The sequence below is a fragment of the Faecalibacterium duncaniae genome (assembly GCF_010509575.1).
In the GTDB taxonomy this organism is placed as follows: Bacteria; Bacillota; Clostridia; order Oscillospirales; family Ruminococcaceae; genus Faecalibacterium; species Faecalibacterium duncaniae.
This window is the reverse complement of the sequence record NZ_CP048437.1, coordinates 2,245,120-2,302,790: the sequence shown is the minus strand read 5'-3', so window position 1 is coordinate 2,302,790 and position 57,671 is coordinate 2,245,120. Positions and strand designations below refer to the sequence as shown.

The window sequence follows — 57,671 nt, the reverse complement described above, 5'->3', positions numbered from 1 at the left end:
CCGTTTTTTCAGCAGGAGCCATGCCAGAAGGAACATCGTCCCCAGCCAGAAGATGCAGCTGAAGGCAAACAGCCCGTAGCTGCCCACCAGAGCATCCGCGCTTTTGTTGGAGTTCATACCCAGCTGCATCAGGGAATAGGGCCACAGGATTCCAAAGCCTTTGGAGCTGATAAAGATGCCGGTAATGCCGCCCAGCAGCCCCAGAAAAATGGGCACGGCAAAGCTGCGGATGACCATGGCCAGCACCAGCTGTGCGGCAATGACAGCCAACGCACCCAGCAGTCCCCGCAGTAAAAACAGAGGCAAGGTGACCGGCGGCAGCCCGGGCAGATGGGCAAATACCTTGCCGCAGAACACGAACAGCGCAAACACAAAGCCGTGGGTCAGCAGCGCCAGCTTTGTCACCACCGCAAACTTTGCGGCAAACAGGTCCAGCGGCGGTACGGGGCTTGCCATGATCAGGTTCCAGTTGTGCCCCAGATGTTCCAGCCGCCACAAGTAGGCAGCATAGGTGGCTACCATGGCAGGGAAGAAAAGCATGGAATAAAACAGGGTGTGCTGGGTCCACAGGCTATACCAGCCGTCGGTGAGGATCTCAAGATTTTGTAAATAATTGAAGGTGCCGTAGGTGGCTGAAAGAATGGGCAGCACAAAGAACATTGCCCAGATGGGGGATGCGTGGAGTTTGCGGTTCTCCGCAAGAATACAGCGTTTCAGCATGGTTTTATACCTCCTATTACAATATATTTGGAACCGGATATGGCAGCCAGTCATATTCCATTCCAGCTCGTTCCTAAGCTACAATAAGAGAGTAATCGGCTAACGTTCACCTCCCTGGGCTTTCACGTCCGCTGACGAGACAGTTAGACATCTCTCTTGTTGTAGCATTCGTTTTAAGCAGGTTGAGCCACCGCCAAGCGGAGCGCTCGTGTCACCCAATAGATTGAATCGGCAACGAGTAAAAGATGGATTCCAGTTGCAAATACAAAATAATGGAGGAAAAATCATGAACGCAGTAGGCATTGACGTTTCCAAAGGAAAGAGCATGGTTTGTGTTATGCGTTCCTTCGGAGAAGTGGTACTCGAACCCTTTGAAGTTTTACATACCGCCCAGAACCTGAACGATCTGGCTGGGAAGCTCAAAGCTCTGGACGGAGAGACCCGCGTTGTTCTGGAAGCCACCGGGAATTACCACAAACCAGTTGCTTTCGTTTTACACAATGCGGGTTTATTTGTTTCCGTAGTCAATCCTGTTCTAATTCATGACTACGATAACAACAGTTTAAGGCGCGTTAAGACAGATAAGAAGGACGCTGTTAAAATCGCCAATTATACGCTCGACAAGTGGACACGGCTGCGGCAGTATCTTCCAGAAGATGAGGCCCGGCTGGCTTTGAAGAATTGTTATCGCCAGTACCAGCAGGCCGTAGCGATTCGTACTATGCTGAAGAATAATCTGATTTCATCTCTTGACCTGACCTTTCCGGATGCAAATAATTTATTTTCAAGCCCTGCAAAGAGCAATGGATGTGAAAAATGGGTCGATTTTATTGGAGAATTCTGGCACAGCGGGTGTGTTTCAAGCCTTTCCGCGGATGCTTTTGCTAAGAAATATCTGAAATGGTGTCAGAAGCATAGATACAATTTCACTCGCTCAAAATCGGATGAGATCTATTCCTGTGCTGTCAATGCAACTTCTCTTCCGAAATCTCCAACTTCAAAACTCCTTATTCAGCAACAGGTTGCTCAACTTAAAGCTGTCTCTAAGTCAGTGGCTGCATTCCAGCAGGAGATGCTCCGTCTTTCTCAACAGCTTCCTGAATTTGATACCGTGATGGAAATGTACGGCGTTGGCCCTTCTCTCGGTCCTCAGTTGATGGCTGAGATTGGAGACGTCCGCCGCTTCTCCTCCAAGAAATCTCTCATTGCTTTTGCTGGAATCGAACCTCAGCCGAACGACTCCGGCAAGATAATGGGAAACGACAAAGGAATCAGTAAAGTTGGTTCTGCCGTTTTGCGTAGGACGCTTTTTCTAATTATGACCGTTATTTTGCAAACACAGCCACAGGATGAACCTGTTTTTCAGTTCATGAACAAAAAGCGTTCTGAAGGAAAACCCTACAAAGTCTACATGATGGCTTCGGCCAACAAGTTCTTACGAATCTACTATGCTAGAGTGAAAGCTGTAATGGACTCTGAATGCTCACAGTAAGCATGGATATTTGTTTTTAGGACATAACCCCTCTTGAGCCTGAGCTAAATCCAAAGAACTACCTAGCTGGCGCAGCGAACCCTTGACAAACCGAAGCATTCAAATGCTATCCTGATTTTGCGAGGGCTGGCTGGGCTTGCTTTGCTATCCCCTCCGTCGCCCTCGCTGTGTTTTGAACAGCATTTGAATGCTGTTTGTCATGGGCAGCGGTTGTTTAGCGAATTTTCTTGTTTTAGGACTTGACTTTTATTAGCAGGTCTCGTCCTGTACCTTGCGCCACGCAAGGGCAAACAGCACAGCGCCCAGCGCAAGGGTGAAGGCCAGCAGCACCCAGTTGAAGGGGCGTGTGCCGTAGGTGACGGTGTGGGTGGCCTTGTCCCAGTTCGCCACTTCGTAGGCGCTCAGAGGGATGTAGTACCCAAAGGGCACAAAATAACTGGCAATCGGCGGCATAAAAGCAGAGAACAGCCCCACCAGCGCCCCTACGATGCCCACGCAGAGCGCCGGCAGGGGATTGCCCACCCACAGCATCAGCAGAAATTCGCCAAAGAAGAGCATTGCGTCCACAGCCAGCGTGCAGATGAATAGGTAGACCAGCTGCCCAGTGGGAAAGGCTTCGGTATAACCATGAACGCGCCCCAGCACCGGAACACAGGCCAGCTCCAGCACCGTGACCAACAGCACCTCCAGCACCCCAAAGACAGCTTTGCCTGCAAACAGGCTGCGGCGGCTCTGCAGGGTGTAGAGCAGCTTTGTGGTGTTGCCTTTGATCTCCATATCCCACAGCCGGGAGGCCAGCACTGCCATCATCACCGGCATCAGAATGGCTTCAATGACGGGCAGGCTGTAAAGCAGGGCGCTGTAACCGTTGGCGAGCTCCTCCGGGTCTGCCGGGGCAAGGCCACCCACCCATAGCACGACAATGCCGGGGATGAGCAGGCAGAGAGCAAGGTCGTGCCGACGGTGGGCTTTTTGCAGTTCTGCACGGAAAGCTGCCATCTTACGCCACCTCCCCGCTGGTCTGGGTCAGGCTGAGGAAGATGTCCTCAAGGCTCTTTGTCTGGGCAGTCAGACCCACCACACCCACGCCGCTTTCGGCAAGAGTGCAGACCAGTGCCGCCAGCGCTTCGTCCGGCAGCGGGGGCAGCTGCAGGGTGTCCGGCTGGTCTGCCGGTGCAGCGGCTTTTACTCCCTGCTGCTGCAGGACGGCTGCGGCTTTGGGTGCGTCCAGCACCCGCAGCAGAATGCCGCCCCGGCTGTGCTTTTGCAGCTGCTGCAAAGAACCCTCGAACAGCAGTTTGCCGTGGTTCAGGATGCCCACCTGATCCACCATCTGCTCGATCTCGCCCAGCAGGTGGCTGGAGATCAGCACGGTGGCTCCGGTGGTCTGGGGCATGGAAGCAATCAGACTGCGCATCTCCTGAATGCCTGCCGGGTCCAGACCATTCGTAGGTTCGTCCAAGATCAGCAGTTTGGGGCTGCCCAGCAGCGCCATGGCAATGCCCAGCCGCTGCTTCATGCCAAGGGAATACTGCCCCACCTTCCGGTCAGCGTCTTTGGTCAGGTGCACGATCTCCAGTACCCGGCTGATGTCCTTCCGGTCCACGTCTTTCAAGTCAGCCACGATGGAAAGGTTTTCCCGGGCGGTCAGGTGCAGGTAACCGGAGGGGGATTCGATCAGACTGCCGGTCTGTCGCAGCAGGGCAATGCGGTTTGCTTCGTTCAGGGTGTGCCCCAGCAGTTCCACACTGCCGCCGGTGGGGTGTACAAGCCCCAGCAGCATCTTCATGGTGGTGGATTTGCCCGCACCGTTGGGGCCTAAAAAGCCGTAAACACAGCCCTCCGGGACAGTCAGGTTCAAATGATCCACCACCGGACGGCCATGGTAGTTTTTGCAAAGGGCATGGGTCTCAATCACAGGTTTCATAAATGGTCTCCTTTCGCATTCATGGTTTTCGGAACGATGCCAGAATACACCCGCTGCCTTAAACTGACCGGAAGCGCAGCTTAAATTCCCCTTAAATTTGCAGGTGTTTTCCGCTGCGGCGTGAAAAGTGTGGTATAGTAAAGGCGGGAAAGGAGAACTGCCCTTATGGATACCATTTATGATGCAAAGCTCCTGCTTGTGGATGACAACGCCGAGCTGCTGGCACTGCTGTGTGAGCAGCTGCGGGGCGCAGGATATGGCCATATCAGAACCGCCCAAAGCTGCGGGAGTGCCCGCGCCTGCTTTGCGGCAGAGCAGCCGGAGCTGATGATCCTGGATATCAACCTGCCGGATGGGGACGGCTTTTCGCTGTTCCGGGCGTTGCGGGCAAAAGCGGACGTTCCGGCGCTGTTCCTCTTCGCACGGGACGCGGATGCCGACCGTCTGTTCGGGCTGGGTCTTGGCGCAGATGACTACCTGACCAAGCCCTTTCTGATGCAGGAACTGCTGCTGCGGGTGCAGCATATTTTGCAGCGGGCGTACCGGGCAGAGCTGTCCCGTACAAAACCGGCACCTTTGCAGCTGGGGGAGCGGTGCGTAGACCTGAATGATGCCATTGTTACCCTGCCAGAGGGCAAAACACTGGCGCTGACTGCTACCGAGCTGGCGCTGCTGCGGAAATTGGCAGAGAACCGGGGACACATCGTTACCTACGATGCCCTTTGTGCGGCGGTCTGGGGCGCAGATTACTATGGCTACGAGAACAGTCTGGGTGTACATATCCGGCATCTGCGGGAGAAGCTGGAAGCCGAACCCGGTGCGCCGCAGTTTCTGCGGACGGTGCGGGGCATTGGCTATAAGCTGACAAAGGGGGAAGAAGCATGAAAACCTTTGTGCGCCTGATCCGGCGGTATGTGCTGGCGGCGGTGGGCATTGTTCTGCTGCTGTTGTTTTCCGGTGTTGCGGTGCTGGGCTGGCTGGGTTGGCAGGAGAGCTGCCGCCTGCCGCAGCGGGAGTATTCCTCCAGCGAGATCGCGGATTCTATGGTGGAGACCGCCGAAGGGCTTGCCTTTGGGACAGAACGCACCCCGCAGGAGTGGATGAACGGCTACGAGTGGGCGATGGTACTGGACGATGTGGGAAACATCCGCTGGAGCTACAGCCTGCCGCAGGATCTGAACCATGCCTACACTCCCGGCGATATCGCCAAATTTTCCCGCTGGTATCTGGCGGATTACCCGGTGTTCTGCTGGACAGAACCCTACGGGCTGTTCGTCATCGGGCTGCCAAAGGGGAGCCTGTGGAAGTACAGCATTTACAGCTCACCGGACTTTGCTCTGAGCATGGTGCGGGTGCTCCCGGCGGCAGCGCTGGGATTGCTGATGCTGGGTCTGGTGCTCTGCTTCTGGCTGAGCTGGCGGGGGGCAAAGCGGCTGGAGACCGTGGCAAACGGTCTGGATGCACTGGCGCAGGGGCAGACTGTCCGGCTGCCTACCGACGGTTTTGCCGGGGAACTGGCAGAAAAGCTGAACCGGACCGGGGCGCAGCTGCAAGCCAAAAATGAGATGCTTTCCCGGCGGGACAACGCCCGCACCCAGTGGATCGCAGGGGTCAGCCATGACGTGCGCACCCCGCTGGCGCTGATCTTAGGCTGGGCGGAGCAGTTGGAACAGGATGCACTTTTGCCGGACAGCTCCCGGCAGAAAGCGGCCGGCATCCGCACCCAGTGCGAAAAGCTGCGCACCCTCATTGATGACCTGAACCTGACCAGTAAGCTGGAATACGGTGCCCAACCCCTGCGCCGGAAAGACCTCCGGGCAGGGCCGCTGTTCCGGCAGCTGGTGGCGCAGTTTTGCGAAAGCCCGCTGGCGGAGCACTGCGGGATCACACTGGAACAGGAAGAACCAGCAGAGCAGACGGTGCTTTCGGTGGATGAGGCGCTGCTGGCACGGCTGCTGGAAAACCTGCTGAACAACAGTGTCCGGCATAACTCAAAGCCGGTGAACATTACCGTGCACACCCGGCGGGCAGGGGAGCGCTTCTGCCTGACCGTGGCGGATGACGGCATCGGCTATCCGGCTGCCGTTCTGGCGGCACTGAACGCTGTGGAGCCTGCCGAAAATGCACCCCATATCCTTGGCTTATATGTAGTGCAGCAGATCGCCGCCGCCCATGGCGGCAGGGCAGTGTTCGGACAGAACAGCCCCCACGGTGCCAAAGCGGTGGTGTACCTGCCGCTGGACTGAAAAGTTATCGGAATCCTTGCTTTTCCCGGCCGGATTTCTTATACTTTGAACAAAGAAGTCTTTTTTTGGTGCAAAACACAGGAGGAATCATGGCTGAGATCTCAAGTCTGCTGACATTGCAGGGCCAGCTTGCGCTGCTGACCCTCATTGGCTTTTTTCTGGCCCGAAAGGGCATCATCAATGCGCAGGGACGCAAGTGCCTGACCGACCTGCTCATCAATGTCATCCTGCCCGCGAACATCATCCAGTCGTTTCTGGTGGAGTTCAGCTGGGATGTGCTGAAGAGCAGTGCGTCGATCCTTGTGATCTCGCTGGCGCTGCAGATCGGCTGTGTGGTGCTGTGTGCCCTGGGCTACAACTGGCTGCCCTTTGCAAGGCGGAGCGTTTACCAGTATGGCACGGTCTGCTCCAACGGTGCGTTTCTGGGCAGCGCACTGGTGGACGGCATCTGGGGCAGCAGCGGCCTGCTGCTCAGCTCCATCTACCTTATCCCCCAGCGCGTGGCAATGTGGTCGGTGGGCGTGAGCTACTTTCTGCAGGACGAAAAGCCCGCTTCCAAAGAGGAGATGCGGGCAGACCGCAGGGCCGTGCTGCGGAAAACATTCACCCACCCCTGCATCCTGGCGGTCGTGGTGGGCATGGTGCTGATGGCCTCTCAGCTGCCGCTGCCCGGCTTTTTGGGCCGCACCGTCAAGAGCCTGAGCAATTGCAACATGGATGTTTCCATGATCCTGATCGGTGCCATCATCGGCAGCAGCCGGATGGGCAAACTCTGGGATAAGGACTGCTTTCTCTACTGCATCATCCGGCTGGGGCTTATCCCGGCGGCGGTGCTGCTGGGCTGCAGGCTCTGCGGCGCGGAGAGCCTTGTGACCGGTGTTTCCGTGGTGCTGGCTGCCATGCCCATGGGCGGTGTGACCGCAGTTCTGGCGGAAAAGTACGGCGGGGATTCCGCCTTTGCCAGCAAGTGCGTGGCGGTCTCTACGGTGCTCTCCCTCATCACAACCCCGCTGTGGTGCATGGTCGTGTAAGGGTGGGACCGACCGCTGCGCCCGCGGCAAAATGTGAAAAACACCTTGTCAATGGCAATCATGGCCGAAGAATCACGGTACTTTTTGTCCAATCGGCGAATAGCCTTTGCCGCCGGATGGTGATACAATAGGCAAGGTGTTGCGCGGCGGTGCCGTGAAATGCCATAACATGACAAAAATAAGGGGAGCGCGTGGAAAATGGAACCATTTTATCTGATGCCCGGGCAGGAACGCTGTGAACAGTTTAAGGATGCGAACGGTGTGCCCAAAGTCCGCTACTCCTATTGTTCGCTGAACGGGGCGCTGTTCCGCTGTGTGAGCCGCAGCGTGGAAGAAGCCGAGCGCCTGTGCGAGGACTGGCTGGTGGGTCAGGACCGCTGCTACATCAACTGAAAAATGCACCCTCTGCTCCTTTGCGGAATAAGCTGTAAGAGAATCAGCTTATCGGCAAAGGAGTTTTTTTATATGATGAATGGCATCCTGCGTATCCAGACCTATCGGCCCCGGCAGTCGGCTCCGGTGGAGGAAGTGACTGTTGTGATCACCGGCAGCGGCTTCACGGCTCACCGCATCACCGATGCCGAGGGCAATGCCGAGGATGTGGCCATCTGTGCCCCGGCCTGCGCCCTCTCGCTGGACGAGAACAACACCACGACCCTGCCCTATGCCGTGTGCAGCCTGACGGCCAGAAAGCCGGGCTACCGCACCGTCCGCATCCAGGGTATCCAGATCTTTGCCGGGCAGGTCACGCTGGCCCGGCCTGAGATGATCCCGGACACCGAGGAGGGAAAAGACATCGTCAACCCGCCCGTGATCATCCCCACCCACGCTTTGTTTGCGGGGAACGGCGGCAGCGGCCCGGCCCCCACCGAGCACTGCACCGGCAGCCGGGTGCTGGACCGGGTCATCGTGCCAAAAAATATCACGGTCCATCTGGGCAGGCCCGCCGCCTCGGCCCGGAACGTGACGGTGTCCTTCCGGGATTATATCGCCAATGTGGCTTCCAGCGAGGTCTACCCCACTTGGCCCATTGAAGCGTTGAAAGCGAACATCCACTGCCAGATCTCGCTGGCGCTCAACCGTATTTACACCGAGTGGTATCCCAGCAAGGGCTACACCTTCAATATCACCAACTCCACCAGCTACGACCAGTATTATGTCCATGGCCGCACTGTGTTCGATGTGATGGTAAAGCTGACGGATGACATCTTCAACACCTACATCCGCAAGACCGGCACCGTGAATCCCTACTACTCCGAATACTGTGACGGAAAGTCCGTCACCTGCCCGGGGCTCAAGCAGTGGGGCACGGTCACGCTGGCAAATCAGGGCCGCAATGCCCTGAGCATCCTCAAATACTATTACGGCAGCGATATCGAGATCGTCCGCACCAGCAACATCCAGTCCATCCCCAGAAGCTATCCGGGTTCCCCCCTCCGGCGGGGAGACCGGGGCACGGCGGTGTTCACCCTGCAGCGGCAGCTGAACCGCATCACCAAGGATTACCCCTTCCTTGGCCTGCTGACCGTGGACGGGGTCTTTGGCAGCAGGATGACCGAGACCGTGAAGAGATTCCAGAAGCAGTTCAACCTGACCGCTGACGGCGTGGTGGGGCGGCAGACCTGGTATAAGATCAGCTATATCTATGTTTCGGTGAAAGACCTTGCAGAGCTGACCAGCGAGGGCGAAACGGCCGCCGGAACCCTCTCGGACGGCACCTGGGGCGGCACCATCCTGCGCGTCGGCTCTTCCGGCAGCGCTGTGGAGCAGCTGCAGTTCTGGTTGAACACTCTGGCTCAGTACGAGAGCAGCATCCCCTCCGTGGCAGTGGATGGCGTGTATGGCAGCGGCACCGCCGGTGCGGTCCGGGCCTTCCAGCGAAGATACGGCCTGTCTGTGGACGGCGTAGTGGGCCGCGCCACCTGGACAGAACTCTACGATCAGTTCCGCAGCATCCAGTCCGACAATGGCAGGCCCAACGCTTACCCGGGCACGGCCCTGCGGCAGGGCAGCAGCGGGCAGAATGTCCGGCTGGTGCAGTTCTGGCTCAAGATCGCCCGCACGGTGTATCCCAACCTGAACACCCTGACTGTAGATGGAAAATTCGGCGCAGGCACGGCGGCGGCAGTGCGGAGATTCCAGAGCTACTTCGGCCTGACCAGCGACGGCGTGGTGGGCCGCACGACCTGGAACAAGCTGTATGAGGTCTACAACGATATTGCCAACCGGCTGCTCACAGCCAGCCTGCGCCCCGGCGAGTATCCGGGCGTTCTGCGCCGGGGCAGCACCGGAACGGCAGTGCGGGAGCTGCAGTTCTACCTCTACCTGATGAGCGCCTACGAGAGCAGTATCCCCGCTGTTTCCATCGACGGAAGCTTTGGTGCGGCAACCGAGAACGCCGTGCGGGCCTACCAGCGCTTTGCGAAGCTGACAGTGGACGGCGTAGTAGGGCGCACGACCTGGAATTCGCTCTACGGCAAGGCAAGCATCCTGCGGGTGTCCGGCCCGGTGGTCACGCTGAAGCGCCTGCCTTACCTGGGCACACCGCTGGCAGTGGGGGCCACAGGGGACGCGGTGCTCTACTACAACCTCCTTTTGCAGCGCATTGCCTACTATTTCGACAGCGTGGAAAGCCCGCCCCTGTCTGACCGGTATACCGACGAGACGGCGGCCTCTACCCGCAGTGCGCAGGCCCTGCTGGATCTGCCTGAGACCGGAGTCGCGGATGCAGAGACCTGGACGGCCGTGGAGGCCCTGAGCCTGCAGCTGGCCGCCGTTTCCCCCAACCCTGACCGGGATGCAGGGCAGGCCGATGTTTACCCGGGCCGTGCCATGAAAGAGGGGAGCGTTGGCCCGGATGTGGGGCAGATCGAACAGTGGCTCAATGGGCGCTATATGCGGAACTGCGGCGAGGACTATGTGACCGAGAACTTCCTCTTCGGCCCGAAGGAAACAGAAGGGGTCCGGGCAGCACAGGAGCGGGCGGACCTGCTGGTAACAGGCACGGTGAACGAGGAGACATGGGCCGCGCTCCGTGCCCAGAGCTGCGAATGCGAGGAGGGATGACGGATGGCACGGCTGCTGATCTACGATGCCTATGAGAACAAGGTGTACACCTACAACAGCCTGAACGAAAACGACCCGATGCCTTACAGCACCGAGCGCACCCTGACACTGCGGGAGTTCCGGGGAAAATCGGGGAGCCCGGTGCTCTGGACGACCATCGCCGCCATGGAGGCCTGGAACCTGACCCGCCGCAAGTACGGCAAGGGCATTCCGGTGGGGTATGCCTTCCGCCGCATCTGGGAGGGGGGTCACGGCACCCGCAGCCAGCATTACGCCGGCGTGGCCTTTGATGTGGGCCAGCGCCTGACCCAGAGCCAGCGCACAGCCATCTATAGGGCTGCCCGGTCCACCGGAGCCTGGGGCTATGTGGAGCCCCTGAGCCAGACCCCCACCTGGGTGCACTTTGACCGCCGCTACGGCACCCCGGCCTGCAGCGGCACCACAGCGGGCTACCCCACCCTGCGGCGGGGGAGCCGGGGCTGCTATGTGATGATCCTGCAGGACGCGCTTTCCACACTGGGCTACCAGACCGGCAGCCGCATCGACGGCCTGTTCGGCACCCGCACCGAGGAAGCCCTGAGGGGCTACCAGCGCCGCACCAGCCTGACGGTGGACGGCGTGTGCGGCTGCAGCAGCTGGAAAAAGATCACAACAGCTGTGATCGGCATTGGCAGAACAAAAACGACGATCGACTAAGAAATAGAAAGAAGCTCCGCCGTGAAGGTGGAGCTTCTTTGCAATCGGTGGCGAAACCCCTCAGTCACGCTTCGCGTGACAGCCCCCCTAATAGTGGGGCCCTTGGCATGGCGTAAAGCTGTCCAGTTTTGCCAAGGCCGCCCCTACCAGGGGCGGTGGCATCCCGTAGGGATGACGGTGGGGTTTATCTTCTATGGATCTTTCGGTTCGGTCTGCGCCCGTTCCACAGGTTGATGAACACCCACAGGCCGTAGACCGCCAGAGTGAGCAGGGAGAGGACGATGACCACCTTGAGATACAGGCTGTGGAAGAAGGCCTGCACCTTGGAGACCGTGAAAAGCAATGCGTTCTGGTGGACATCCTGCCCGGCAATGAGGTTCACCACGCCAATGGTCTCGCCTGCCAGCTTGAGCTCCACAGTGCCCACCACGTCGCCCTGCTGGATGGGGGCCGTGGCGTAATCGGGCAGGTGGAAATATTTCTGCGTCACCGAGCCATCCCCCGTGGAAGGCAGCAGGGTCATCATGCTGTCGGCGGGGTAGAGCTGCAGGGTGTCGGTATCGGAGGAGTATTTGACCGGGATCTCCGCCAGCGCCTGATCGGTGTCCAGTGCGGCCTGGATGGAAAAACTCTCGAACACCCAGTCGATGAGCTTGGTGGTCTCGTACAGCGCCGGGCGGCGGTTGGAATAGCCGTAATCATCGCAGGTGTCGGGGCTTTGCATGATGCAGAAGATGTAGGTGGCCCCGTCCTTGTTGGCCCACGAGACATAGCTCTGATCGCCGCTGTCGTTTTTGTAGGCCATCACGTCGCACATGCCGCCCTGCATGGCGCTGCGGTAGAACCTGCCGCCGCTGGTCTTGTTCAGGGCCACGTTCTGGCTCAGCAGCACAAAGCTCTTGGCATGCTTTTCCTTGGCCGGCATCGTGAAGGTGGGGGCGGCGGAGATCTCCTTGAAGGCATCAAAGCTCATCAGGTAGCGCAGGATCAGGTACATGTCCACGGCGGTGGTGGTGTTGCCGCTGTCCAGTCCGCAGGCATCAGTCCAGGTGCTGTTGGTGGTGCCAATGCGCTGGGAGAGGGTGTTCATCTGGCTCACCCAGCCCGCCAGATCGCCGCCCGAGAGCTCGTGGGCCAGACCCATGGCGGCCTCATTGGCGTTGCGCGTCACCATGGCGTAAAGGGCTTCCCGGTAGGTAAAGGTCTCGCCCGAGCGCATATCGGCATTGTCGGAGTTGTGGACATAGTCCGAGATGGCAAAGGGCATCGTGAACGTGCTGTCCAGCTGGTCGGCATAGTTGGTCAGCACCAGCGCAATGGTCATATATTTCGTCAGGCCCCCGGCGGACACCTGCTTCTCGCTGTCTTTTTCATAGACGATGATGTTGGTGTCAGTGTTCACGATATAGGCGCTCTGGGCCTTGACATCGTAGACCGTGCTGGGGTCGAACATGGCTCCGGCCGTCACGGCAAGGCAGCTGAACAGGACGGCAAGGGATAAAAGCAGTGCAAAAATACGTTTCATGTGGACAATTCCTTCAAAAAGCGATAATATATAAAATACGGGCGTTGCGCCCGGAAATGACAAAGAATGGCGAACAAAGATTCGCTCCTTTAATAATAACAGGTTTGCCGCGCAGAGACAAGGGTTTTGCCACGGTTTCACAAAGCGGCAGGAGGGGACTATGGTATATCTGACAGGCGACACCCACGGCGAGCTTGACCGCTTCAAGCACGGCAGGCTCCGCTGGCTGGGCAAACGGGACATTGTGGTGGTGCTGGGCGATTTCGGCTTTGTGTGGGATGGCAGCAAGGAGGAACAGAAAAAGCTCGACTGGCTGCGCAAGCGCCCCTATACCCTGCTTTTCCTTGATGGTGCCCACGAGAATTACGACCTGCTGGCCCAGTACCCCGTCGAGGAGCGGTTTGGCGGCAGGGTCCAGGCTTTGGGCGGCAATGTGTACCATGTCTGCCGTGGCAGCGTGCTGGAGCTGGAGGGAAAGAAATACCTCTGCTTCGGCGGCACTGAGAGCCCCGACAAGGAAGAGCGGGAGGCCGGATACAACTGGTGGCCGCAGGAGATGCCCAGCGATGAGGAATACGCCGCCTGTGAGGCCAATCTCGAAGCAAACGGCTGGCAGGTAGATTATGTGCTGACCCACGATGCCCCAAGCAGATTCCTTGATTTTACTTCCCTCGCGGTGGGCGAATCCAACCGCCTGCACCTGTTTCTTGATAAGGTTCTGCTGAAGCTGACCTACGAAAAGTGGTTCTTTGGCTGCTACCACAAGGATGTGGCCCTTTCCACCAAGAGCCGGTGCGTCTTTTGTGATGTCATCCCCATGGGCGAACGCCACGCGAAGCGGTAAAAAGAGAAGGTGCCCATGACTTTCAGGCCGGTGGTGTACATCATAAAAAGGTGAAGAAGATCGTGAACACTCTATTGGGTTCACCAATAAACAGCAGGAAGCCCCCTTGACAGTGTAATCGTCAGGGGGCTTTCTGCCTGCCAGGGGTTAGCTCTTGAGTGTCTGCGCCTTGCGCCAGATCTGGATCACTTCCCAGTAACTTACAGAAGCATCTGCAGTTTTATTGGAAGGAAGCAGCTGGTTCTCAAAAGCCCAGGTAAGAGCCTTCTGTGCGTCAGTGGCATCCGTGTCCAACGCAGCAGCGGGAGCAGGCTTGCCGGCATCATCCCACACCAGTTCGGCAAGTTCGGTGGCATTGGCGGGGATCGCTGCGCCATCGGGGAGAATACGTTTCAGATAAAGCTCCGTGCCGATTCGGCAGCCCTGCCATGTCAGCACGGCGGCAGCACCAATGACCATAACGGTGCCCAGAATGCCAGAACCACCATCTTCGATGGAAGCATCTTTTGTCATGGCTTCCATTGTTACACCCTTTTCACCTGCGGGCATTTGAAAGCGCAATGGATTTTGTTTGACATCGGTCGAATCGTCCAACCCGCTGACCAACCATTGATCGAACGCAATGGCATCGCTCTGGCTGATGTAGGTGACAGTTACACTGGCGTTTTCAGGCACCTTTGCAACCAGATCACCAATCTCGTTTCTCTCGGCATGAATCTCCTCGCCATCATGCTCAATGAGAACGGCAGCATTCTTAATGGTCAGGGGATAAAGATCTGCAGTGGGAACAATGGGAACAGCTTTTTGGCGAATTTCAAACGTGCCTCCGTCCACGATGGCAGAGAGCAGATTGGGACTATTGGAATGGATCTTTACCTTTACGGTATACCTGCCTGCTTTTGTGGGGGCAACGACTTCTTCTCCCATATCGTTGAGATAGACAAGCTCAAGTTTGATCTCATCAGATTGCAAAAGAGCATTCAGCCTGCTGTCCGCCCGGACAGTCACTGTGGCCGTATGATCATTGCCTTCCTCTTCCACAGCATCTGCTGGAAGGGTGACAGTGAGTTCGTTCTGGAAAGTATCATTGGTGATGGTAACGGGGTGGATCGTGATCTTTTCCGGAATGTCGATTCGGACGGTATCACCCTGAATGATTCGCAGGGTGTATGTTCCGGCATCTTTTGGAAGCTCATTGAATTCTTCTTCATTTGAGGTGCCTGCGTTCCTGACATATCTTACAATGTAATCTGTGATGCGTGTATCCTTGGGCTCGATCCTGATATCGATATTGTCCCCATAGGAATAGTCCGCTAGACCGCTGATGATGAAATCACCGGTGTCATAATTTGTGTGTTCGACAGTGGTCAGAGTTACGGCTGTATCATCGCGACCTGCAACAAAAGTATAGGTGGTATTGTCTGCACTCACAGTGCCGCTGCCCCCTGCCCAGGTATAACGATCTCTGTATTGAGGATCGCCGACGGTCAATTCCACTGTTTTACCAATCGTGACAATGAATTTGCCATCGTTGATGGGAACGCTGCTGCCATCAACTTTGGCGGTAACGGTACGGATGTCGCTGGTTACCGTAACATCAATAGAACCAGGTGCTACAGGGAGATTTTGTAGGCCGGAATCCGTGGAAATAGCGTTCCATTGAGAACGAGAGCCTGAATACTCTATGTTATTCAATGCTGTGCAATTGGAAAATGCTGACTCGGGAATTTTGGTTACACTGCTGGGAATCGCGATCCGTTCGAGCTGCTCGCAGCCAGCAAAAGCATCATCGAGGATCTGTGTTATACCCTCCGGGATATCGATGCTCTTTAAACTGATACAACCTGCAAAAACTGATTCCGGAAGTTCCGTTATCCTGCTTGAAAATTCAATGTCTTGCAGAGCTGGACAATTCATAAAGGCACCGGTTCCAATAGAGACCACGGAGTCTGGCATCTTCACAGATGCCAGATACGCACAAGAGTCAAAAGCATGAGTTTCAATTCGTGCCACACCATTGGGTATTTTGAAAGCAGGATCTTCCCTTTGAGAAGGATAACGAATTAAGGCGTAATCGCCATTTGCTGATTTTTCGTACAACACATTGTCTATTGCCGGATAGCTTTCGCTGTCTGATGTGATCGTTGAGAGAGCGAAACATTCGGAAAATGCATTAGTTCCGATCCGTGTCACTTTGGCAGGAATATGAATTTGAGTCAATGCAGTTCCGGTAAAAGCCCGCTCTTCAATGGCAGTTACGCTGTCTGGAAGAGTAACGGTGTGCAAGCTGTAACAATAACTGAACATGCCGTCTGCAACGGATGTTACACCCTCTGGAATGGTGACAGTATCTAATTCTTCGCAATGATGAAAAGCCTCAGAGTCAATCTCTGTTACAGAATCAAGAATGGGAATATCTGTCAATTCGCTGCAAAACATAAATGCCTGGCGGCCAATCTTTTTCACGCAGGATGGTTTATTGTCCTGAATGGTAACTCTTTTCAGTGAGGTGCAATTATAAAAAGCATTGCTGCCAATTTCTGTTACAGTGTCGGGGATCTGGACACTTGTCAGGACGTACTTGTAATTGCAGAATACCCGGTCTCCGATTTTTGATACAGGATATATGTAAGCACCATGTGTTACCTGAGCAGGGATCGTGATCCTATGTTCATTGCCCGTATACTTTGTTATTGTTGCAGTATTGTCAGCATTGAGGATAAACTGATAAGAACCATCTGTATATGCCATAGGGGAATCGCTTGCAAAAACAGTGACAGTGCCCACAGGGAAAAAGGTCAGCAGCATACTGAATGTCAGAAATAAGCTGAGTAGACGCTTTTTCATAAGAAAATCCTCCTTTGCATTTCGTAAAAGACTTGTCCGATGCGCGTCATAATGCGAATGAATATGACGCTTTGCACAAAATATTTTACAGTAAATGAAAATATAAAGTCAATATAATGGGACATGCTTTGTGAGAGAACACAAAAACAGAGAATTTTTTTATACGGAAGATACAAAAAGAACCGAGTCCTGTGATATATATGGGCGGAAGGCTCAGCATACAATAAAAAATGAGATAGGCAACCCCTTTCGGGGAAGTCTATCTCATCTTTTCATTGGCACTGTTTTGCAACAGCCCCTTCTCATTATCTTTTACATTTTTTCGGGGACGTTGATCTTGAACATGGTCAATACATTGAAGATAACGTTCTTCACACCGATGCACAGGGCCAAACGAGCCTGCTGCACGGCGGGATCTGCACCCTGGATGCGGCAGTTGCCGTAGAAGCGGTGGAAGGCGCTTGCCAGATCAATGACAAAGCGGTTGATGCGGCTGGGGTCGTACTTCTCGGCAGCCATAACGATCTCCTGCGGGAAGGCGGCCAGCATCCGGATCAGGTCCATCTCGCTGGGGTCGGTCAGCAGGGTGGCATCCACCTGCTCGGCACCGGCAAAGGCCACGCCCTCGCTCTCCATCTTCTTGAGGATGGAGCAGATGCGGGCGTGTGCGTACTGGACATAGTACACGGGGTTGTCGTTGTCGGTCTTGACGGCCTGGTCCAGGTCAAAGTCGATACCGCTGCCTGCATCGTGCATGTTGAACAGGAAGCGTGCGCTGTCGATGGGCACTTCCTCCAGCAGGTCGGTCAGGGTGATGGCATTGCCGGTGCGCTTGGACATCCGGACAGGCTGGCCGTCACGCATCAGGTTGACCATCTGCATCAGTACAACATCCAGATCGTTGCCGTTCAGGCCGATGGCATCCATGGCACCCTTCATGCGGGCAACGTGACCGTGGTGGTCGGCACCCCAGACATCAATGGCCTTGGCAAAGCCGCGGGTGGCCAGCTTGTTGTAGTGGTAGGCAATGTCGGCGGCAAAGTAGGTGGGGATGCCGTTTGCACGGACGAGGACTTCGTCCTTGGCTTCCTCCTCGGTGCCATCCTCGGTCTTTTTCTTGTTCACGGTGCCGTACTTGGCAGCATACTGGGCGCTGCGGTACATGATGGCACCATCCTCGGCCTTGTAGCAGGCACCCAGCTCCAGCAGCTTGTTCACAACATCCAGGACAGCGCCGGATTCGTGCAGGGTGCTCTCGTGGAACCAGACATCGTAATCGATGCGGTACTTGCCCAGGTCGCGCTTGAGGGCAGCAATGTTCTTGGGCAGGGCGTAATCCACCAGAGCGTTCTTCAGGGTCTCAAAGGCTTCGCTGGCAAAGAGGGCCTCTTCGTCCAGCCCAGAGCAGGCTGCAACGTACTTGTCGCCGTTGATCTCGGCAAACTCACCGGCCAGCACCTTGATGTCGCCGCCCTGATAGCACTCAGCGGGCAGGGGATAGGTTTCCTCGCCGCAGAACTGCTGCAGGTAGCGGACGGCCAGGCTCTTGCCAAACTTCTGGATCTGGTTGCCTGCATCGTTGATGTAGAACTCACGGGTCACATCATAACCGGACCAGTCCAGCACAGCGGCCAGGCAATCGCCCAGAGCGCCGCCGCGGGCGTTGCCCATGTGCATGGGGCCGGTGGGGTTGGCAGAAACGAACTCCACATTGTACTTGGCACCCTTGCCGTGGTCGGTGCGGCCGTACTCCTTGTTGGAGCAGGCACCCAGCACCACGCTGGCCCAGAAGGAAGGCGCGAGGAACAGGTTGATGAAGCCGGGGCCGGCCACTTCCACCTTGGCAAACACGCTGTGCTCGATGGAAGGAAGGTGGGCCAGAAGGGCATCGGCGATCATCTTGGGGGCCTTGCGCCATGTGCGGGCACCGGCCATGGCCAGATTGGAAGCGATGTCACCGTTCTTGGTGTCGGCAGGGATCTCCACGATAAAAGCGGGCAGCTCAGCCTCGGGCAGAGTGCCATCGGCCATGGCGGCCTTGGCAGCCTCAGTCAGCAGAGCGCGGGCCTCGGCCAGCGCCGCTGCCCGGGGGTTGTAGTTCTGATAGGTCTTTTCAAAGTCTGTCATTAAAATGTCCCTTTCATTAGGATAATTTGTTTTGGGCAGGTCTCGTCTTTGTACAACCTCTCAGTTTCGCATACGCATTGACGGAGAGGTCGTGTTGAAGGATAAGCCCATCCGTTGTTCTCTTACTTTACCTTCTCAACCTGGATCTCAAGCGTTGTCCGATTGATGAGCGCCGTGGGGTCATCGGCATCCAGCAGATAGCTGAACTTTGCCGTGCCGCCCGCAGGCTCCGAGAGATCGCACGCGATGCCGTCGCCGGTCACGCCCAGCGTAATGGGGCCGACCTCGGTCTCGTAGTAGCAGATGTTCCGGTAATCCCGCTGGATGACCAGCTGGGTGTTGACCTTGCCAAAGCGGAGCAGGGCCACCCGGCTGCCGTCCTCGGCGATCTTGATGGTGGTGGTGCAGCCCGCAAAGCCGATGGTCTCCGTCTCCTTATAGCTAATATAATAGGATCCGGCTTTTTTCAGGAAGCTGCCGTAGGTCATCAGCTCGATCTTGTCTGTCTCCTCGGCGGGGAGGGGCTCCGTGTGCTCGAACTGCTCCGAGACGCTTCGAATCAGGATGCGGTAATCTTCGTTGTGTGCAGTGCTCACAGTTTTGTGTTCCTTCACTTTAATATTTGTCAATGGCGATCTGCTCCACCTCGCCGCCCTTGTACTCGCCCAGGAACAGGTCGGCTGTCTGCACGAACCCGTCCGGCGCGTCACTGACATAGAAATGGGCCTGCCCGGCGGGGTGGTCGGCCTTGAGCCCCCGCTCGCTCAGGATGCGCTCCAGATGGTGGGCGGCAGTCTTGGCCGGGTCCACCAGCACCACGTTCCGGCCCATGAACTCACCGATCATGGTTTTGATCAGGGGATAGTGGGTGCAGCCCAGGATCAGGGTGTCCACCCCTGCATCCCGGATCTCCGTCAGGTACTGGGCAATGACCAGCTTGGTGATCTCCTGCTTGTCCGGGGCGCTGTGATCCACATAGCCTGCTTCCACCAGCGGCACAAAGAGCGGGCAGGGACGGGCGGTGATCTCCACACCAGGTACCAGCCTGCGCAGGAGCGCCTCATAGCTGCGGGAGCGGATGGTGGCCGCAGTGCCGATGACACCGATGCGCCGGTTCCGGGTGGAAAAGGCAGCCTCCCGGGCAGCGGCATCCACCACGCCCAGATAGGGCACCGGGAGCTTTTCGGCCTCAGCGGCGGGGTAGGTGCTGGACACCGTGCCGCAGGCCGCCATGATGCACTTGACATCCTTGGAGAGCAGGAACGCGATGTCCTGCCGGGCATATTGCAGGATGGTCTCCGGGCTGCGGCTGCCGTAGGGCACCCGGCCGGTGTCGCCAAAGTAGACGATGTTCTCGTGGGGCAGCCGCCTGCGCAGCTCCCGCACGCCGGTCAGGCCGCCCAGGCCGCTGTCAAATACGCCGATGGGGCGGTTATCCATGCTGCTTTTCCGTCCTTTCCAGCGCAAGTTCGATCAGGTGATCGATCAGGGCGGGCACGGGGGTGCCCTCGTGCTCCATGAGCTTGGGGTACATGCTGATGGGGGTGAAGCCGGGGAAGGTGTTGATCTCGTTGATCATCACCCGGTCAGTGCCGTGCTCCACAAAGAAATCGCAGCGGGCCAGACCCTCGCAGTTCAGGGCGGTGTAGGCCATGGCGGCGTAGGTCTTGACCTCGTCCAGCTTTTCCTCGCTGAGCCGGGCCGGGATCACCACCTGGCTGACCCCGTTCTTGTACTTGTCGTCGTAGGTGTAAAACTCGGCACCGGCCAGGATCTCACCCGGGCGGGTGGCCACGGCAGGGTCAGAGCCGATGACGGCACACTCGACTTCGTGGCCGTCCACAAAGGCCTCGAACACCACCTTGTGGTCGTTTTCAAGGGCCAGTGCAATGGCCTGCTTGAGCTCATCCCGGTCGTGGGCCTTGGTGATGCCCACGCTGGAACCGGCGTTGGCGGGCTTGACGAAGATGGGCCAGCCCAGCTTGGCAATGGCACCGTCACACACGCCGTCCAGGTCGCTCTCGATCTCCCAGCGGCAGGCGCTCAGCCACTTGGTGTGGGGGATGCCGGCTGCATCGAACAGAGCGTTGGCCACGGCCTTGTCCATGCAGACAGCGCTTGCCAGCACGCCGCAGCCCACATAGGGGATGCCGGCCAGCTCCAGCAGGCCCTGCACGGTGCCGTCCTCGCCCCACAGGCCGTGGAGCGCGGGGATGACCACATCCACGTGCAGCTTTTCCACCTGACCGGACGGGGTGAACAGGATCATGCCGTGGTCGGCGCGGTCGGGGCTGATGACGCAGGGCATGTTGCCGGGCAGCTCTTCCCAGCTGCCGTCGGCCATCTGGGCGCTGGTGGCCTCGGTGCACAGCCAGCGGCCCTCCCGGGTGATACCCACGGTCAGAACCTCGTAGCGGGCGCGGTCCAGGTTATCCACAAAGGTACCGGCGGACACGCGGCTGACCTCGTGCTCGCTGGACATGCCGCCAAACAGCACGACGACACAGAGTTTATCTTCAGATTGCATCATGATCTCTCCTGATCTTATGGCCGGAAGGGGCGCTTTGCCCGGGGCCGGATTTTCTATAAGCAGTTATAGACACTTTATTATACTATATCTATGCGGCGGATTCAAGGCGTAGGCCAAAACAGGCAGGAGAGAAAAAATTCAAAAAAGTCTCAAAAAACGCAAAAAATCCGCTTGACGGATGGCAAAACGCGTGATACAATGATATCACCTCTTTTGCGGGGTTATTAAGTGCGCCCTGTTTTTAGGGCGTGCACCGCAAGCCGAGGGAGGTTCAAAACAACCGTTATAATGGAGGTGTCAACAAATGACCGTTAAAATCACTCTGGCCTGCACCGAGTGCAAGCAGCGCAACTACAACACCACGAAGAACAAGAAGAACAACCCCGATCGTCTTGAGATGAAGAAGTACTGCCGTTTCTGCAAGAAGCACACGGTTCACCGCGAGACGAAGTAAGAAAGGCGGACGCATCATGGCAGACAAAACCGAGAAAAAGCCGGGCTTTGTAGCCAGAATGAAGGGCTTTGGCGCAAACATCGCCAAGTTCTTCCGCGACACGAAGAGCGAACTGAAGAAGGTCGTGTGGCCGTCTAAGGCGGACGTTAAGACCAACACCATCGTCGTGCTCGTGACCGTGGCGATCGCAGCCGTTGTGATGATCGCGCTGGATGCCATTTTCGGCGGCATCCTGGGCCTGATCATCGGCGCATGATTCATCTTGAAACGGAGGCTTAACCAAAATGGAAGAACAGACCAATGAGGCCCTTTGGTATGTAGTCCACACCTATTCCGGTTACGAGAACAAGGTTGCGAACGACCTACAGACCATGGTGGAAAACCGCCATCTGCAGGACCTGATCTGTGACATCAAGGTTCCTACCGAGATGGTGCCTGAGATCAAGGACGGCAAGGAGCGTATGGTGGAGCACAAGCTGTTCCCCGGCTACGTTCTGGTCAAGATGGTCATGAACGACGATACCTGGTATGTGGTGCGCAACACGCGCGGCTGCACCGGTTTCGTCGGTCCCGCATCCAAGCCCGTTCCCCTCTCTGCTGAGGAAGTGGAGAAGATGGGCGTTGAAAAGGCGGCTCCGCTGACCGTCGATTTCAATGTCGGCGATACCGTGCAGATCACCGCCGGCCCGCTGGAAGGCTTTATGGGCCTTGTGGAGGGCATCGATACCGAGAGCTTCAAAGTCAAGCTCAAGGTCAACATGTTTGGCCGCGAGACACCCGCAGAAGTGGATATCGCGCAGGTCGAGCTGCCGTAACCAACCGGCATCCGTTTACCAAGGTAAGACCGCAGTGCGGTTCTTATAGAGCGTGTGCATCGTGTGCGCGCTCGTGGGAGGCGTGGGGAGACCACGCCGCAACTCACCACAGATTTTTGGAGGTGCATTTACTATGGCACAGAAAGTTACTGGCTACATTAAGCTGCAGATCGAGGCCGGCAAGGCGACTCCGGCTCCCCCTGTTGGCCCTGCTCTGGGTCAGAAGGGCGTTAACATCATGGCCTTCACCAAGGAGTTCAACGAGCGTACCAAGAACCAGATGGGTTATGTTATCCCCGTCGTCATCACCGTTTACGCTGACCGCTCCTTCAGCTTCATTACCAAGACTCCTCCGGCTGCCGTTCTGATCAAGAAGGCTGCTGGCATCAACACCGCTTCCGGCAAGCCCAACAAGGAAAAGGTTGCTACTCTGACCGCCGCTCAGGTGGAAGAGATTGCCAAGACCAAGATGCCCGACCTGAATGCTGCTTCTCTGGAAGCTGCATGCAGCATGGTCCGTGGCACCTGCCGCTCCATGGGCGTTACCGTCGAGGGCTGAGACACAAACAGTGGGAGGGCATAACACTGCCCGCATGACCACATAGGAGGATATACAATGAAACATGGCAAGCACTATGTCGATGCTGCTAAGCAGGTCGATTTTTCTAAGCTGTATGATATGAACGAGGCTCTGGAGCTGGCTTGCAAGACCGCTTCCGCCAAGTTCGACGAGACCGTTGAGCTGCACGTCCGCCTGGGCGTTGACGGCCGCCACGCTGACCAGCAGGTCCGCGGCGCTGTTGTTCTGCCCAACGGCACCGGCAAGACTGTCCGCGTCTGCGCCATTGCTAAGGGCGCTGCTGCCGCTGCTGCTGAGGCAGCCGGCGCTGACATCGTGGGTGATGACGAGCTGATCGCACGCATCGCCGGCGGTTTCATGGACTTCGACGTTGTTGTCACCACCCCCGACATGATGGGCCGCGTTGGCCGTCTTGGTAAGGTTCTGGGCCCCCGCGGCCTGATGCCCAACCCCAAGGCCGGTACCGTTGCTCCCGACCTGGGCAAGGCTGTTACCGAGGCTAAGGCTGGTAAGATCGAGTACCGTCTGGACAAGCAGAACATCATCCACGTTCCCGTGGGCAAGGCATCCTTTGGCGCTGAGAAGCTGTACACCAACCTGGATACCGTGATGAGCGCTATTGCAAAGGCAAAGCCCGCTGCTGCAAAGGGTACCTACTTCAAGAGCGCTACCATTGCCACCACCATGGGCCCTGGCATCCGTCTGAACACCCTGAAGTATGGTGTCTAATTTGAAGCTTTGAAGTTTTTTCTGTCATCCTGACAGATGACAGAAAAAATCTTTAAAAATTCAAAAAAGCGCTTGACAACACCGCGCGTTTGCGGTAAAATAATGATGCTGTTTTTGAGACAGCAGGTGCTGGAGTCCAGCGTAAGGTGCAAACCGCCTGCCGAGAAACGCGCGTAAAGTTGTTTTATGCCTCTTTCTCGACACAGTGCGGGAAAGAGGCTTTTTTCGTTGCTCCGGCTTTCGATACAAGTTTTTGAAATGAGGTGAAACCGAATGCCCAGTGCAAAGATTCTTTCTGAAAAGCAGGCTTATGTCGCTGATCTGAAGGCAAAGTTTGAGAGTGCGGTTTCCGGCTGCGTCGTCGCTTACGGCGGTATCAACGTCGAGAACGACACCAAGCTCCGTAAGGAGCTGCGTGAGGCAGGCGTTGATTACATGGTCGTGAAGAACACCATGCTGCGTCTGGCTGTCAAGGGTACCTCCCTGGAGGGCCTGGCTGAGAACTTCAAGGGTGACACTGCTGTTGCCTTTGCTCACGAAGAAGACCCCATGTCCGCTGCCCGCATCCTGTGCAAGTACCAGGATGGCGATAAGTCCAAGAAGTTCGTCGTGAAGGCTGGCTTCATGGAAGGCAAGGTCATGGACGCTGCCGAGACCAACGCCATCGCAAAGCTGCCCAACCGCGAGGGTATGCTGTCCATGTTCGCAGGTGCTCTTACCAGCACTCTGTCCGGTCTGGCTGTTGCTATGCAGGCCTACGCCGACAAGCAGGAGGAGCCCGCTGCCTAATGGCTGCGTGACCGCTGCTTAACACAAAACTGAAACAAACAAAAACCATTGATATTGGAGGGTTATTACCATGGCTTCTGAGAAGATTACTGCCATCATCGAGTCCGTCAAGGGCCTGACCGTTCTGGAGCTGAAAGAGCTGATCGACGCTTACTGCGAGGAGTTCGGTGTTTCTGCTGTTGCTGCTGCTGCTCCCGCTGCTGCTGGCGCTGCTGCTGCCGCTGAGGAAGAGAAGACCGAGTTCGACGTTATCCTGGCTGAGGCTGGCGCTACCAAGATGCAGGTCATCAAGCTGGTCAAGGAGATCACCGGTCTGGGCCTGAAGGAAGCAAAGGCTATCGTTGACGGCGCTCCCAAGGCTGTCAAGGAGAAGGCTTCCAAGGCTGAGGCTGAGGACATCAAGAAGAAGCTGGAAGAGGCTGGCGCTAAGGTCGAGATCAAGTAATTTGATCCCTTCTGAACGTTCTTTCTTGAATTCTTATTCTTGAAACAAAAGGCACTCTCGCTGAAAGGCGAGGGTGCCTTTTTGGTTGTGCGCCCGCAGCAGGGCAAAAAGCTCCCGGAACGATGGCACTGAATGCCGCACCGCTCCGGGAGCTTTGGTTTTGCTTCGCTTATTCGTAGTCGATGGGCAGGGTGGGCAGACCGTTCAGATCAAGGCCTGCCGTGTGGCCCGCCATGTACTGGTAGTAGCCCTGCGCTGCGATCATTGCGCCGTTGTCGCCGCAGAATTTCAGTTCCGGCAGGTAGACCTTGGCCCCCAACTTCTGGGCACCATCGTTCACCAGCTGACGCAGGCGGCCGTTGGCGGCCACACCGCCCGCCAGACAGACCTGCTTTGCCCCGGTGTCGGCAGCAGCCAGCAGCAGCTTTTCGGCCAGAATACCCGCAATGCGCTCCTGAAAGCTTGCCGCCAGATCAGGCACGTTGATCTCCTCGTTCTTCATCTGGGCCTTGTTCACCTCGTTCAGCACGGCGGTTTTCAGGCCGGAGAAGCTGACGTTGTACTTGCCGTCCACATGGGGCACCGGCAGGCGATAGGCCTTGGGGTCGCCTGTTTTGGCGGCATTTGCCACGCTGGGGCCGCCGGGATAGGGCAGACCCAGGGTGCGGGCGACCTTGTCAAAGGCTTCGCCGGCGGCATCGTCCACGGTGTGGCCCAGAATGTGGTAGTGGGTGTAGTCCTGCACCTCCACGATATGGCTGTGGCCGCCGGATGCCACCAGACAGAGGAAGGGCGGCTTGAGCTCCGGGTGGGTCAGATAGAGGGCCGCAATGTGGCCCCGCAGGTGATGCACCGGAACCAGCGGCTTGTTGGCCGAATAGGCCAGCCCCTTGGCAAAGTTCACGCCCACCAGCACTGCGCCGATCAGGCCCGGCGCAAAGGTGACGGCCACCGCGTCCACATCGTCCATGGTCTTGCCAGCATCCAGCAGAGCCTTTTTGACCGTGGCGCTGATGAACTCGCAGTGGCGGCGGCTGGCGATCTCAGGGACCACGCCGCCATAAAGAGCCTGCTCCTTGACACTGGTGGAGATGACGTTGCTCAACAGGCGACGGCCATCTTCCACAAGGGATGCGGCGGTCTCGTCGCAGGTGGATTCGATTCCTAAAACGATCATAGTTCAGTGGGCCTCCAGCCAGTTTTTGCCAGTATGCACATCGGTGCTCAGGGGCACCGCGTAGTGCACGCAGCCTTCCATTTCCTCCCGCAGGATCTGCGCGGCCTTTTCGGCCTCTGCTTCCGGGGCTTCCACGATCAGTTCATCGTGGACCGTCAGGATCAGGCGGCTTTCCATCTTCTCGTTCCGCAGCCGCCGCCAGACACGCACCATGGCCAGCTTGATAACATCAGCGGCCGTGCCCTGAATGGGGGTGTTGCGGGCCATCCGTTCGCCGCTTGCCCGGATGTTGTGGTTGTTGCTGTTCAGCTCCGGCAGGGCGCGGCGGCGGCCGAACAGGGTGGAAACGTAGCCGCACTGGCGGGCATCCGCAATGGTCTTTTCCATATAACCGTCGATATTGGGGAAGGTGGCCAGATAGGTCTGCAGGAAGGCCTCTGCCTCCTTGACGCTCACGCCGATGTCCTTGGAAAGGCTGTAAGCGCCCTTGCCGTACATGATGCCAAAGTTGATGGCCTTGGCGCTGGAACGCAGACGGGGCGTGACATCCTCAGGCCGGATGTTGTAGATTTTGGCTGCGGTGCTGCGGTGGATGTCGGCACCGGAGAGGAACGCCTCCTGCATGTGTGCGTCGCCGGTGACATGGGCCAGGATGCGCAGTTCGATCTGGCTGTAATCGGCATCCACCAGCACGCAGCCGGGCTTTGCCACAAAGTAGGCGCGGAGCTTGCTGCCCATCTCGGTGCGGATGGGGATGTTCTGCAGGTTGGGATTGTCAGAGGAGAGCCGCCCGGTGCGGGCCTCGGTCTGGTTGAAACGGGTGTGGATGCGGCCATCCTCGCCAATGACCTTGAGCAGACCCTCCACATAGGTGGAGTTCAGCTTCTGGCAGGCACGGTACTGGAGAATGTCCTCCACCAGCGGGATGTCCCGCAGCTTTTCCAATGTTTCGGCATCGGTGGACCAGCCGTTCTTCGTCTTTTTGCCGTGGGGCAGGCCCATGGTATCAAAGAGCAGGGTGCCCAGCTGTTTGGGGCTGTTGGGGTTGAAATCGGAGGTGCCTGCCTCCATCTCGATGCGGGTCAGCACCTGGTCCAGCTCCTGCCGCAGCTGCACGCCGAAGGCTTCGATGCCCTCACGGTCTACAAGGATGCCGGTGCGGGTCATATCGGCCAGCACCTGTGCCAGCGGGAACTCAATGTTGTTGTAGAGATCGTCCTCGCCGTTTTCGGTGATCTCCGCCTTCATTTTGGCGAACAGGTCTGCCAGGAAACCGGCATCGGGGTACTCCTCACAGGAGAACGCTGACCTTGCATGGTAGCTGGTGGCAAGGGTGGTGAGCAGATAGTGGGAAGCGGAAGCGTCCAGCAGGTAGGCGGCCAGCTTGCCGTCCCAGACGATGCTGCTGCCCCAGCTGCCTGCGGCCATGGCTCTGGCGTAGAGGGGGGCAGAATCGAATACATCCAGTGTCACCTTAGGGTCGTCCAGCAGGGAGACCAGCTCCTCCTCGGAGAGGGGATACACGGTGGTGTCTTGCACGGCGTACCAGGCCTCCGGCTGCACGACCGCGCTCTTTTTGCCCAGAACAGCAGGGCGCGCGGCCACCAGATAGTGGCCGGAAGGCTCTGCGGGCAGGGACGCAATGGCTGCGTCTACCTCCGGCAGGGTGTCGGGGTCCAGTTCCGGGACGATGCCGTCCAGTCCAAACCGGGTGATGAGGGTCTGGATCTCCAGCTCCTGCATCAGACGGACAGCGGCGGGCTTGTTGCCCTCGGTCACCTTGTAGGCCCCTTCCGCTGTGTCGATGGGAGCATCGGTGCGGATGGTGCCCAGCGTGTGGCTGAGGTAGGCATCCTCCCGGCAGGCCAGCAGGTTTTCCCGCTGACGGGGCTTGATGATCGGGCTGTCCAGATGGTCGTACACGCTGTCCAGGGTGCCGAAGTTCTTGACCAGAGTCATGGCGGTCTTTTCGCCGATGCCCTTCACACCCGGGATGTTGTCGGAGGTGTCGCCCATCAGGCTCTTCACCTCGATGAGCTGCTTGGGCTCAATGCCGTACTTTTCGTGGATGGCATCCAGATCCATGGTCTCCGTTTTGCTGCGGCCCATGGCGCTGGTGGCCAGCAGCACGGTGGTGGTCTCACTCACCAGCTGCAGGCTGTCGCGGTCTCCCGTGGCCAGAAAGCAGTCGTCCCTGCGGGCCTCGCAGGCAGCGGCCAGCGTGCCCAGAATGTCGTCGGCCTCCCAGCCTTTTGCCGATACCTGGCGGTAGCCCAGGTCGGTGAGCAGTTCTTTCAGGATGGGCATCTGCTGGGCCAGCTCGTCCGGCATGGCGTGGCGGGTGCCCTTGTAGCCGTCGTACATTTCGTGGCGGAAGGTGGGGTGCTTCAGATCGAAGGCCACGGCCACCTCGTCGGGCTCACACTCCCGGAGCAGGGAATTCATAATATTCAAAAAGCCGAAGATGGCATTGGTATAGCGGCCGTCCTTGGTGGTCAGCAGCTTGATGCCGTAAAAGGCACGGTTGGCAATGCTGTTGCCGTCAATGACCAGTAAACGCATAGTCAGTCTCCTCCATTGCATTATAACTCAATTTATAGTATAACACAAAATGGGGGCCAGCGGGGGATTTTTGCAGAAAAAACAAAAATGCCCTCCCGTGTTGGGAAGGCAGGTGAAGGGGTTACTCCGAGATGGTGATGGCGCTCACCGGGCAGGCCTGTGCGGCTTCCACGGCGGTGGGTACGGTGTCGGGCGGCAGCTCGCCCGGCACAGCGACGGCCAGGATGCCTGTCATCTGGAATACCTCGGGGCAGATCCCGGTGCACTGGGTGCAGCCGATGCAGAGATCGGGGTCAACGAATGCTTTCATGGGAAGTTCCTCTCTTTCTGAAATGGCCCGCCCTTCGTTCAATCTCAGGGTCGGCTTGTGATAAAGCAAGTATGGACGGAAAGAAGATGAATTATCCCTAGGTTTTTTCCGGCAGATATGATACAATAGAGCACACAGGATCCAGGAGGAAAAACGATGAACATTCAGATCTTTGGCACCAGCAAGTGCTTTGATACCAAAAAAGCCCAGCGCTATTTCAAGGAGCGGGGCATCAAGTTCCAGATGATCGACCTGAAGGAAAAAGAGATGAGCCGGGGCGAGTTTGAGAACGTGGCCCGTGCGCTGGGCGGCTGGGAGCAGCTGGTGAACCCGGCGGCAAAGGACAAGCAGACGCTGGCCCTGCTGGATGCACTGGTGGATTGGCAGAAGGAGGACAAGCTGTTCGAGAATCAGCAGCTCTTCAAAACGCCCATCGTGCGCAACGGCAAAAAGGCCACCGTGGGCTACCAGCCCGAGATCTGGAAAACGTGGGAATAAATCGCGCTTTCACAAAAAATCCACGCCCCGGGTTTTGCACCGGCGGGCAGTTTGTGGTATACTGAAAGCTGGTATTTCCCCAAAAGATGACCTGATTTAGGAGACGATAAGGATATGAAAACCTATATGACCCCGGAAGAACACGCCCGGCTCCACCGCCGCCGCGCCCGGCAGACCCTTGGCCTGCTGATCGCTGTGCTGGCGCTGGTGGGCATTGTAACGGTCGTGCGGGCCGGTGTGAAGGGTGTGGCCACCCTGTTTGACGACACCCAGCAGAAAGCGGAATATGAGGACCGGCTGGAAGGTCTGGTCCTGTTCGACCCGCTGCCCTTTGACGGCATCGAGAACATCGATGACCTAACCCTGCGCGAAGCCGCCGTCTGGGGCTGCGTGTACAGCATCCAGGAGACCCAGGGAAGCTTTGATAACTACAACACGGACCCCGACACCGAACAGCTGCTGCTGCCCTCGGTGGATGTGGATGCCTATCTGGCAAAGCTGGTGGGCCCCAGCTTCAAGCTGACCCACAAGAGCTTTGAGATGGACGACATGACTGTCGAGTTCGATGAGACGACCCAGTGCTATAAGATCCCCGTCACCGGCAGCGTGGGCACCTTCCGCGCTACCGTCACCAGACTGTTCAAGAAGGACGGCCTGCTCCACGTTACCGTGGGCTATATCCCCACCCAGAGCAGTGATGACAGCATCCTGAACACCTCGTCCGACACGCCCACCAAGTATATGGATTACCTGTTCAGCCGCCAGAGCGGCAGCTGGTACCTGACCGGCCTGACCGACAGCGAGACCAAGCCCGAATCCGCCGACAGTGCAGCCTCTGCCGCGGAGCCTGCCCCGCTGGCTGAGAGTGAGGTCAACGATGCCATCCTTGCAACCGCAGGCGATTCTGCCGCCGCCAGCGTGGCCGCCAGCGCCGTTGCTGACGAGGCTGCCCCGGTGGAAGAGGCGGCGGAGAGCACCCCGGCGGAGAGCACCGAGGCTTCCTCTGAGAGCCCGGCGGCATAACCGAAAACCGAAATCTGACAGAACACCCCTGCACGGAATGTGTGAAGCATTCCACGCAGGGGTGTTTTTGTTTCCAGATCACTTCAGATCAAACCTGACCACGACCAGCCGATACCACAGGTATGGCACCATGTTCCAGACCATCCACAGCTCCATGAGGATATAGTTGGGCAGGTCCTTCAGGCGGAAGGGGCGCTTGCCGAGCCGCCCCTCTTTGAGCAGGGCGAAGGCTTCGTGCATTCCCTTGTCCCAGGCTTCGCCAAAGCCCTGCTTGTGGAACTTGTAGCACTTGAGCAGATAGCCCAGCGCCAGCGGGAGAAAGTTCAGGATGAGCATGAGCAGCGGCTCGTTCTTGAGGGGGAGCAGGATGCTGTTCCGGCCGCTCTGCTGGCTCTTGAAGGCGTTGTACTTCACCGCGCCGGTGCTGGCACCGCAGATGTGGTAGCATTTTGCGGTGGGGCAGAGGACACACTTGTAGCCTGCGTTGTTGGCACGCCAGCTCAGGTCCACATCCTCAAAGTAGGCGAAGAAGTTCTCGTCAAAGGTGCCGATCTCCTCCAGAATGCTCTTGCGGTAGAGCGCCGCGCCGCCGCAGGCCGAGAAGATGCGCTTCTGTTTGGTGTAGCGGCTGGCCCGGCGGCCGTCGCCGGTCTTGCAGGCAAAGCCCATCCAGGTGACGTAATCACCGGCATCGTCGGCCAGCTCCCGTTCAAAGTGGCGGAGCATCAGGCTCTGCACGGCAAAAATTTTGGGATCGGTCTCGGCGGTGCGGATGAGCTCGGCCAGCCACTCGGGCTCGGCAAAGGCATCGTTGTTGAACATGACCACATACTCGCCCTTGGCCCGGGCAATGCCCTGATTCACGGCGTGGGAGAAGCCGGTGTTGGTGCCGTTTTCGATCAGGGTGAAGTTGGGGCGGCCGCAGTAGCTGCGGGCCTGCTCCAGACTTTCATCGGTGGAACCGTTGTCCACGATGATGAGCTCAAAATCCTGCTCTGTCTGGGCGTAGACCGACTCGATGGAGTCCTTGAGCCAGCCTTTGCCGTTGATGTTGGGGATGACGATGGTTGCTTTCATATATAAATGCTCCTGAAAATTCAACTTCAGGGCAGATTATACCATAATTGCGTTGAAAAAGAAACCGGCAGTTGGGAAGAAAAGCGGAAAGCACAATGAAAAACTTTTCCGGACTTTTGTAGCAAATAACCAACCACTTCACTGTACGATTGTGCAATCTGCCCTTGAATTGTGACCAAAGCGTGTAAATATTGAGAAAATGGCTGCAAAACTGTTTACAAAAGAGTAACAGAATGATATACTTTACACCAGTGAATGAAACGCTCTTTTGTGAAGAAAGGATACTGACGTGGAAACAGCCAAGCACTTTGGAAGCAAACTTCGGAAAACTCTCGCTGCCCTGCTTGCAACGATGGCCCTGATGGCCGTGCTGCTCCCCGGGGCATTGGCCGTGGACCTGAACGTTGATGTTGGGTTCTACTTCAAACAGAGCCGGGGCGGCACCTGCACCCTGGCCTCTGCCGCAATGATGCTTCGCCGCCGGGCTTATCTGGATGGGATGGACAGCTGGGTGGATGTGACCGAAAACGGCATCAAGAGCACGGCCTGGTCAGGCGGGCTCTCCCACAGCTTTACATACAACGATATGCATGTGGGTTATGCGACCCTGCCTTCGGGCAAGGCGGCCAAGACGGAAGCGCTGGTCTCCATTCTGGCAGAGCATCCGGAGGGCATCGTGCTGTACGACCGCACCAGACCCCATGCCGTGCTCCTGACGGACTACACCGACGGCGTGTTCTACTGTTCCGATCCTTCCAACGGCGTTGCCTCTGGCCGTGTGCCGCTGTCTGCCGCCAGCATCTCCATTGGCGGCGCGTCCTGCTATTGGTACATCACCGAGGATGGCAATGACGATGGTCTGGAGCTTCTGGAAGAGGCTGTGCAGGCGGAGGAAGCTGCCGCGGAAACTGAGACTGTGGCAGAGACTGAAGCCGCTGCTGGCGAGGAAAGCAGCAGTCAGGATTGGTGGACGAGCCTGTTTGGCTGAATATTGATCTTTTGGGCGGCTGGCCGTTGGGTCAGCTGCCTTTTTTATTGCCTGCTTTTCCGGCTCCCCGGCCAGAGAAGCCGGGGCGGAGCGCTTGAGGGAGTTATCTCCGCAGCTCTGTCCCCGGGAAATAGTGCGCCAGAATTTCTTCCGCGCTCTGTCCCTGCTCGGCCAGCGCCTTGGCACCCCACTGGCTCAGCCCCACACCGTGGCCATAGCCCTTGGTGGTGAGGAGAAAGCTGCCCTCCTGATACTGCACCGTGAAGCAGGCGCTCCGCAGGCCCAGAGCTTTGCGCAGGGCCGGGCCAGTGACGCTCTGCCCGCAGACAGGCAGGGAGGCTACATAGCCCGAAGGGGTGAGCGCGGCCTCTCCGAACCAGCTGGCAGGTGCGGCGAGGTCAGGGAGCAGGCCCAGCCCGCCGAGAGCCTGCTGCATCTGTTCGGTGGTGAACTGAACGGTATAAAGGTAGTTGTCCGCATTGAGGTCGGTGGAGCTGTCCACGGCCACAAGATAGGGAAGGGCAGTGCCCCAGACGTTTTCGCTGGCCTCAGTCATGCCGTTGGAGATGGCAAAGTAGCTTGCCCCGGCGGGGGCGCTGCCATAGTAGAGCACATCGGTCAGCACACTGTCCACCAGCGCCGAGAGGCGGGCATAGTTCTCCTCATAGGCGGTGCCCCAGTAGCTGCGGAGGACTGCATCTGTTAAGTATCCCTGCCGCCGGACGGGGTCCACGCTCAGCCAGCCGGAAGCCGGTTCGGCGGTATGGTCGCGGCAGTAGAGGGCATAGCTGTGGGCCGCGATGGCCTGCGCCTTGAGCGCCTCGTCCGGCCAGCTGATGGGCATTTCCGCCGCCACGGCACCAATCAGATAGTCCCGCCGGGGCACCGAGACTACGGCCCCGGCGCTCTGGTCGGCCAGCAGAAAGCTCTCGCTGTCCTGATCGGAGGGCGGCACAGCGGCGCTGTCCGGGGCGGTTTCCGAAGTCGCAGTGCCCGGCAGAGGAGCAGAAGAAGCCCCCTGTGCCGGGCCGAACACTGCCAGTGTCAGCCGGTAACCGGCGATCGGCAGGAGCGTACCCAGCACCAGCAGCAGGGCGCAGAGGAGAAAGAATGTCTTTTTCATCGTAGTTTTCCCTCCCGGACAGGCATTTTTCTGGGCCCAGTGTACCAGTACGGCGGGGTGAAAAAGCGCACATTTCATCCAAGACTTGAATTTACTTCACAAAAGCGCTATCATAAGGGTGTGCCATCATGGTGGATGGCCGGAAAGTATATAAGAGAGAAATAAGAGAAAGGGGAATTCGCGCATGAACTATACCCATGCAGAAGTAGCGTCGCTGGACCCGCAGACCATGCGGACGCTGTGTGAAGAGTATCTGGCAAACAACTACATCGACCCGGAGACGAGTGAGCGTCTCGGTGTCAAGCGCGGCCTGCGCAACCCGGATGGTACCGGTGTGCTGGCAGGCCTGACCAATGTCTGTGACGTTGTGGGCTACAAAAAGGATCAGGAAGGGCATGTCATTCCCATTCCGGGCCGTCTGATCTACCGCGGCGTGGACATCAACGAGATCGTGAATGAGGCCTACCGCAACGACCGCTTTGTGTTTGAAGAGGTCATCTGGCTGCTGCTGTTCGGCAGCCTGCCCACCCAGGAGCAGCTGGACGATTTCTGCGAGCTGCTGGCAGAGCACCGTGCCCTGCCCGATGGTTTTATGGATACCATGAATGCTCCTTCGCCCAATATTATGAACAAGATGCAGCGGTGCGTGCTGGGCCTGTATTCCTACGACGAGCATGCCGAGGATCTGACGCTGGAGAATATCCTGAACCAGAGCATCAATCTGATCGCCAGTATGCCCACCATGATGGTGAACGCTTACCAGATGAAGCGCCGCTATTATGACAAGCAGAGCATGTTCTTCCACATGCCCAAGCCCGGCCAGAGCACGGCAGAGCACATCCTGAGCACCTACCGCCCGGACCAGAAGTTCACCCACGAGGAAGCCAAACTGCTGGATATGTGCCTGCTGGTCCACGCTGACCACGGCGGCGGCAACTGCTCCACCTTTACCGCCCGTGTGCTGTCCTCCTCGGGCACCGATACCTACTCGGCCATTGCAGCCGCCATTGGCGCGCTGAAGGGCCCCAAGCACGGCGGTGCCAACCTGATGGTCAACCGCCAGCTGCAGGATATTCTCAAGCATGTGGAGCACCCGGAGGACGACGACGAGGTGCGCGAGTATCTGCGCCGCATCCTGCGCAAGCAGGCGGGCGACGGCTCCGGCCTGATCTACGGTATGGGCCATGCGGTCTATACCATGAGCGACCCTCGTGAGGTCATTCTGAAGGAGCGCGCCAAGCACCTGGCCTACGAGAAGGGCTTTGAGGAAGAGTACAACATGCTGTGCAGCATCGAGCGGCTGGCTCCCGATATCTTTGCCGAGGAAAAGGGCAGCAGCAAGCCGGTGTGCGCCAATGTGGACCTGTTCAGCGGCCTGATCTATAACATGCTGGGCATCTCTGAGGATATCTACACCCCGCTGTTCGCCATTGCCCGTGTGCCGGGTTGGTGCGCACACCGGGTGGAGGAAGTCATTTTTGCCAACCGGATCATCCGGCCCGCCTATAAGTATCTGGGCGTGCGCCAGAAATATAAACCGATCGAGGAACGCTGATGAACGCTTTATTTGTGCTGATTTTCACCTGTGGTGGTGCCCTTGCCATTGGGCGCGGGCTTGACTTGGCCCTGTGGACGGACTGGAACACCGGCCTGTGCACAGCGGGCTCTGTCTGGCTGCGGTACGGCGGCCTGTGGGCGGCGCTGGTCGTTGGTATCATTGCCGCCCGGAAGCTGGCCCGCCAGCCCCTTGTTCTGCGCAGTGCGTGCAGGCCGGTGGGGATCACATCGGTGCTGGGCGGCGTGTGTGTCGGCCTGGCCGGTGCGGTGCGTCTGGCAGTGGGCATGACCGGCGTTGGCGCGCTGGTGCGTGCCGTGTTGGAGGTGGTGTGCGCTGTCTGGCTGATCCGGCTGGGCCGCAGCTGGACGCATAAGGGAGAATACCGTCTGCCCGGCCGGAGCATGACCCCGGCGGTGCTTGGCACGGCGGTGTTCTACTGGGGGGTGCTGAGCCGCTTTATGGAGAACAGCTCCAGCTGGCACCGGGTGGAACCGACTGCCATGGTCTGGCAGATGCTGGCTGCGCTGGTGTTTCTTTCGGCGATGGTCCGCGCCCTTTGGCTGCCGGAAACGTCCAACGGCTGCCAGCTGTGCGAGGCCGGGATCTGCACGTTCCTGCTCTGCTTCTGCTGGGAACTGCCCCGGGTGCTGGTGCTGCTGTTCCACGGCATCACGGTAGCTGACCTGCCCGAGGTGCTGTTTGGCTTTGGCATGTGCTGCATCGGCGCGCTGGGGCTTTTCACTGTGGCGCGGGTGGCAGGAAGTGACGGAAGGCCTGCAATACCCCGACACGCCGTTGGTTGAATTGCTGAAAAGATTCCCATAAAAGCTGTGAAAATCGTTCAAAAACAAAAAAGTGTGAAATTACCTTGTTAATTTTTTGGCGGGCACTTGAAGGTTTCCGCAATTTGGTCTATAATAAAGATACCGTGATTATTATCCGATAAAAGGGTAAGAACATTTAGGAGGTACTATTAACATGGCTGTTAGAGTTGCTATCAATGGTTTTGGTCGTATTGGCCGTCTGGCTTTCCGTCAGATGTTTGATGCTGAGGGTTACGAGGTCGTTGCAATCAACGATCTGACCAGCCCCAAGATGCTGGCTCACCTGCTGAAGTACGATACCGCTCAGGGTTCCTTCTGCGGCAAGATCGGCGAAGGCAAGCACACTGTCGAGGCTACCGAGGATTCCATCATCGTCGACGGCAAGGAGATCAAGATCTATGCTGTTAAGGACGCAAAGGATGCTCCCTGGGGCGAGCTGAACGTTGATGTCGTTCTGGAGTGCACCGGCTTCTACACCAGCAAGGAGAAGAGCATGGCTCACATCCAGGCTGGCGCAAAGAAGGTCGTTATCTCTGCTCCCGCAGGCAACGACCTGAAGACCATCGTCTTCTCCGTCAACGAGAAGACCCTGACCGCTGAGGATCAGGTCATCTCTGCTGCTTCCTGCACCACCAACTGCCTGGCTCCCATGGCTGACACCCTGAACAAGACCTACCCCATCGTTTCCGGCATCATGACCACTGTTCATGCTTACACCGGCGACCAGATGATCCTGGATGGTCCTCAGCGCAAGGGCGACCTGCGCCGTGCTCGTGCTGGCGCACAGAACATCGTTCCCAACAGCACCGGCGCTGCTAAGGCTATCGGCCTGGTCATCCCCGAGCTGAACGGCAAGCTGATCGGCTCTGCTCAGCGTGTGCCCGTTCCCACCGGCTCTACCACCATCTTGGTTGCCGTTGTCAAGGGCAAGGATGTCACCAAGGAGTCCATCAATGCTGCTATGAAGGCTGCTACCTCTGAGTCCTTCGGCTACAACGAGGATCCGATCGTTTCTTCCGATGTCATCGGCATGCGTTACGGCTCTCTGTTCGACGCTACCCAGACCATGGTCGCTAAGATCGACGACGACACCTATCAGGTTCAGGTCGTGTCCTGGTACGACAACGAGAACTCCTACACCTCTCAGATGGTCCGTACCATTAAGTACTTCGCTGAGAACTGCTAATTACAGCTCTACGCTCAAAAGTGCTTGAAGTGCCGTGCTGAATGACGGCTGGTACCGGCTTTGCTGGTACGAACATGCTGTGATTGGTACGACAACAGGATAACGAGTTCAATACCCTTCCTTTTGCGGGTTTCCGTGAGAGGAAGGGTGTTTTTTATGTGTTTGAAGGATCTCCGCGATGAATTTCTGTACGACTGCGAATGCCGCCATCTTGCCAAAGGCTCCCTGCGCAACTACCGGGCAGCGACACGATTCCTGGTGGACTTTCTGGAATTGAGACGGATCACCGAACTGGAGGAGGTCAAGCCACACCACATCCGGGATCTGATGAAGGAAAAGCAGGACATGGGCAGCACGCCACGGTACATCAATGATCTGCTCAAAGTCTGGCGGACTTGGTTCAATTATCTGGTGACCGAAGGCTATCTGGATGAACGGGATAACCCGGCCAAGAAGGTGAAGCCTCTTCGTCAGCCCAAAACCATCATTGATACCTTTACAGTGGATGAGATGAGGCGGATGATCCGATTTTACGATGGGACAGATTTCCTGTCGGTGAGGAATAAGACCATCATTATGCTGCTGTTCGACACCGGGATGCGCTGCAATGAGATGATCCTGATGGAGCCGGAAGACATCAAACCGGACTATATTCTGGTCAAGCATGGCAAGGGCAGCAAGGAACGCGTGGTGCCAAAGTCGCCTGCGCTGTCCAAGCAGCTGATGAAGTATCGTACCCTACGGGATGCCTATTTAAAGGAATACCCCAGTCGCCACAAGAACCTGTTTCTCAGCAAAAACGGGAAGCCTTTGACGGATGAAGCGGTTGCCCGGATGCTGAAACATTAAAATCTATCAACAGAAGGCCTCTGCCTTTCACAGAAATGTGATGGGCAGGGGCCTTTTTGCGTTAAGGAGAAGGTTGCTCAAAAAAGAAAAAAGTATCCTCCACATGGAAAATGGAGGGCCATGGACAAAATCTGGCGTTATTCCAACAGATTCAGCGCTTTTCTGCCCCTCATAGACACCTGACGTGAAAATATCCGGTTCATCTCCCGGCGCTTTCGGGTCAGGTCAGAGTGCACATAGCGCTGCAAGGTGATGTTGGCGTTGGCATGTCCCAACAATTCGCTGAGGGTCTTTACATCACACCCCGCCTGCAAACAGGTGGTAGCAAAGGTGTGTCGCAGCGCGTGCGGACGTACTTGCCGGACGGTCGCCTGCTTCAGATACGCTTTGATGCTTTTCCGATAGCAGCGGGGTTCGGTTGGCTTGGACTCGCTGCCGGACAGGAACCATGCAGCATTGCTGGCTTTTCCGCGCAGCTTTTTCAGCATAATAAGCAGCTGATTCGGGATTGGAATTTCCCGGCGGGAGGTGCGGGTTTTGGGCGTTTGGATGACCACCTTTGTATGACCGTTTCCGCAGGAAATTCGGCAGACCGTCCGGTTGATCTTCAGCGTGCCAAGTTTCAGGTCAAAATCGCCCCATTGCAGGCCGCAAATCTCACCAATTCGAAGCCCCAATTCCAGCCCCAGTAGTAAGCCAATTTTGCGAGGCGTAGGGTTCGCCTGTACATATTGATGAAGTCGTTGCTGTTCCGCCGGGGAGAGAGGCGCAGAAATTTTGTCGCTGGCTTTTGGCAACGCAACTTCCAGCTCCATTGGACGAATCAGACGTAAATGAGCGGCATATTTGCAGATGCGGCGCAGCATGGAGAGACATTCCCGGGCAGAGGAGTTTCCCAGCGGTTTGTGTGCGGCATCTGTGGGCGCAACGATCTGCTGCATGGCCCGCTCCAGAAAGCTTTCCTCAAGGGATGCAATGGGCACTTTGCTCAAAACCGGAAGAAGATACTTGTGCAGTGTGTATGAATAATGCGCATAGGTGGATTCTTTTATACTGTTCCGCAGGGAATGCAGCCATACCTCGGCCAGTGCTTCAAAGGTCAGGTCAGTTCGATTCAGGTTGTAGAAGCCCTCCTCGGCTTTCCTTTGAATCAGCACCCGTTTGACCTCCACATAGGCCGTTCCGTAAACGTAACCCCACTGGATCTTCCCCTCCGGTGTGCGCGCTTTGATGTACCTGCCTTCCCACCGACCGTCCTTACGCTTGCGAATGTTTTCTCCCCGTCGCGCCATCGCTGTTTCCTCCTGCTGTTTAGACCCTCATCTGACCCCTTATTTTCTCATTCTTCGTTTGCAGCTGGAATTATTATACAGAACTGGGCATGACACAAAAACAATCCGGCCTTCGCGATGTTTTTTCAGGGTCAAATGTGATACATTTATGATGATTTCTATTGAATCCCAGATATAACCATGATAAAATAAGATGAGATTATAGACAATGATGTCAAAGGAACGGTATCCTCCATTTTCACTGTGAAGGATACCCCTGAATTGCGGAAAGGGGTGAACAAGGTGGCACTGCGTCTGTTTGAACACAACGAGAAAGCATATCATGCGGCAGTCCGGATGATGGAGCAGTATGGCAAGGCCGCCATTGTTCATCCCACTGGTACCGGAAAGAGCTATATTGCGTTCAAGCTGATCGAGGACAACCCGGAGAAGGTTGTGATCTGGCTTTCTCCCAGTGAATATATCTTCAAGACACAGCTGGAGAGCCTGAAAAGGAACGACCCGGATTTTCCGCTGGCGAACGTCCATTTTTACACCTATGCGAAGCTGATGTGCTGTACCGAAGGCCAGCTTGCAGAAATCGCTGGACTTCAGCCATCTTATATCATATTGGACGAATTCCACCGTGCCGGTGCGGAATGCTGGGGCGAAAGCACGGTGGCTTTATTAAGGTTATGCCCGGACGCAAGACTGCTGGGCTTGACAGCGACAAACATCCGATATCTGGATAATAACCGTGACATGGCCGAAGAGCTTTTTGACAGCCGTGTTGCGAGCGACATGACCCTTGGCGAAGCAATCGTCAGGGGTATTTTGCCTGCTCCGAACTATGTGACTACCGTCTATCAGTACCAGAAAGACTTGGCACACTATCAGACAAGAGTGGATAATCTGCGTTCTGCTGGGATTCAGGACGTAAATCAAAAATATCTGGATGCCCTGCGCCGCGCCTTGGAACAAGCAGATGGATTAGATAAGGTTTTCGCTCATCATATCACGAACAAGTCTGGAAAGTACATCGTGTTCTGCGCCAACAAGGAGCACATGGACGAAATGATCTCTCATGTGCCGGAGTGGTTTGCAAAGGTGAATCCGGAAGTGGCGGTCTACGAAGCCTACTCGGATGACCCCGGTACAGACAAGGCTTTTGCCGACTTCAAGGCCGATGAAAGTGACCGCCTGAAGCTGCTGTTTTGCATCGACATGCTCAACGAGGGAGTTCATGTAGAAGGCATTTCAGGTGTCATCCTGTTCCGGCCCACCATTTCACCCATCATCTACAAGCAGCAGATTGGCCGCGCACTAACTGCGGGGGAAAATTCTACACCGCTTATCCTCGATGTAGTCAACAACTTCGAGGGTCTGTGCAGCATTGCTGGGTTACAGGGCGAGATGCAGGAGGCAGTCTACCGCCTGAATGCCAACGGTGAGGGCGATAGGATCATCACCGAACGGTTTGAAGTTGTCGAGCAGGTGCATGACTGTCGGGTGCTGTTTGAGCGGCTGCAGGCAAGCTTGGCCTCTAGTTGGGACCATTATTTTTCGGAAGCAAGCATTTACTATGCGGAGCATGGCAGCCTGAATATTCCAAAGCGTTATACCACACCGGCGGGATTGAGCCTTGGCGAATGGCTGACGACCCAGCGCCGTGTTCGTGCGGGACAGATTCCGGGGAACTTGACCGAACAGCAAATCGCACGGCTGGACAGCATCGGGATGGAGTGGGGCAACCGCAACGATGCCGCGTGGGAACGTGGTCTGGAAGAAGCGAGAAAATTTCGGGAACAGTTTGGGAATTTGCAGGTTCCGGCGAAATACAAAACGAAAGATGACTATCCTCTGGGAAAGTGGATCAACAATGCGCGGAAACGCCGAAGCGATGGAAAGCTGACGGAAGAACGCATCCGACAGTTGGATCAGTTGGGGATGGCATGGAAGGTATTTGATGTCCGATGGGAACAGGGGTATGCACTTGCTATGAATTATGCCGCCAAGCACGGCGACTTGAATGTTCCTGTCAATTACACGACTGAAGAGGGCGAAAAGCTGGGTGCGTGGATTTTGAATCAGAGGACGGCATATGCAAAAGAAATGCTTTCCCAAGACCAAATCGGTCGTCTGGAAAAAATAGGAATCTATTGGGGAAACCGTAATGACCGCCAGTGGAACGAGGTCTATGGTGCCGCCAAGCGTTATTTTGAGGCAAATGGAGACCTTGATGTCCCGGTGGCCTATGTTTCGCCGGAGGGCTATGCCCTTGGAAAATGGGTGCGGCGGCAGCAGTATGCATATCGGAATCCGGAGAAGAGCAATGCAATTTTATCACAAGAGCGCATGGAGTTGCTGGATGCCATCGGAATGCAGTGGGAGAAACCGGACCCGTGGCAGCACCGGTTCGAGCTGGCGCAGGAGTATAAAAGATGCCATGGAAATCTGGAGATTCCAGCAAAATACAAGACTGCGGATGGCATTTGGCTGAGCCGATGGGTGTACAACCAGAAACGGCTGCTGCAAAGCGGGTCGGAAAAGTTGAGCGAAGAGCAAAAGAAAAAGCTAAAGGAGTTATTGGGGTATTATGTCAAAATTTCAGCATGATGTGATGTTGAAGATCGTAAAAATCATCGATTTGGTGATGATCACGATTCCGTTTGCACTTTGTTGGGAGCTGTACTACTCGTATCAGGTCTATGCAAAGTTTGGCTGGAGGGGCAACTGGACCATGATCGGTCTGTTTGCAGTGTTGTTCTTTCTGCTGGGTAAAGTCTACGATGCGTTCTGGATGTCTTTGCAGCGCATTTCAGAGTTGATCTATGGACAGGTACTGGCAGCCATGGCAACCGATGGCATTCTGTACGTTGTCATCTGCCTGATGGCCCGGCGGCTCTGCAATCTTCTGCCGGGCATCGCAGCGATTGCCGGACAGATCCTGATGGCCTCAATCTGGGCGAAGTTGGCGCATGGATGGTACTTTAATACGTTCCAGGCCCAGCCGACTGCAGTCGTTTATGATGTTCGTCATGGATTGGAAAAGCTCATCAATGAGTACGGTCTTTCAAAAAAATACGATGTCAAGATGACCTTGAACGTTGAGGAATGCCTGAACGACCTGAGCCTGCTGGATGGAATGCAGAGCGTGTTCATCAGCGGTGTCCACAGCCATGAGCGCAATATCATCCTGAAATACTGCGTAGGGCAGGGCATCAATGTGTTCGTGATCCCTCGTGTGGGCGATGTGATTATGAGCGGTGCCCAGCCGATGCATATGTTCCATCTGCCCATGCTGCGTGTGGGCCGCTACATGGCAAGCCCGGAGTTCTTGTTTATCAAGCGTGCCATGGATATTGTGATCTCGCTGGTGGCACTGGTTATCCTGAGTCCGGTGTTTCTGATTACGGCTATTGCAGTCAAATCCGATGGTGGTCCTGCTTTTTACAAGCAGGTTCGCCTGACCAAAGACGGTAAGCAGTTCGAGATTTTGAAGTTCCGCTCCATGCGTGTGGATGCCGAAAAAGACGGTGTGGCGCGTCTTTCCACTGGTGACAAAGATGACCGTATCACGAAGGTCGGTCATATCATCCGCGCCTGCCGTCTGGACGAGCTGCCCCAGCTTCTCAATATCTTGAAGGGAGACTTGTCCATTGTAGGCCCACGCCCGGAACGCCCTGAGATCGCTGCCCAGTATTGTGAGGAAATGCCGGAGTTTGCTCTGCGGCTGCAGGCCAAGGCGGGTCTGACCGGCTATGCACAGGTGTACGGCAAGTATAACACCACCCCCTACGATAAGCTGCAGATGGATCTGATGTACATTGCGCATCCCAGCCTGATCGAGGATTTGAAAATCATGCTGGCGACCGTGAAGATCCTGTTTATGCCGGAGAGTACTGAGGGCGTGGCAGAAGGTGCGACTACGGCGATGGGACAGGAGACAGAAGAATGATGCAGAATTACAGTGTCTTGATGTCCGTTTATTATAAGGAAAAGCCAGAATACTTCGAGCAAGCAATTGAAAGTGTTCAATCACAGACGTTCCCAACTGATGATTTCATACTGGTATGTGACGGACCACTGAATGATGCGCTGGACAAGGTGATTGCCAAAAAGCAGCAAGAGATGGGGATAACTTTAAATGTCGTTCGCCTTGCTAAGAACGGTGGACTTGGCAATGCACTGAATGAGGGCATCAAGCACTGTAAAAATGAGCTGGTTGCTCGGATGGATAGCGATGATATTGCGTATCCGGATCGCTGTGAGAAACAGCTTGCTGTGTTTAACGAGCATCCAGAAGTGAGTATCTGCTCTGGCATCGTGGAAGAGTTTACTACTGATCCGAATACCGTCGATGCGAAGCGTGTGCCACCGGAGACAAATGCGGAAATTGTAGAATTTGCAAAGAAGCGCAATCCGTTTAATCACCCTTGTGTGATGTATAAAAAATCCGCAGTCGAGGCGGTTGGTTCTTACCAGGACTTCTACTTGTTGGAGGACTATTACCTTTGGCTCCGGATGCTAATGGCCGGATATCAGGGGTACAACATTCAGGAGCCGCTGCTCCATATGAGAGCTGGCTCGGATATGTACTTGCGGCGTGCTGGTTGGAAATATGCCAAGACGCAGGCAAAGCTGTTCAAGTTTATGAAGCAGAAAGGCTTCATTGGAAAGGGTCAGTACATAAAGAGCTGCGTGATTCGTAGTGGGTCGGCGTTAGCTCCGAATTGGCTGCGGAAGTTTATGTTTGAGAAAGTGCTGAGGAAATAGGAATGAAAATAGCAATTTTGATTTTGTGCCATAAGAATCCGAAGCAGATAAATCTGCTGTTGGACAAACTGAACCATCAAGACATTGATTGCTATATCCACATTGATAAAAAAGCGGACTTTGCGAATAAAATTACAAAAAGAAGCAATATCGTTTTGCTTCCGGATGAAAAACGTGTGTCAGTTGAATGGGCACAGATTTCAATGGTGACTGCAACGATTAACTTGGTGGAAGAAGCACATCGGCACGGAAAATATGATTACTATTGGTTGACCAGCGGGCAGGATTGGCCGCTGTACTCAGCAGATGAAATTGTGAATTTCTTCAAGAACCATGATGGTGAAAACTTTATTCAGTACTGGGATAGCAAAAATTACGGGAATCACTTGCAGAATAATCTGGATAAACGCAATCAAATCTATTTCCCCCTGTGGATGATTGGGAGAAGGCTGTGGCAGAAGGTCGTAAAAAGAGGTTGGGTAGAGCTAACAGGCGGATATAACCGAACATGGAAGTCTTTTATGCGTAAACAACTGCAAATCGAATTCTATTTTGGGAGTCAGTGGTAGGCGTTGACAGGTGAGACGGTGGAGTGGATTATAAATTACCTTGGCCAACACGAGGACTACTATATATTCTATAAAAATACCGTATGTCCGGATGAATCGTTCTTTCAGACATTGGTAATGATGTCTCCTTATGCAGACAAGAAAACAGACTACTTGACTTATTTGCATTTTTCAGAAGGAGCGAACAGTCCGGATATACTAAGAGCAAGTGACTTTCCACAAGCGAAGGAAAGTGGATGTCTTGTAATGCGAAAAGTTGATATGGATGTTGATGACTTTTTTGTTAGCCGATAGAAGAGAGGAAAAAGGATGCCAGAAATAAGTGTTATTGTTCCAGTTTATAAGGTTGAAAAATACCTTGATCGGTGCATAGAGTCTATTGTAAATCAGACCTATCCTGATTTTGAACTTATTCTTGTTGACGACGGCTCTCCGGATAATTGTCCTGCCCTATGTGATGCGTGGGCAGAGCGTGATGGGCGAATTCGAGTGATTCACAAGAAAAATGGCGGTCTTAGTTCTGCGCGAAATGCAGGAATGGATGTAATGTGCGGAAAATATGTATGCTTTATTGATTCCGATGACTGGATCGAATTGAACTTTCTCGAAGTCTTAAGGAGTCTTTTTGAAAAGTATCCGCAGGCAAAAATTACGGCGTGTGCCTCAAGGCAAGATGCAATCCCCGATTTTCAAGTTATTCAGCCAAAAGAATATATAACCGTTTATGACAAAAGAAAAATGTTTGATTATTTTTTTCGGGTAAACGGAGAGCCAAGTAATACAGGTGTGTGGAATAAGCTTATAAAAACTTCCATTTTAGAAAACTTTAGGTATGTAATTACTTTAAACGAAGACGTAGAAGCATGTTATGAGTTTTATACAAGAGCAGATTTTATGGTGGAAACAAATCAAATCCTACATCATTATTTTGTGAATAACAGTGGAATTACACGTTCTACTTTTTCGGAAAAAGATTTGGACTATCTTTCCGTATGGGATCGTGTTGTAACTCGCACTGAACAGGAACAGCCGGATTATTTGAGATTTGCTATTTTGGCGAGAAAAAGAGCAAATTTTACAATGCTTTCTAAAATGCTAATTCGTGGATATGATAAGAAAAATAAAAATCTAAAAAGTATTTACAAAAGACTGAAGAGTGAAGTCCGAAAAGATTACTTCCAGCTACTTACGTCAAAAATGCCGCTGAGCAGAAAAGTATTGCTGACATTAGAGTGCATTTGAATGATATGATTTTTATAATAAATTATTTTTTGATGATTGCAGAAGGCTTCGTGTTGAAAAGACGATTCTTAAAATGCGGGAAAAAGCTTTTCGTAATAATTACTTTTCTTCAGTTAGCGGCTATTGTTTCATTGAGAAAAAAAACGGTTGGTATAGACACAGCGATGTATATTCAACTGCTTGAATGGAGCAAAAATGATATTGAAATCTATTGGATTGAGGCGGGCAGCAGAGCGTATATACATCTGCTAGGTAACATATGCACAACATATACGGAATATCTGGCAGCATGGGCAATACCGACTATGGTGTTGTTTTATCGTTATATAATCCGAAATTCGAAAGATATATACCTTTCAATATACATTTTTGCGAGTTTAATGTTCTATTTCCTAGAGTTCAGTCTGGTGCGGCAAGCGTTGGCGATAGGAATTGTTCTGCAAGCAGTGAGTTTGCTGGATGAGAGAAAATATTTTCGGTATATATTGATCATTTTGATAGCAATGAGTTTCCATTCGAGTGCTGCAGTTTTCTTTTTGCTACTTCCGATTTCCTTTGTGAAATGTAAGATAAATTTGTCGCTGTCTATAATGATTGTAGCGTTATGTGGTATTTGTGCAGTTTTCGGAAGAATATTAACGGAAATCGGGGCAAGACTGATTGGATATTCGAGCTATTTGCAGACCGAATATGCGAACGCTGGAAATGTTCTTCACCCTGCGCTGTTTTTGATCATCTTAATGTTTTGTACGATCTTAAGTATGGGGGCAAAATCTACAAAAAAAAGAAAGTTCAAAATCGAGTATGAAATGTTGGCAGTAGGTGTTCTGTTCTATTGGATTTCACTTTCAGTGCAAATTGTAAATCGAATTCCGTATTATTTTACGGGAAGTGTGATGACGATACTGCCAAATTTGATTGTGGAAATGAAAAACAGAAAACAAGCGAAGATAGTGAATATATGTGTGATAGTTTTTCTCGTTCTCTATGAGTTCTTGATGATAGCGCAAAGTGCCCAAGGAATTATGCCGTATCAATTCTTTTGGGAATGAAAAAGTAGAAGGTTAGGATGAAAAAATGATGAATCAGAAAATTCCGAAGATAATCCATTATTGCTGGTTTGGAGGAAATCCTCTTCCAGAGTTGGCGCAAAAGTGCATTGCATCATGGAAAAAGTACTGCCCGGAATATGAAATTAGAGAGTGGAATGAAAGCAATTTCGACTTGAACTGCTGCGATTATGTTCGGGAAGCTTATGAGGCAAAAAAGTGGGCATTTGTGAGCGATTATGCAAGATTTTGGATTTTGTATCATAAGGGTGGCATTTATTTTGATACTGATGTCGAAATTATTAAACCGCTGAATGAAATTTTAAAACAGGGGGCTTTTTTGGGCTGCGAAACTCGATATACTGTAGCACCCGGATTAGGCATGGCTGCTAATCCCGGATTAGGCATATACAAAGAAATGCTTGATTTTTATGAAAAGCGGCATTTCCGAAATCAGAATGGTGCGATTGATACAACAACAATTGTGACTTATACGACACAGATTTTGGTGCAACACGGATGGAAACCGGATAGAGAAATTCAAACGGTAGAGGGTATTACGATTTATCCGCCAGAGTATTTTTGCCCGATGAATTACAAAAGTGGTGAATTAAATATAACTAAAAATACGAGAACTATCCATCATTATGCGGCATCTTGGTATGGAAAAACGGATAAGCAAATTGCGGCGATCAATAAAAAATGTATTGAGCGTTTTGGAGTAAATGTTGGACAGAAAGTTAGCGCGGTATTAGTTCTTCCGTTTCGACTTAAAAGAAAATTAGAATACAATGGAATCATGAAGAGTAAAAATCAGTAGGGAAAAGTCTATGAACAGCATGCGTTGTATTATAACACGGAACGAGTACTGAGCAGCTATCATGGAGAGTACAGCTTGATTCGGGAAAATCGGCAGTGGATTGATCAATGTTTTCCGGAATGGCGAAACAATCCATATCTCAAAAAGGAACCGTTAACGATGAGGCTGAAAATCTATATGACAGCATCAAATGTTGCGCCGCCGAAATACTATCGCAAAATAAGAAAAACTATTAAAGGAATTGTTAAGAAAATAAATGAACACTGAACGTAGAACCGGTGTAGTTCTGTCATATATTCAAGTCATTTTAAATGTTCTGGTCAACATTATCTATGTTCCGGTATTGTTGCATTACCTTGGCCAAAGTGAATACGGTCTTTATCAAATCGTTGGCTCCTTTTTCTCGTATGTCACGGTATTTGAATCCTGTATGTCTGCGGGAGTCCTGCGCAATTACTGCAATGCACTTGGAAAACAGGATGAACAGTTGGCAAGGGAAATTCTTTCCACAGCACGCAGCATCTATCGGCTGATGGCAGCCGGAATGACAGGGCTTGGAGTTGTTGTAATTTTAGGCTTCCGGGCTTTTTATGCCAGTTCCTTTACGGGGGCGGAACTCCAGGAGAGCACCATCATCCTTGGGATGCTGTTCTGCAATATGGTTGCAACTCTGTTGAGTTCAGTCTATCTGACAGTGATCACAGGGCAGGAACGCTTTGTGTTTTTGAAAATTTCCGGGATCTTACTTCAGACAGTTCAGCCACTGCTTGTGATCCTCTGCGTGATGAGGCTCCCTTATGCAATGTCTGTGACAGCAGTCATTGCAGGTTTGAATTTGGTCAACATCCTGTTTCGCTGGTGGTATGTTCAGTGCAGGTTAGAAATCCGGATTCCGACGCTGAAACCGAATTCAAAAGTGGCAAAAGAAATTTTGACCTTGTCTTCGGCCATCCTGATCGGATGCATCGCAGATCAGATTTTCTGGAAAACAGATCAGGTCATTTTGGGCAAAATGTTCAGCACCGCAGTTGTTGCGGTATACTCTGTTGGTGCGCAGATCTACATGATCTATATGCAGTTTGGGACACAGATCGCAGGTGTTTTTTACCCGCGAGTCAGTGTGTTGTATCAGGAAGAAAATGGATTGCAGAAGGTTTCGGATCTGTTTATTCGGGTTGGAAGGGCTACATTTTTTGTGATACTGCTGGTTTTGTCCGGCTTCATCATTTTTGGTCGTGAATTTCTGCTTGTATGGGTCGGCGAAGGCTATGAGGCAGCCTATTGGGTTGCAATCATTGTAATGCTGCCGTTCTCTGTTGATCTGGCACAAAACCTTGGATTATGCATTCTACAGGTCAAAGGACAGTATGGCTTTCGCGCGAAGATTTACCTGCTAAGTGCACTACTGAACATTATAACAACAGTGTTATTCGCACGCAGGATTGGGATTACCGGTGCGGCACTTTCCACAGGAATTTCGATGTTTCTGACCAGTGGATTGATAATGAACTGGTTTTTTCAGAAAAGAGTCGGCCTGAACATGATAAAGTTCTGGAAAACTACAATTGGCATCATAAGTTTGGCAGTTCTTCTCACCGGGGCTGCATGTTTCATCAAGGGAATGATTTGGCATGATCCGGTATCTGTAATACAATTGGGCCTCGGTATTCTCCTCTATACCATAGTGTACGGCGCAGTAATGTTTTTGTTTGCAGCTGATCCGGCAGAGCGTGAGCTGCTGCAGAGGCTTTTAAAAACAAGAAGAAAGTCAAGATTGTAACTTACAAATGAAGTAAAATAAAAATTTTTGCTGCCAGGAGCGTTCTGCTCTTGGCAGATTTCTTACGCAGTAAATGTTGTGAAGGGAGGAACCCTCACGTCAGGTACAGAACAATATCTGATGACCTGCAAGTAAAATATATTTTTACTGACAACTACTTTGACAATTATCGTGGTTCGAAGGAAGTGAAATTGCTCCATATCAAACATAAATGACTACATTTCCCACACCATGGCTCAAAATCACGTCCGGAGAAATTTCAGTTAATCAGCAGGAACATGTTGGCAATCTAGCTGTCATAGAGCTTCTGAGGAGAGTGCTTGGGAGAGCTGCTGCCCCGACGGAAGCCCTAGACCCAAGGCGTTTGAACCGTGGAATGCTGTAAAAATATACGTTAGAATTAAAAATGCAGGTCAGAAGTGAAACGAATCAAATCCTTGCAAATGACGCTGAAACGTGATATAATTGTGGTACGAACAAACCGGTTTTGGTACGACAACGGTATGGTCTGGTACTGTAACTGTTGTTACGAAACTGTGAAGAACTACTTGGAAAAGTGCAAAAATTCAGCGTAGCTGCGACGACACCTATCAGGTTCAGGTCGTGTCTTGGTACGACAACGAGAACTCCTACACCTCTCAGATGGTCCGTACCATTAAGTACTTCGCTGAGAACTGCTGATCGGAGTTTCTCCTGAGCTGAATAAAGCTTGACTGCGCCCTTTCTCTTGTGTGATGCGAGAGAAAGGGCGCTTTTTGCTGACCATTTTGGATGCGATAAGGCGCTTTCGTAAAATGACGCGATCCATTCGTAATGATCCGACAAAAGCAGCACGCATTCCATCTCCATCTATTGCAACCCTTCTCCCGATATGATAAAATGGTAAAAATAAATGGAGACAACGAAACAGTATGATTACGAAACGTGAAAAACTGCAGTATGGATACCTGTTTCTGATTGATCTGCTCTCTCTGGTTCTCAGCATTGGGCTGGCGTGGGGGCTGACCGCAGGTGTTCTGCACAAGATGGGGGACTTCCAGCTGGACGATCTGGTAGAAGCCTGTTTTTTATTGCTGCTGGCCTATATCCTGACCTTTTTTACATTTGATCAGAGTGAAAATATCGTGAACCGCACTCCGATTCGTGAAGTTGAAATTGCGGTGCGGTTCAATTTTTTGTTGACCCTCATTGATGCGGCCTGCCTGGCGCTGACCAAGGCTTCCATGCTGCATTCTCGCTATTTTCTGGTGTTTGTGCCCGTCATCGATGTCTTTGTGATGACGGGCGCTCATGCTGTCCTCAAAAAGATGCTGGTACGCTCCCGCTATACCAAGGGGATTCAGAGCCTTGTGGGAGTGGTGACCACGCAGGAGAACGCAAGCCCTGTTCTGGAAGAGCTGAAAAAGGACTGGTCCAAGTGTGTGACCGGCCTTGCCATTCTGGAAGCTGCCCCGGAGCAGCTTCACACTGAGATCGATGGGGTGAAGATCGAGGCGAACTTCGATAATTTCATGGACTGGCTGCGGCAGGCAGCGCTGGATGAAGTGTATCTGGATGTGGCGCAGGAGAGTGAGGAGAACATGCTGCCCTATCTCGAGGAGATGGAGAGCATGGGGCTGACGGTCCATTTCCGTCTGCCGGTGCTGGATCGGATCGAAAAAGCCTGCTGCGATGAGACCAGTGCGGTGCGCATCAGCCGGGAACTGAGCCGCTGTGCGGGCGGCAATGTTGTGACGATGGGCACGGTGGAGCTCAAGTTGCGGGATCAGGTGCTGAAACGGACCATGGATATCGTAGGCGGCATCGTGGGGTGCATCATCAGTATCCCCATCATTGCGTTGGTGGCCATTCCGCTCAAGCTGGAAAGCCCCGGCCCGCTGATCTTCAAGCAGCGCCGGGTGGGCCGGAATGGACGTGTGTTCTACATCCACAAGCTGCGCAGCATGTATGTGGACGCGGAGGCACGCAAAAAGGAGCTGATGGCCCAGAACGAAATGAACGGCCTGATGTTCAAGATGGAAGATGACCCCCGGATTACCCGGGTGGGCCGCTTCATCCGTCGCACCAGCATCGATGAGCTGCCGCAGTTTTTTGACGTTGTGCGGGGCTCCATGAGCCTAGTGGGTACCCGCCCGCCCACGCTGGATGAATACCGGCAGTACGAGAGCCATCACAAGCGCCGCCTTTCCATGAAGCCGGGAATTACCGGCCTGTGGCAGGTAAGTGGCCGCAGCGATATTGATGATTTTGAAGAAGTGGTCAAGCTGGATGTCCAGTACATCGACAACTGGTCCATTTGGATGGATATCTACCTGCTGTTCAGGACGGTGGGCGTTGTGTTTGACCGGAAAGGGGCAAAATGAATTATATTCTTTTTGGTGGATCTGGTTTTATCGGCACCCATCTCATTCATTTGCTGCTGAAGGAGTGCGTCAGACCCAGCGACGTGATCTACGACCTGGATCTTGTGATGCCCGGGGAAGAGGGCGTGGTGCCGGGCATTGTGGAAAAGAACGATGGGGTGCAGTATATCCGGCTGGATGTGCGCAAGCCCATCGATTTTGAGTTCGTTCCGACTCCGGAGGACGTGATTTTTGATCTGGCAGCGGTCCACCGCACCCCCGGCCACCCGGAAGAAGCCTATTTTGAAACAAATATCCGGGGCGCGGAAAATGTGACCGCATTTGCGGAAAAATACGGCATCCGGAAGATCTTATTCACCAGTTCCATTGCACCCTATGGTGCGTCTGAGGACCTTAAGACGGAGGAGACTCTGCCAACTCCCAACACGCCGTATGGAATCAGCAAGCTGGTGGCAGAAAAGATCCACCAGATCTGGCAGGCCCGTGATCCGGCCCGGGAGCTGACCATCGTGCGGCCAGGCATCGTTTATGGCAAAGGGGAGCACGGCAACATGACCCGCCTGTACAGGGGGCAGAAGAAGGGCTACTTTTTTTATGCCGGCCGGAAGGACACCATCAAGGCGTGCATCTATGTCAAGGAGTTGGTGCGCTTCTTCAAGTACCGGATGCTGGATCATTCCTTCCCCGGAGCAGAGATCTATAACTGTACCTACGAGCCGGCTTATACCATTGAAGAAATCTGCGATACAATGCAGAAGGCGACCGGCCTGCACCGCCATGTGCCGTTGGTGCCCGCCGGACTGCTGCTGTTTGCGGCGGGCATTCTGGGACCCATCGGGGGCAAAAAGATGGGCATCCATCCCGCCCGTGTCCGGAAGCTGATGGTATCCACCAATGTCTGCGGCAGAAAGCTGGCCGCCACCGATTACAAGTTCCACTATACGCTGGAGGAGAGCTTCCGGGACTGGTTCGAGGATTGTGACCGCAAGGAGCTGGTATGACCATGGAGCAGAATGCACAGCCCATCCGTGTGGCCCAGATGATGACGGATATGAACTACGGCGGTGTGGAGATGGTGGTGATGAACTACTACCGCCACATGGACCGTTCCAGAGTTCAGTTTGATTTTTTCGCGCTGGAAGGCTCGACCCTACCCCAGCGGGAAGAGATCGAACGGCTGGGCGGCCGGGTGTATGTGGTGCCAAAATATACCCACCTGCCGCAGTATGAACGGGAGATCGGGCGGCTGTTCCGTCAGAACGGATACCAGATCGTTCACTCCCACATGAACACCCTGAGCGTGCTTTCCCTCTGGGGGGCAAAGCGTGCAGGGGTGCCCAACCGGATCGCGCATAACCATTCTACGGTGGGCAGGGGAGAAGGGGCAAAAAATGTGATGAAGTACCTGCTCCGTCCCTTTGCCGCAGTGTATCCCACCCGGCTCTGTGCCTGCTCCAGAACGGCAGGCAGCTGGCTTTATGGTGAAAAGCCTTTCCGGGTGTTCAACAATGCCATTGAGCTCGACCGCTTTACTTATGATGCCGCCCAACGGAAAGCTGTCCGGCAGGAGCTTGGCCTGGGGGATGAACTGGTGCTGGGCCATGTCGGACGGTTCTGCTATGCCAAAAATCACGAATTTCTGCTGGATGTAATGGCGGAGGTCTGCAAGCAACGGCCGGATGCCGTTTTACTGCTGATCGGAGAAGGGGAAAACGAGGCCGCTGCCCGCCGGAAAGCGGAGGCACTGGGGCTGCAGGAGAATGTCCGCTTTCTGGGCCGCCAGAGCGATCCCGCAAAGTTTTATCAGGCCATGGATGCCTTTGTTCTGCCCTCGCGGTATGAGGGGCTTGGGATCGTGCTGATCGAAGCACAAGCGGCGGCATTGCCGGTCATCTGTTCCACGGAGGTGCCGCAGGAGGCTCAGGTCCTGCCCGAGATGCAGTACCTGAGCTTGCAGGAAAGCCCGGCAGTCTGGGCGGATGCGGCGATCCGGGCTGCAGAAAATGCCCGGCGGCGGGATACCTCTGCTGAGATGCGGGCAGGCGGCTTTGATATCGTCACCGAGGCGAAGAAGCTGGAAGAGTTTTACTTCGATCTGCTGAAATGAGGAGATAAGATGGATCCTTTGGTAAGCATCATCGTTCCTGTTTATAATGTAAAGCCATATCTGAACCGCTGTGTGAACAGCTTGCTGGGGCAGAGCTATCAGAACATGGAGCTGCTGCTGGTGGACGACGGCTCCACCGATGGCAGCGAGACCCTCTGTGGTGAATATGCTGCACAGGATGCCCGGGTGCGGGTGCTCCACAAGAAAAATGGCGGTCTGTCCGATGCCCGCAACGCTGGTGTGGACGCAGCAAAGGGGGAATACCTCTCTTTTGTGGATGGCGATGACTGGGTGTCACCCTATTACATCGAGAACCTGTACCGGGCACTGGAGCAGGCAGGAGCGGATTTTTCAGCCAGCTGTTTTGAAGAGGTGTTCGAGGGCCAGCCGGTGCAGTCCGTGCCCACAGAGCGTCTGGAAGCATTCGAGATCCTGAGCCGGGAGGAATGCCTGCGCCGCATCCTGTATCAGGAGGGCATGGAGGTGACCACCCCCACCAAGCTCTATAAGCGTGCACTGTTTGAGGGCGTGCGCTACCCGGTGGGCAAGCTCTATGAGGATATCCCGGTCGCCTACGAGGTGACAAAGCGTGCCCATAAGGCGGCACATATCGCAAACCGGGATTACTATTATTTCCAGCGGGGCAGCAGCATCCAGAATATGGCCTTCAACCCCAGAAAGCTGGACAGCGTGCGGCACTGCCACGCGCTGATGGAAAACGTAAAGCGTGATTTCCCCCGGCTGAGCCGTGCGGCGGAGTGCCGCTATCTGAGCAATGTCTGCAATATCCTGTTCCAGATTCAGGACAGGCAGCATGAAAAAATAGAGAAGGCTCTCTGGCAGGAAGTGAAAAAATACCGCCGGAATGTTCTGCTGGATCCGCAGGCCCGCAAAAAGGCCCGGCTGGCGGCGGCGCTTTCCTACAGCGGCTATGCCATGACCCGACGGGTTTATGAAAAAACGCAGTGGCGTGGAAAAAAGTAAAGTGGAGGGATCCGGTTGGAGGAAAGAAAACCGCTTGTATCGGTCATTGTGCCGGTCTATAATGTTTATCCGTATCTGCGGGACTGTGTGCAGAGTGTGCAGGCGCAGAGTTACCAGAACTGGGAGCTGCTTTTGGTAGATGACGGCTCCACCGATGGCAGCGGAGAGCTTTGTGATGAACTGGCTGCGGAGGATGGCCGCATCCGGGTGTTCCATAAACCCAATGGGGGGCAGTCTGATGCCCGGAACGTTGGGTTGAAACAGGCGCAGGGAAAATATTTTTACCTGCTGGACAGCGATGACCTGATCCGCTCCACAGCGTTTGACCAATTTGTGGAGCGCTGTGAGGCAGATGGTGCTGATGCAGCCCTGACCCCGCTGGAGATGTTCTCGACAGAGCAGCCGGAGGGACGGACAGAAAATTCGCACCAGATCCCAGAGATGCTGAACCGGGAAGAGACCATGCGCCGGATGCTGCTTCATCAGGGCATCGGGCATGGAGCAGGCGGCGTTTTCTTCCGGCGGGAGGTTTGGGGAGATTTGCAGTTCCCCGTTGGCGTCCTGTACGAGGACTATGCGGTAATGTATCGGGCCATTGCCCGCTGTGCAAAAGTGGAAGTGTTTCCGGAACCGATGTACGATTACCGCATCCATACCGGTTCGACCATGAAGAGCGGCATTGCCGAGAAGAATCTGGTCATTCTGGATGTGGGCGAAGACGTGACCCGCTTTATTGCGGAAACGGTCCCTGTGCTGAAAGCAGAAGCGGAATATCTGCAGCTGGTTACATACCTGAAGACACTGAAAGGCATTCTGGATGGCGGCTTTGCCAGCTATCCGGAGGCTCAGGCACTGATCTGCCGCTTTGTGCAGGAACACCGGGCGCTTACCCGGCGGCCCTGGGCCAAAAGAGCAGACCGGATCAAGGTGGAAACACTTCTGATCAGCAAGCGGCTGTTTTATGCCGTTTATGGTCTGGGAGAATGGAAAAATAAACACACGGTCGAAAAATAAAATGGAGAAGTTATGCTGATTTATCTGGGGGCTTTTGCGGTTTCTGTGGGCATTGCCGCCTATGGTGAGCACCTGCGGACGAAGAAAAACAACGAGAAGGGCTTTTATCTCTGCCTGGCGCTGGCGGTGCTGGTGATGGCGGTATTGGCAGGCTTGCGGGACCCGTCCATTGGCACGGACAGCGTGGTGTATGAGGAATGGGTGGCGGATGCAAAGCTGCAGGATGGTCTGCTGGCCTGCATCCGGCAGCGGCACAAAACAGAGCCGCTGTTTATGACGCTGGTCTATCTGGCGGCCCATGTTTTTGGTGATGTCCACTGGCTCTACTTTATGGTGGACCTGCTGGCCTGCGGCCTGTTTATGATCGGGCTGGTGCAGTATAAGGAGTATGTCTCCGTGCCCTATGGCTGGCTGGCTTACCTCTGCCTGTATTATGGCGATACCTACAATGCCGAGCGGCAGTCTGTGGCGCTGGGCGTGGCATTTCTGGCGTTCAGCTTTGTGTGGAAGAAAAAGTATCACTGGGCGGTCCTACTGCTGGCGGTCTCCTGCCTGTTCCACAATGCCACCTTTATCTCGTTTGGTGCGCTGCTGATCTATATCCTGCTTCAGCATTTCGACAACTGGTGGGTCAAGGGTGGCCTGGCGGCATTTTCGGTCTACCTTGCCTTCTTCAGCAAGGCTGTGGTCAGGCTGGCCCTGAATGTGGACTTCATTGATCGACTTTACGGATATTATTATGATGCCAATGCGGGCGGTTTCACGCTGAACCCCATCATTGTGCGTCTGCCGTTCCTGATCCTGCCCATTGTGCTGTATCGCTGGTACGCAAAAGAGGAAGGGGAGGGCCGCCGCCGCTTTACCCGCTCGGATGCTGATTTCTGGATCGTGATGATCCTGATCGAGATGGCAACGGCCCAGCTGCGCAACATCAATGTGCCGCTCTACCGCATCTGCCTGTATTTTGCGTTCTTCCGTTATCTCGCCATTGGCCGTGTGGTCAAGTGCGTGGAGGATGAGCGTCTGCGCAAGCTGCTGAAGGCTGCCATGTGGGGAATGCTGGTCATCATCTGGATCTATCAGGCGTATATTCAGGGCAACAATGCCATTTGTCCGTACACCTCGGAGATCCTCCACATCGGCAGAGAAACATTCTTCTGAGGGAACAGAACATGGAGACAGAGCTGATCAGTGTCATTGTTCCGGTCTACAATGTGGAGCGATATCTCTGCCGCTGCGTGGACAGCATCCTGCACCAGACCTATCGGAATCTTGAGGTCCTGCTGGTGGATGATGGTTCCACCGATGCCAGTGGAGCCATCTGCGACGAATATGCCGCACAGGAAGAACGTGTAACGGCAGTCCACCAGAAAAACGGGGGCCTCTCTGCAGCACGCAACACAGGGCTCGAACGGGCAAAGGGAACGTATCTCTGCTTTGTGGACAGTGATGATCTTCTGGACAGCCGGATGCTGGAAACGCTCTGCCGTGACCTGCAGGAACAGGATGCGGACGTGGCTGTGGTGGGCTTCCGGATGTTTGAACGGGAGGAAGAGCTTGCCCCGGCTGAACTCGCCGTACCGGTGCAGTGTATGACAGGCCGGGAGGCCATCCGCAGCACCCTTGTCTCGGATGAGCTGGGGGATTTTGCCTGGAAC

At 54.7% G+C, this 57,671-nt stretch carries 52 protein-coding genes (2 of these 52 only partly in view); 37 read left to right on the top strand and 15 right to left on the bottom strand.

What is annotated here, in order from left to right; translation table 11 throughout:
* On the bottom strand, nt 1-720 hold the 5' portion of the coding sequence (locus GXM22_RS11100; protein WP_005931253.1) for an ABC transporter permease. Its footprint begins 15 nt before the window's first position; the window shows 720 of its 735 coding nt (coding positions 1-720); its start codon is at nt 718-720; the stop codon falls past the left edge of the window.
* A 286-nt stretch (nt 721-1,006) separates the two neighbouring features.
* Here GXM22_RS11100 and GXM22_RS11095 point away from each other — a divergent pair, with 286 nt between their 5' ends.
* Nucleotides 1,007-2,212 (top strand): IS110 family RNA-guided transposase, encoded by a 1,206-nt coding sequence (locus GXM22_RS11095; RefSeq protein ID WP_005931251.1) that lies wholly within the window; start codon nt 1,007-1,009, stop codon nt 2,210-2,212.
* A gap of 249 nt (nt 2,213-2,461) precedes the next feature.
* On the opposite strand, the gene GXM22_RS11090 is transcribed toward GXM22_RS11095, so the two are convergent.
* Nucleotides 2,462-3,211 (bottom strand): ABC transporter permease, encoded by a 750-nt coding sequence (locus GXM22_RS11090; RefSeq protein ID WP_005931249.1) that lies wholly within the window; start codon nt 3,209-3,211, stop codon nt 2,462-2,464.
* Nucleotide 3,212: 1 nt separating this feature from the next.
* On the bottom strand, nt 3,213-4,139 hold the full coding sequence (locus GXM22_RS11085; protein ID WP_005931246.1) for an ABC transporter ATP-binding protein: 927 nt from the start codon (nt 4,137-4,139) through the stop codon (nt 3,213-3,215).
* Between the two features lie 165 nt (nt 4,140-4,304).
* Here GXM22_RS11085 and GXM22_RS11080 point away from each other — a divergent pair, with 165 nt between their 5' ends.
* The 6 genes from GXM22_RS11080 (at nt 4,305) to GXM22_RS11055 (ending at nt 11,178) form a co-directional block, all read left to right on the top strand.
* Nucleotides 4,305-5,024 carry a response regulator transcription factor gene (locus tag GXM22_RS11080; protein ID WP_005931244.1) on the top strand — a complete coding sequence of 240 codons (720 nt, stop codon included), beginning with the start codon at nt 4,305-4,307 and terminating at the stop codon, nt 5,022-5,024.
* Nucleotides 5,021-6,385: a sensor histidine kinase gene (locus tag GXM22_RS11075; protein WP_005931240.1), complete on the top strand. Its 1,365-nt coding sequence runs from the start codon at nt 5,021-5,023 to the stop codon at nt 6,383-6,385. Before GXM22_RS11080 ends, GXM22_RS11075 begins: the two co-directional genes overlap by 4 nt.
* Before the next feature lie 89 nt (nt 6,386-6,474).
* On the top strand, nt 6,475-7,416 hold the full coding sequence (locus GXM22_RS11070; protein ID WP_005931237.1) for an AEC family transporter: 942 nt from the start codon (nt 6,475-6,477) through the stop codon (nt 7,414-7,416).
* A gap of 198 nt (nt 7,417-7,614) precedes the next feature.
* A complete protein-coding gene (locus GXM22_RS11065; protein ID WP_005931230.1) occupies nt 7,615-7,809 on the top strand; it encodes a DUF3873 family protein in 195 nt (64 codons plus the stop codon).
* A gap of 72 nt (nt 7,810-7,881) precedes the next feature.
* A complete protein-coding gene (locus tag GXM22_RS11060) occupies nt 7,882-10,482 on the top strand; it encodes a peptidoglycan-binding protein (RefSeq protein ID WP_005931227.1) in 2,601 nt (866 codons plus the stop codon).
* Nucleotides 10,483-10,485: 3 nt separating this feature from the next.
* Complete coding sequence (locus tag GXM22_RS11055; protein ID WP_005931223.1) at nt 10,486-11,178, top strand: peptidoglycan-binding domain-containing protein; 693 nt, start codon at nt 10,486-10,488, stop codon at nt 11,176-11,178.
* A gap of 184 nt (nt 11,179-11,362) precedes the next feature.
* Here GXM22_RS11055 and GXM22_RS11050 read toward each other — a convergent pair whose 3' ends face one another.
* Complete coding sequence (locus GXM22_RS11050) at nt 11,363-12,703, bottom strand: D-alanyl-D-alanine carboxypeptidase family protein (RefSeq protein ID WP_005931218.1); 1,341 nt, start codon at nt 12,701-12,703, stop codon at nt 11,363-11,365.
* A 160-nt stretch (nt 12,704-12,863) separates the two neighbouring features.
* Here GXM22_RS11050 and GXM22_RS11045 point away from each other — a divergent pair, with 160 nt between their 5' ends.
* Nucleotides 12,864-13,547 carry a metallophosphoesterase gene (locus GXM22_RS11045; RefSeq protein WP_005931215.1) on the top strand — a complete coding sequence of 228 codons (684 nt, stop codon included), beginning with the start codon at nt 12,864-12,866 and terminating at the stop codon, nt 13,545-13,547.
* Between the two features lie 147 nt (nt 13,548-13,694).
* Here the strand turns inward: GXM22_RS11045 and GXM22_RS11040 are convergent, their stop codons facing one another.
* From GXM22_RS11040 to GXM22_RS11020, 5 genes are all read right to left on the bottom strand, one after another.
* The gene (locus GXM22_RS11040) at nt 13,695-16,394 is read right to left on the bottom strand and encodes a leucine-rich repeat domain-containing protein (protein WP_005931212.1); all 2,700 of its coding nucleotides are present in this window, start codon (nt 16,392-16,394) and stop codon (nt 13,695-13,697) included.
* Between the two features lie 312 nt (nt 16,395-16,706).
* The gene (argS, locus tag GXM22_RS11035) at nt 16,707-18,521 is read right to left on the bottom strand and encodes an arginine--tRNA ligase (RefSeq protein WP_005931205.1); all 1,815 of its coding nucleotides are present in this window, start codon (nt 18,519-18,521) and stop codon (nt 16,707-16,709) included.
* Nucleotides 18,522-18,643: 122 nt separating this feature from the next.
* Nucleotides 18,644-19,117 (bottom strand): YwiB family protein, encoded by a 474-nt coding sequence (locus GXM22_RS11030; protein WP_223384083.1) that lies wholly within the window; start codon nt 19,115-19,117, stop codon nt 18,644-18,646.
* Between the two features lie 19 nt (nt 19,118-19,136).
* A complete protein-coding gene (murI, locus tag GXM22_RS11025) occupies nt 19,137-19,961 on the bottom strand; it encodes a glutamate racemase (RefSeq protein ID WP_005931199.1) in 825 nt (274 codons plus the stop codon).
* Nucleotides 19,954-21,048 (bottom strand): D-alanine--D-alanine ligase family protein, encoded by a 1,095-nt coding sequence (locus tag GXM22_RS11020; RefSeq protein ID WP_035393685.1) that lies wholly within the window; start codon nt 21,046-21,048, stop codon nt 19,954-19,956. Before GXM22_RS11020 ends, murI begins: the two co-directional genes overlap by 8 nt.
* Before the next feature lie 307 nt (nt 21,049-21,355).
* On the opposite strand from GXM22_RS11020, the gene rpmG reads away from it, so the two are divergent.
* The 7 genes from rpmG (at nt 21,356) to rplL (ending at nt 24,863) form a co-directional block, all read left to right on the top strand.
* Nucleotides 21,356-21,505: a 50S ribosomal protein L33 gene (rpmG, locus tag GXM22_RS11015; RefSeq protein ID WP_005920501.1), complete on the top strand. Its 150-nt coding sequence runs from the start codon at nt 21,356-21,358 to the stop codon at nt 21,503-21,505.
* Nucleotides 21,506-21,521: 16 nt separating this feature from the next.
* Nucleotides 21,522-21,761: a preprotein translocase subunit SecE gene (gene secE / locus GXM22_RS11010; protein ID WP_005931188.1), complete on the top strand. Its 240-nt coding sequence runs from the start codon at nt 21,522-21,524 to the stop codon at nt 21,759-21,761.
* Between the two features lie 28 nt (nt 21,762-21,789).
* On the top strand, nt 21,790-22,320 hold the full coding sequence (nusG, locus tag GXM22_RS11005; RefSeq protein ID WP_005931184.1) for a transcription termination/antitermination protein NusG: 531 nt from the start codon (nt 21,790-21,792) through the stop codon (nt 22,318-22,320).
* Nucleotides 22,321-22,453: 133 nt separating this feature from the next.
* Nucleotides 22,454-22,879 (top strand): 50S ribosomal protein L11, encoded by a 426-nt coding sequence (rplK, locus tag GXM22_RS11000; protein ID WP_005931181.1) that lies wholly within the window; start codon nt 22,454-22,456, stop codon nt 22,877-22,879.
* Nucleotides 22,880-22,936: 57 nt separating this feature from the next.
* The gene (rplA, locus tag GXM22_RS10995) at nt 22,937-23,629 is read left to right on the top strand and encodes a 50S ribosomal protein L1 (RefSeq protein WP_005931176.1); all 693 of its coding nucleotides are present in this window, start codon (nt 22,937-22,939) and stop codon (nt 23,627-23,629) included.
* A gap of 273 nt (nt 23,630-23,902) precedes the next feature.
* A complete protein-coding gene (gene rplJ, locus GXM22_RS10990; protein ID WP_005931168.1) occupies nt 23,903-24,418 on the top strand; it encodes a 50S ribosomal protein L10 in 516 nt (171 codons plus the stop codon).
* 70 nt (nt 24,419-24,488) lie between these two features.
* Entirely contained in the window at nt 24,489-24,863 is a 375-nt protein-coding gene (gene rplL / locus GXM22_RS10985; protein ID WP_005931165.1) for a 50S ribosomal protein L7/L12, read from the top strand.
* 169 nt (nt 24,864-25,032) lie between these two features.
* On the opposite strand, the gene tsaD is transcribed toward rplL, so the two are convergent.
* The 3 genes from tsaD to GXM22_RS10970 form a co-directional block, all read right to left on the bottom strand.
* Nucleotides 25,033-26,040, bottom strand: coding sequence for a tRNA (adenosine(37)-N6)-threonylcarbamoyltransferase complex transferase subunit TsaD (gene tsaD / locus GXM22_RS10980; protein WP_005931163.1), 1,008 nt, complete (start codon nt 26,038-26,040; stop codon nt 25,033-25,035).
* 3 nt (nt 26,041-26,043) lie between these two features.
* Entirely contained in the window at nt 26,044-28,602 is a 2,559-nt protein-coding gene (polA, locus tag GXM22_RS10975; protein ID WP_035393680.1) for a DNA polymerase I, read from the bottom strand.
* Between the two features lie 121 nt (nt 28,603-28,723).
* Nucleotides 28,724-28,912: a ferredoxin gene (locus tag GXM22_RS10970; protein WP_005931159.1), complete on the bottom strand. Its 189-nt coding sequence runs from the start codon at nt 28,910-28,912 to the stop codon at nt 28,724-28,726.
* Nucleotides 28,913-29,068: 156 nt separating this feature from the next.
* On the opposite strand from GXM22_RS10970, the gene GXM22_RS10965 reads away from it, so the two are divergent.
* Nucleotides 29,069-29,410, top strand: coding sequence for an arsenate reductase family protein (locus GXM22_RS10965; RefSeq protein ID WP_005931157.1), 342 nt, complete (start codon nt 29,069-29,071; stop codon nt 29,408-29,410).
* Nucleotides 29,411-29,524: 114 nt separating this feature from the next.
* Nucleotides 29,525-30,433: a hypothetical protein gene (locus tag GXM22_RS10960; RefSeq protein WP_005931155.1), complete on the top strand. Its 909-nt coding sequence runs from the start codon at nt 29,525-29,527 to the stop codon at nt 30,431-30,433.
* Between the two features lie 78 nt (nt 30,434-30,511).
* Here the strand turns inward: GXM22_RS10960 and GXM22_RS10955 are convergent, their stop codons facing one another.
* Nucleotides 30,512-31,510 (bottom strand): glycosyltransferase family 2 protein, encoded by a 999-nt coding sequence (locus tag GXM22_RS10955; protein WP_005931153.1) that lies wholly within the window; start codon nt 31,508-31,510, stop codon nt 30,512-30,514.
* Between the two features lie 289 nt (nt 31,511-31,799).
* Here GXM22_RS10955 and GXM22_RS10950 point away from each other — a divergent pair, with 289 nt between their 5' ends.
* Nucleotides 31,800-32,498 carry a hypothetical protein gene (locus tag GXM22_RS10950; RefSeq protein ID WP_005931151.1) on the top strand — a complete coding sequence of 233 codons (699 nt, stop codon included), beginning with the start codon at nt 31,800-31,802 and terminating at the stop codon, nt 32,496-32,498.
* A gap of 103 nt (nt 32,499-32,601) precedes the next feature.
* Here GXM22_RS10950 and GXM22_RS10945 read toward each other — a convergent pair whose 3' ends face one another.
* On the bottom strand, nt 32,602-33,621 hold the full coding sequence (locus GXM22_RS10945; RefSeq protein ID WP_035393677.1) for a SpoIID/LytB domain-containing protein: 1,020 nt from the start codon (nt 33,619-33,621) through the stop codon (nt 32,602-32,604).
* A 184-nt stretch (nt 33,622-33,805) separates the two neighbouring features.
* Here GXM22_RS10945 and GXM22_RS10940 point away from each other — a divergent pair, with 184 nt between their 5' ends.
* The 4 genes from GXM22_RS10940 to GXM22_RS10925 all read left to right on the top strand — a co-directional run bounded on the left by GXM22_RS10940 (nt 33,806) and on the right by GXM22_RS10925 (nt 38,038).
* A complete protein-coding gene (locus GXM22_RS10940) occupies nt 33,806-35,176 on the top strand; it encodes a citrate synthase (protein WP_005931146.1) in 1,371 nt (456 codons plus the stop codon).
* On the top strand, nt 35,176-35,982 hold the full coding sequence (locus GXM22_RS10935; RefSeq protein ID WP_005931141.1) for a hypothetical protein: 807 nt from the start codon (nt 35,176-35,178) through the stop codon (nt 35,980-35,982). The genes GXM22_RS10940 and GXM22_RS10935 overlap by 1 nt, the downstream gene beginning before the upstream one ends.
* A gap of 175 nt (nt 35,983-36,157) precedes the next feature.
* On the top strand, nt 36,158-37,189 hold the full coding sequence (gene gap, locus GXM22_RS10930; RefSeq protein ID WP_005931138.1) for a type I glyceraldehyde-3-phosphate dehydrogenase: 1,032 nt from the start codon (nt 36,158-36,160) through the stop codon (nt 37,187-37,189).
* Nucleotides 37,190-37,345: 156 nt separating this feature from the next.
* Nucleotides 37,346-38,038, top strand: a complete 693-nt coding sequence (locus tag GXM22_RS10925; RefSeq protein WP_005931136.1) for a tyrosine-type recombinase/integrase — start codon at nt 37,346-37,348, stop codon at nt 38,036-38,038.
* 137 nt (nt 38,039-38,175) lie between these two features.
* On the opposite strand, the gene GXM22_RS10920 is transcribed toward GXM22_RS10925, so the two are convergent.
* Entirely contained in the window at nt 38,176-39,330 is a 1,155-nt protein-coding gene (locus GXM22_RS10920; RefSeq protein ID WP_005931132.1) for a tyrosine-type recombinase/integrase, read from the bottom strand.
* Between the two features lie 282 nt (nt 39,331-39,612).
* Between GXM22_RS10920 and GXM22_RS10915 the strand changes: the two genes are divergently transcribed.
* The 15 genes from GXM22_RS10915 to GXM22_RS10845 form a co-directional block, all read left to right on the top strand.
* Nucleotides 39,613-41,925: a Helicase associated domain protein gene (locus tag GXM22_RS10915; protein ID WP_147585084.1), complete on the top strand. Its 2,313-nt coding sequence runs from the start codon at nt 39,613-39,615 to the stop codon at nt 41,923-41,925.
* Complete coding sequence (locus tag GXM22_RS10910; protein WP_005931123.1) at nt 41,906-43,267, top strand: sugar transferase; 1,362 nt, start codon at nt 41,906-41,908, stop codon at nt 43,265-43,267. Before GXM22_RS10915 ends, GXM22_RS10910 begins: the two co-directional genes overlap by 20 nt.
* A complete protein-coding gene (locus GXM22_RS10905; protein ID WP_005931120.1) occupies nt 43,264-44,085 on the top strand; it encodes a glycosyltransferase family 2 protein in 822 nt (273 codons plus the stop codon). The genes GXM22_RS10910 and GXM22_RS10905 overlap by 4 nt, the downstream gene beginning before the upstream one ends.
* Nucleotides 44,086-44,087: 2 nt before the next feature.
* Nucleotides 44,088-44,654 (top strand): beta-1,6-N-acetylglucosaminyltransferase, encoded by a 567-nt coding sequence (locus tag GXM22_RS10900; RefSeq protein WP_005931117.1) that lies wholly within the window; start codon nt 44,088-44,090, stop codon nt 44,652-44,654.
* 309 nt (nt 44,655-44,963) lie between these two features.
* Nucleotides 44,964-45,896 (top strand): glycosyltransferase family 2 protein, encoded by a 933-nt coding sequence (locus GXM22_RS10895; protein ID WP_005931111.1) that lies wholly within the window; start codon nt 44,964-44,966, stop codon nt 45,894-45,896.
* A 53-nt stretch (nt 45,897-45,949) separates the two neighbouring features.
* Nucleotides 45,950-46,948, top strand: coding sequence for an EpsG family protein (locus tag GXM22_RS10890; protein ID WP_157747395.1), 999 nt, complete (start codon nt 45,950-45,952; stop codon nt 46,946-46,948).
* A 25-nt stretch (nt 46,949-46,973) separates the two neighbouring features.
* Complete coding sequence (locus GXM22_RS10885) at nt 46,974-47,765, top strand: glycosyltransferase family 32 protein (RefSeq protein WP_005931105.1); 792 nt, start codon at nt 46,974-46,976, stop codon at nt 47,763-47,765.
* Nucleotides 47,766-48,021: 256 nt separating this feature from the next.
* Nucleotides 48,022-49,545: an oligosaccharide flippase family protein gene (locus GXM22_RS10880; protein WP_005931097.1), complete on the top strand. Its 1,524-nt coding sequence runs from the start codon at nt 48,022-48,024 to the stop codon at nt 49,543-49,545.
* A 911-nt stretch (nt 49,546-50,456) separates the two neighbouring features.
* Nucleotides 50,457-51,908: a sugar transferase gene (locus tag GXM22_RS10875; RefSeq protein ID WP_005931089.1), complete on the top strand. Its 1,452-nt coding sequence runs from the start codon at nt 50,457-50,459 to the stop codon at nt 51,906-51,908.
* Nucleotides 51,905-52,909, top strand: a complete 1,005-nt coding sequence (locus tag GXM22_RS10870) for an NAD-dependent epimerase/dehydratase family protein (protein WP_005931087.1) — start codon at nt 51,905-51,907, stop codon at nt 52,907-52,909. Before GXM22_RS10875 ends, GXM22_RS10870 begins: the two co-directional genes overlap by 4 nt.
* 2 nt (nt 52,910-52,911) lie before the next feature.
* On the top strand, nt 52,912-54,015 hold the full coding sequence (locus GXM22_RS10865) for a glycosyltransferase family 1 protein (RefSeq protein ID WP_035393852.1): 1,104 nt from the start codon (nt 52,912-52,914) through the stop codon (nt 54,013-54,015).
* A gap of 9 nt (nt 54,016-54,024) precedes the next feature.
* Nucleotides 54,025-54,999, top strand: coding sequence for a glycosyltransferase family 2 protein (locus GXM22_RS10860; protein ID WP_005931083.1), 975 nt, complete (start codon nt 54,025-54,027; stop codon nt 54,997-54,999).
* A 15-nt stretch (nt 55,000-55,014) separates the two neighbouring features.
* A complete protein-coding gene (locus GXM22_RS10855) occupies nt 55,015-56,013 on the top strand; it encodes a glycosyltransferase family 2 protein (RefSeq protein ID WP_035393673.1) in 999 nt (332 codons plus the stop codon).
* 12 nt (nt 56,014-56,025) lie between these two features.
* Nucleotides 56,026-57,174 carry an EpsG family protein gene (locus GXM22_RS10850; protein WP_005931079.1) on the top strand — a complete coding sequence of 383 codons (1,149 nt, stop codon included), beginning with the start codon at nt 56,026-56,028 and terminating at the stop codon, nt 57,172-57,174.
* 11 nt (nt 57,175-57,185) lie between these two features.
* Nucleotides 57,186-57,671, top strand: the 5' portion of a protein-coding gene (locus GXM22_RS10845) for a glycosyltransferase family 2 protein (RefSeq protein ID WP_005931076.1). 471 nt of this gene lie beyond the right edge of the window; 486 of the gene's 957 nt are visible here — the first part of the coding sequence; it begins with the start codon at nt 57,186-57,188; the stop codon falls past the right edge of the window.

Coding starts and splice junctions, on each gene's coding strand:
- GXM22_RS11095 (WP_005931251.1), top strand. CDS start 1,007: ATGAACGCAGTAGGCATTGACGTTTCCAAAGGAAAGAGCATGGTTTGT.
- GXM22_RS11090 (WP_005931249.1), bottom strand. CDS start 3,211: ATGGCAGCTTTCCGTGCAGAACTGCAAAAAGCCCACCGTCGGCACGAC.
- GXM22_RS11085 (WP_005931246.1), bottom strand. CDS start 4,139: ATGAAACCTGTGATTGAGACCCATGCCCTTTGCAAAAACTACCATGGC.
- GXM22_RS11080 (WP_005931244.1), top strand. CDS start 4,305: ATGGATACCATTTATGATGCAAAGCTCCTGCTTGTGGATGACAACGCC.
- GXM22_RS11075 (WP_005931240.1), top strand. CDS start 5,021: ATGAAAACCTTTGTGCGCCTGATCCGGCGGTATGTGCTGGCGGCGGTG.
- GXM22_RS11070 (WP_005931237.1), top strand. CDS start 6,475: ATGGCTGAGATCTCAAGTCTGCTGACATTGCAGGGCCAGCTTGCGCTG.
- GXM22_RS11065 (WP_005931230.1), top strand. CDS start 7,615: ATGGAACCATTTTATCTGATGCCCGGGCAGGAACGCTGTGAACAGTTT.
- GXM22_RS11060 (WP_005931227.1), top strand. CDS start 7,882: ATGATGAATGGCATCCTGCGTATCCAGACCTATCGGCCCCGGCAGTCG.
- GXM22_RS11055 (WP_005931223.1), top strand. CDS start 10,486: ATGGCACGGCTGCTGATCTACGATGCCTATGAGAACAAGGTGTACACC.
- GXM22_RS11050 (WP_005931218.1), bottom strand. CDS start 12,703: ATGAAACGTATTTTTGCACTGCTTTTATCCCTTGCCGTCCTGTTCAGC.
- GXM22_RS11045 (WP_005931215.1), top strand. CDS start 12,864: ATGGTATATCTGACAGGCGACACCCACGGCGAGCTTGACCGCTTCAAG.
- GXM22_RS11040 (WP_005931212.1), bottom strand. CDS start 16,394: ATGAAAAAGCGTCTACTCAGCTTATTTCTGACATTCAGTATGCTGCTG.
- argS (WP_005931205.1), bottom strand. CDS start 18,521: ATGACAGACTTTGAAAAGACCTATCAGAACTACAACCCCCGGGCAGCG.
- murI (WP_005931199.1), bottom strand. CDS start 19,961: ATGGATAACCGCCCCATCGGCGTATTTGACAGCGGCCTGGGCGGCCTG.
- GXM22_RS11020 (WP_035393685.1), bottom strand. CDS start 21,048: ATGCAATCTGAAGATAAACTCTGTGTCGTCGTGCTGTTTGGCGGCATG.
- rpmG (WP_005920501.1), top strand. CDS start 21,356: ATGACCGTTAAAATCACTCTGGCCTGCACCGAGTGCAAGCAGCGCAAC.
- secE (WP_005931188.1), top strand. CDS start 21,522: ATGGCAGACAAAACCGAGAAAAAGCCGGGCTTTGTAGCCAGAATGAAG.
- nusG (WP_005931184.1), top strand. CDS start 21,790: ATGGAAGAACAGACCAATGAGGCCCTTTGGTATGTAGTCCACACCTAT.
- rplK (WP_005931181.1), top strand. CDS start 22,454: ATGGCACAGAAAGTTACTGGCTACATTAAGCTGCAGATCGAGGCCGGC.
- rplA (WP_005931176.1), top strand. CDS start 22,937: ATGAAACATGGCAAGCACTATGTCGATGCTGCTAAGCAGGTCGATTTT.
- rplJ (WP_005931168.1), top strand. CDS start 23,903: ATGCCCAGTGCAAAGATTCTTTCTGAAAAGCAGGCTTATGTCGCTGAT.
- rplL (WP_005931165.1), top strand. CDS start 24,489: ATGGCTTCTGAGAAGATTACTGCCATCATCGAGTCCGTCAAGGGCCTG.
- tsaD (WP_005931163.1), bottom strand. CDS start 26,040: ATGATCGTTTTAGGAATCGAATCCACCTGCGACGAGACCGCCGCATCC.
- polA (WP_035393680.1), bottom strand. CDS start 28,602: ATGCGTTTACTGGTCATTGACGGCAACAGCATTGCCAACCGTGCCTTT.
- GXM22_RS10970 (WP_005931159.1), bottom strand. CDS start 28,912: ATGAAAGCATTCGTTGACCCCGATCTCTGCATCGGCTGCACCCAGTGC.
- GXM22_RS10965 (WP_005931157.1), top strand. CDS start 29,069: ATGAACATTCAGATCTTTGGCACCAGCAAGTGCTTTGATACCAAAAAA.
- GXM22_RS10960 (WP_005931155.1), top strand. CDS start 29,525: ATGAAAACCTATATGACCCCGGAAGAACACGCCCGGCTCCACCGCCGC.
- GXM22_RS10955 (WP_005931153.1), bottom strand. CDS start 31,510: ATGAAAGCAACCATCGTCATCCCCAACATCAACGGCAAAGGCTGGCTC.
- GXM22_RS10945 (WP_035393677.1), bottom strand. CDS start 33,621: ATGAAAAAGACATTCTTTCTCCTCTGCGCCCTGCTGCTGGTGCTGGGT.
- GXM22_RS10940 (WP_005931146.1), top strand. CDS start 33,806: ATGAACTATACCCATGCAGAAGTAGCGTCGCTGGACCCGCAGACCATG.
- GXM22_RS10935 (WP_005931141.1), top strand. CDS start 35,176: ATGAACGCTTTATTTGTGCTGATTTTCACCTGTGGTGGTGCCCTTGCC.
- gap (WP_005931138.1), top strand. CDS start 36,158: ATGGCTGTTAGAGTTGCTATCAATGGTTTTGGTCGTATTGGCCGTCTG.
- GXM22_RS10925 (WP_005931136.1), top strand. CDS start 37,346: ATGTGTTTGAAGGATCTCCGCGATGAATTTCTGTACGACTGCGAATGC.
- GXM22_RS10920 (WP_005931132.1), bottom strand. CDS start 39,330: ATGGCGCGACGGGGAGAAAACATTCGCAAGCGTAAGGACGGTCGGTGG.
- GXM22_RS10910 (WP_005931123.1), top strand. CDS start 41,906: ATGTCAAAATTTCAGCATGATGTGATGTTGAAGATCGTAAAAATCATC.
- GXM22_RS10905 (WP_005931120.1), top strand. CDS start 43,264: ATGATGCAGAATTACAGTGTCTTGATGTCCGTTTATTATAAGGAAAAG.
- GXM22_RS10900 (WP_005931117.1), top strand. CDS start 44,088: ATGAAAATAGCAATTTTGATTTTGTGCCATAAGAATCCGAAGCAGATA.
- GXM22_RS10895 (WP_005931111.1), top strand. CDS start 44,964: ATGCCAGAAATAAGTGTTATTGTTCCAGTTTATAAGGTTGAAAAATAC.
- GXM22_RS10885 (WP_005931105.1), top strand. CDS start 46,974: ATGATGAATCAGAAAATTCCGAAGATAATCCATTATTGCTGGTTTGGA.
- GXM22_RS10880 (WP_005931097.1), top strand. CDS start 48,022: ATGAACACTGAACGTAGAACCGGTGTAGTTCTGTCATATATTCAAGTC.
- GXM22_RS10875 (WP_005931089.1), top strand. CDS start 50,457: ATGATTACGAAACGTGAAAAACTGCAGTATGGATACCTGTTTCTGATT.
- GXM22_RS10870 (WP_005931087.1), top strand. CDS start 51,905: ATGAATTATATTCTTTTTGGTGGATCTGGTTTTATCGGCACCCATCTC.
- GXM22_RS10865 (WP_035393852.1), top strand. CDS start 52,912: ATGGAGCAGAATGCACAGCCCATCCGTGTGGCCCAGATGATGACGGAT.
- GXM22_RS10860 (WP_005931083.1), top strand. CDS start 54,025: ATGGATCCTTTGGTAAGCATCATCGTTCCTGTTTATAATGTAAAGCCA.
- GXM22_RS10850 (WP_005931079.1), top strand. CDS start 56,026: ATGCTGATTTATCTGGGGGCTTTTGCGGTTTCTGTGGGCATTGCCGCC.